Here is a 54,826-nt window from a genome sequence, read left to right as displayed (position 1 = left end):
TATTGGCTGGGGTGCAGGGATTCGAACCCCGGAATGCTGGTATCAGAAACCAGTGCCTTACCGCTTGGCGACACCCCAATTTTTTGGGTGCGACCCGTTTGCACAGGTCGTCTTTTTTATGGCTGGGGTGCAGGGATTCGAACCCCGGAATGCTGGTATCAGAAACCAGTGCCTTACCGCTTGGCGACACCCCAATAAAATTGGTGGCTACTACGGGAATCGAACCTGTGACCCCAGCATTATGAGTGCTGTGCTCTAACCAGCTGAGCTAAGTAGCCTAATTTTACTGCGTTACAACTATACTACATTCTGACTGGCTGGGATACCTGGATTCGAACCAGGGAATGCCGGTATCAAAAACCGGTGCCTTACCGCTTGGCGATATCCCAACAGGCGGTCAAGCCACAAACCATCAGAAAAACTGGCTGGGGTACCTGGATTCGAACCAGGGAATGCCGGTATCAAAAACCGGTGCCTTACCGCTTGGCGATACCCCATCCGTGCAATGCTTTCGAAATGGTGCGGGAGGCGAGACTTGAACTCGCACACCTTGCGGCGCCAGAACCTAAATCTGGTGCGTCTACCAATTTCGCCACTCCCGCAAAAAAAAGATGGTGGCTACTACGGGAATCGAACCTGTGACCCCAGCATTATGAGTGCTGTGCTCTAACCAGCTGAGCTAAGTAGCCATCTTTTTTCGCGTTACCTTCATCGGCGTTGCGGGGCGCATTATGCTAAGTTGGCCTGAAAGCGTCAACAAGTTTTTTCCCGTTTTTTTGCTGAAACGATCTGTTTGTTTGGCTTATAACCAGTATGGCGACTAATTCAGCAAAACTCGCCTTTTTTTAAACAATAACGGGCCCCGAAAGGCCCGTTTTCTCAGCAAAAGCCGCAGGTTATTTATAAGCAGACTGATGGACGCCTACTGCGCGGCCTGAAGGATCGTCCATTGTTTTGAACGCTTCATCCCATTCAATCGCTTTAGCGGACGAGCAGGCAACGGACGGGCCGCCCGGCACGCACTCGGCAGCGCTGGCAACAGGAAACAGCTCTTCAAAAATTTCCCGATACAGATAGCCTTCTTTTGACGTCGGCGTGTTATACGGGAAGCGGAAGTGCGCCGTTTGCAGCTGCTGGTCGCTGACCTGCTGCGCCGCCACCTCTTTCAGCGTATCAATCCAGCTATAACCTACGCCGTCGGAGAACTGCTCTTTCTGACGCCACGCCACGCTTTCCGGCAGGTAAGAGGCGAAACACTCACGCAGGATATGCTTCTCCATTTTGCCGTTGGCGCCACACATTTTGTCCGCCGGGTTGATGCGCATCGCCACGTCGAGGAATTTTTTATCCAGGAAAGGTACGCGGGCTTCAACGCCCCAGGCCGACATCGCTTTGTTAGCGCGGGCGCAGTCGAACATATGCAGCGCCAGCAGCTTACGCACGTTTTCTTCATGAAACTCTTTGGCGTTCGGCGCCTTATGGAAATAGAGGTAGCCACCAAACACTTCGTCGGCGCCTTCGCCGGAGAGCACCATCTTGATGCCCATCGCCTTGATTTTACGTGACATCAGGTACATCGGCGTCGAGGCGCGAATGGTGGTCACGTCATAGGTTTCGATGTGGTAGATCACATCGCGAATCGCATCCAGACCTTCCTGCACGGTGAAATGGATTTCATGGTGTACTGTACCCAGATGGTCGGCGACGGATTTCGCCGCTTTCAAATCTGGCGATCCTTCCAGACCTACCGCGAAAGAGTGCAGCTGCGGCCACCAGGCCTCGCTCTTGTCCTGATCTTCGATACGCTTGGCCGCAAACTTTTTGGTCACGGCAGAAATAATAGAAGAGTCCAGGCCGCCAGAGAGCAGAACGCCGTAAGGAACATCAGACATCAGATGGCTTTTAACGGACTCTTCCAGCGCTTCTTTCAGCAAGGTCGCATCGGTTTTGTTGTGTTCAACAGCCTCGTAGCTGAACCAGTCACGCTGCCAGTAGCGGCGAATTTCACCATCGGTGCTGGAAAGGTAGCTTCCCGGCGGAAATTCTTTAATTGATTTGCACACCGGCACCAGCGCTTTCATCTCTGAAGCGACAAAAAGGTTGCCGTGTTCATCGTTGCCCATATAAAGCGGGATGATGCCGATATGGTCGCGGCCTACCAGGTAAGTGTTTTTCTCGGTGTCATACAGGATAAAGGCGAACATGCCCTGCAGCTCGTCGAGGAAGTCGACCCCTTTTTCCTGATAAAGAGCAAGAATCACTTCACAGTCGGATTCCGTCTGAAACTCGTAGCGATCGCTCAGCTCTGCACGCAGCGCCTGATGGTTGTAGATTTCACCGTTTACCGCCAGCACGTGCGTACGGGCTGCGTTATAGAGAGGCTGCGCGCCGTTGTTAACGTCGACGATAGAAAGACGCTCATGGGCCAGAATCGCGTTATCGCCCGCATAAACGCCTGACCAGTCCGGGCCGCGATGACGCATAAGACGGGAAAGCTCCAGGGCTTTCTTACGCAGTTCAACCGGATCGCTTTTGAGATCCAACACGCCAAAAATAGAACACATAGCTAACTCCCTAACGACAAACCGCAACGGTAACAGTGATAAGAAAAAGGGTTTTAACGGCGACTTCTTCGCCCGATAGATAAGAAAATGCTCTGGTTTGGCAGAGAGTGCAAGCAATTTAGCGTTTTGCTGTTAAATAGCCTGTTGACCTGCGCTCAGTTTTGATGGTTATGCAATAAAATGGCTAAAAATTTAATGATTCAATAATAAAAGAGAGAAATTGAACAAAAAGTAATCGGCGGGTGGCGATAAAAAAGCCCGACGCGCTGGTCGGGCCGATTATTCAGAGAATGTCGATATCTGCGACGGAAGGGAACACCCAACTTGGCCGGAAAGGCATGGTATCAATATCGCTCAGTGTGGAAACGCCCGACAGCACCAGAATCGTTTCCAGACCGGCCTGAAAGCCAGCCAGGATATCGGTGCGCAGGTTATCGCCGACGATTACCGTCTCTTCCGAGTGCGCCTGCATCTTGTTCAGCGCCGCGCGCATAATCCACGGGCTGGGTTTGCCGACATAGAACGGCGTGCGGCCAGAGATCTTTTCAATGCCGGCGCACAGCGCGCCGCAGCCAGGCACAAAGCCGCGCGCATGCGTATCGGGATTGGTGGCGATAAAGCGCGCGCCGTTTGCGACGAAATAAGCGGCTTTATGCATCATATCCCAGTTAAAGGAGCGGGTTTCGCCCACGATAACGAAATCGGGATTGATATCGGTGATGGTGAAGCCTGCTTTGTACAGTTCGTGTACCAGCGCGCCTTCGCCGACAACGTAGGCTTTCTTGCCTTCCTGACGACGCAAAAAATCCGCAGTGGCCATCGCCGAGGTGTAGAACACGCTTTCCGGCAGGTCGATGCCCGCCGAGGCGAAGCGATTAGCCAAATCTAACGCCGTTTGCGAAGGGTAGTTGGTCAACACGACCAGCGGCATCTCCTTTGCCAGGATTTGTTGCAGGAACTCATTTGCGCCGGGTACGGCGGTATTGTCATGCATCAAAACGCCGTCGATGTCGCAGATGACGTTTTTAATGGTCATTTTTTCACTGTCGTTCAGAGTTAAAGCGCTCATCAACTTTCCATTAAGTGTTGTAACAGAATGCCGTTCAGCATGGCGCGTTTCGCCAGCGCAAAAGCGCCAATCGCGGAACGGTGATCGAGCTCAGAGCGCACTACCGGCAGATTTTTACGGAAATCCTTCAGCGCCTGAGTATTAATGCAGCCTTCGATAGCGGGCAGCAGAATTTTATCCGCTTCGGTGATCTCGCCAGCTATTACGACTTTCTGCGGATTAAAGAGGTTGATAGCTATCGCGATCGCCTTGCCCAGCTGGCGACCGACGGATTCTATCACTTCTGCCGCCAGCGCGTCGCCGCGATTGGCCGCCTTGCAGATTTTCGGCATGACGCACTCATCCGGCGTCAGCGTGCTGGGATAGCCCTGATTCAGCAGATGGCGCACGCGGTTTTCAATCGCGCTGTTGGCGGCAATGGTTTCCAGGCAGCCGAAGTTGCCGCAGTGGCAGCGTTCACCCAGAGGATCGACCTGAATATGGCCCAGCTCGCCGACGTTGCCGTTGCTGCCCAGGAAAATATGGCCGTTGGTGATGATACCGGCGCCGGTACCGCGATGAACGCGCACCAGAATTGAGTCTGCGCAGTCGCGGGAGGCACCAAAATAGTGCTCGGCCAACGCCAGGCTACGAATATCGTGCCCAACAAAACTGGTGACGTTGAAACGTTTCTGCAGATTGGCGACCAGCGGCCATTCATGTACGGCGAGATGCGGCATATAGCGGATAATGCCGTTGTTGGGATCGACCAGGCCTGGCAGAATAACCGCGATGGCGATTAGCTCGCGCAGCTTGCGCTGATGCTGTTCGCAGAAGCTGGCGATGGCGCTGAACAGCGCGTGCTCCAGCGCCTCCTGCGTACGTTCCGGCAGCGCGTAATCCTCCTGCGCCAGCACTTTGCCGCTGAGGTCGAAGAGCGTTAGCGTGGCGTCGTTGCGGCCCAGGCGAATACCGATAGTATTAAAGCCGCGCGTTTCGGTAACGATAGAGATAGCGCGGCGGCCGCCGGTAGACGCCTGCTGTTCCACCTCTTTGATCAGCCCGCGCTCAATCATCTGGCGGGTAATTTTTGTGACGCTGGCGGGCGCTAGCTGGCTATGTTCGGCAATCTGAATGCGCGATATCGGCCCCTGTCGATCGATAAGCCGGTAAACGGCCGCGCTGTTGAGTTGCTTGACTAAATCGACATTTCCTATTTGAGCCTGGCCGCCAGTGGTCATTCAGTTTCTACTCGCTTAAGACTTCGTCACCATTAACGAGAGTCTGGATTATTTGATAGTCGCGGGTGAACAACGTCAGGTTCGCCACTTTTCCGGCTTCGATGGAACCTAACTTGTCTGCCACCCCTATAGCTCGGGCCGGATAGAGCGTCGCCATTCTGATCGACTCATCCAGCGCGATACCGGCATATTCAACGCTGTTCGCTACAGCTTCGATCATGGTCAAAGCAGAGCCGCTAAGCGTGCCGTTTTCGTCGACGCAGAGTCCATCCCGATAGTATATTGTTTTTCCTGCAAAAATGAACCGATCAATGTTCGCGCCCGCCGGAGCGGTAGCATCGGTGACCAGCACCAGCTTGTCGCCTTTGACGCGTTTTGCATTACGAATGTTAACGTAGTTGACGTGTAAACCATCAGCAATAATGCCGCAGTAGACCTCCGGAGAATCGAACAGCGTGCCGATCAGACCCGGTTCACGGCCCGTTAGCGCAGGCATAGCATTATAAAGGTGGGTTGCGAAGCTGATGCCGGCAGAGATCCCGCGACGCGCCTCTTCGCTGGTTGCATGGGAATGCCCGGCGGAAATCACAATACCCGCCTGGCGCAGCTGGCGGATAACGGTTTCATCAACCTGTTCTGGCGCCAGCGTAATTTTAGCGATAACGTCGCTGTTGTCGCACAGATAGTCGACCATCGCCTGCTCCGGACGACGGATCAGTGCCGGATCGTGAGTTCCCTTTTTCAGCGGATTCAGCCAGGGGCCTTCCAGATGTAAACCGAGCGCCTGGTTGGCGTTTTGTGCCAGATAAGCGCGCATCACTTCTACCGCGCGTTTCATCAGCTCATCGCTGCTGGTAATCAGCGTCGGCAGAAAACTGGTGCAGCCCGATTTTTCATTGGCTTTCTGCATCACGTTCAGCGTTTCGACGCTGATAGCGGCAATATCATCGTTAAACTGCACGCCACCACAGCCGTTAAGCTGCAAATCGATAAAGCCGGGAGCGATCAGCGCGCCTTTCACGTCGCGTTGGGCGATATCCGCAGGCAGATCCTCCAGCCTGTAGACGCGGTCGATCAGGCCATCGGCGATAACAACAGCATGATTATCTAATACTTCGTAGCCGGTAAAGATACGGCCATGAGTTAAAGCATACATAAATTTCTCCCGGCCAGCGCCGATAGCCTTGTACCAATGGGTTACAGATTTTCCATGTTTTCCGCTTCCATCTCGCGGAAGTATTTAACCGTTTTCACTTTCAGTTCCATGGTGGCCGGCTCGTCACAGACCACGATGGATTTGGCATGCAGCTGCAGGCAGCTGATAGTCCACATATGGTTGACGTTGCCTTCGACCGCCGCCTGCAGCGCCTGAGCCTTAACGTGCCCCGTCACCAGAATCATCACTTCTTCCGCATCCAGCAGCGTGCCGACGCCGACGGTCAGGGCATATTTCGGCACCTGATTAACGTCGCCATCAAAGAAGCGAGAGTTCGCCACGCGCGTATCGTGCGTCAGGGTTTTGATGCGGGTACGGGAAGCCAGCGACGAGGCAGGCTCGTTGAAAGCGATATGTCCGTCGTTGCCTACGCCACCCATAAAGAGATGAATTTTGCCATAGGCGCGAATCTTCTCTTCATACTGACGGCATTCTGCGTCAATATCCGGCGCGTTTCCATTAAGAAGATTGATATTTTCACTTTGAATATCAACGTGATCGAAAAAGTTGCGGTACATGAAGCTGTGGTAGCTTTCCGGATGCTCTTTCGGCAGGCCAACATATTCGTCCATATTAAAGGTCACTACATGCTTAAAGCTGACCTGGCCTGCTTTATGCATCTCAATCAGATGGCGGTAAGCTTCAAGCGGCGTGCCGCCTGTTGGCAAGCCCAGGACAAAAGGACGTTCTGCGTCAGGCTGGAAGGCGTTGATACGGTATACAATATGACGAGCGGCCCATTTTCCGACTTGGTTTGGCGTAGCAAGGGGAATCAATCGCATTTTTTAACCTCTTTATAAGCAATATCAGGAAAGTATTTTACACCGTTTCTTCTTTTTTAAGCGTAATCCGCAAGGGAAACAACATGAAGGAAACAGGATAATAATGATTTTTTTCATCATAAAATAAGTAGGCGTGCGTAGCCAGCTGTGACGGAAATAAAATCGTCGCTTTGGTGATAAATATCACAAATTTTACGGTTTTAATTTGCGCGGCGAATTAAATTTTCTCTACACTGCATCGGATAAATATCAGTGCCATTGAGCAAGCAGTCTGCCCGATAAAAAGCTGCATAACTGGCGCCTTAACGGCTCTCATAGGGGGAATAGTGAATATTTTAGGATTTTTTCAAAGGCTGGGGCGCTCTTTACAGCTGCCGATAGCCGTACTGCCGGTGGCGGCGCTGATGCTGCGCTTCGGCCAGCCCGATCTGCTAAACACGCCGTTTATCGCTCAGGCTGGCGGCGCTATTTTCGATAACCTGGCACTGATTTTCGCCATTGGGGTCGCTTCCACCTGGTCAAAAGATAACGCGGGCGCCGCCGCGCTGGCGGGCGCCGTTGGCTATTTTATCCTTACCAAAGCAATGATCACCATTAATCCAGCGGTCAATATGGGCGTGCTGGCAGGGATTATCAGCGGCCTGGTCGCCGGTGCGACCTACAACCGCTGGGCGGATATCAAACTGCCTGACTTTCTCAGCTTCTTCGGCGGCAAGCGCTTTGTGCCTATCGCTACCGGCTTTTTCTGTCTGATTCTGGCTGCCGTGTTCGGTTACGTCTGGCCGCCGGTACAGAACGCGATTCATGCGGGCGGCGAGTGGATTGTTTCGGCCGGTGCGTTTGGCGCTGGCGTGTTCGGTTTTGTTAACCGTCTGCTGATCCCAACCGGTCTGCATCAGGTGCTGAACACCATCGCCTGGTTCCAGATTGGCGAATTTACCAACGCGGCGGGCGCGGTGTTCCACGGCGATATCAATCGTTTCTACGCCGGCGACGGCACGGCAGGCATGTTCATGTCCGGCTTCTTCCCTATTATGATGTTCGGTCTACCGGGCGCAGCGCTGGCGATGTATATGGCGGCGCCGAAAGCGCGTCGTCCGATGGTGGGCGGTATGCTGCTTTCCGTGGCGGTCACCGCTTTCCTGACCGGCGTCACGGAGCCGCTGGAATTCCTGTTTATGTTCCTGGCGCCGATGCTTTATCTGATCCACGCCGTGCTGACAGGCATCAGCCTTTACGCGGCGACGGCGCTGGATATCCATGCCGGCTTCTCATTCTCGGCGGGCGCGATTGACTACGCGCTGATGTATAACCTGCCTGCGGCGAGCAGCAATGTCTGGCTGCTGCTGATAATGGGCGCTATCGCCTTTGTGGTTTACTTCGCTCTGTTCAGCGCGGTGATCCGCATGATGAATCTGAAAACGCCGGGCCGCGAGGATGTCAGCGTGCAGGCGATGGAAGAAGCCAACAGCAATACGGAAGAGGGACTGGAGCAGCTTTCCCGGCAGTATATCGCCGCCGTTGGCGGTTCCGAAAACCTCAATGTTATCGATGCCTGCATCACCCGTCTGCGTCTTTCCGTAAAAGATTCGGCTCTGGTCAACGACGCGGCCTGCAAGCGTCTCGGCGCGTCGGGCGTGGTTAAGCTGAACAAGCAGACTATTCAGGTTATCATCGGCGCCAAAGCGGAATCCGTGGCGGAAACGATGAAAAAGATTATCGCCAAAGGCCCGGTCGCGCCGGTTGCGGTCAGCGCCGCTGCCGCGACGGTAGCGCCGACTACGCCGCCGGCGCAGGCAGTGCCTGACGCAGCGAAAAGCGTTATTGAGACGCTGCTGGCGCCGGTAAGCGGCGAAGTGGTGGCGCTGGAGCAGGTGCCTGACGAGGCTTTCGCCAGCAAAGCGGTAGGCGAAGGCGTGGCTATCAAACCCACTGGCTCTACCGTGGTTTCGCCAGCCAACGGCACTATCCTGAAAATCTTCAACACCAACCACGCTTTCTGCCTGGAGACAGAGAAAGGACTTGAGGTAGTGGTGCATATGGGCATCGATACCGTCGCGCTGGAAGGCAAAGGCTTTACACGGCTGGTGGAAGAGGGCGCGCAGGTTAAAGCCGGGCAGCCGGTACTGGAGATGGATCTGGCCTGGCTTAACAGCCATGCAAAATCGATGATTAGCCCGGTTGTGGTCAGCAATATCGAGGATTTCAGCGGCATTAAGCTGGTGGCTGGCGCCACTGTAGTCGCGGGCGAAACCCCGCTTTGCGAAATCACCAACTAACCACAGCGGTCAAAAGTTGAGGGCGGGAAGCGATTCCCGCCCTTTTTTATGCGATACGCTAACAAACGGTTGTTTCCCTTCGCGGCTTTGTGGATCATACTCCGTTATTTCACGCACTAAAGTATTCCAGAGGATATTGAGATGAGTGAGGCTGAAGCCCGCCCAACTAATTTTATTCGTCAGATCATCGACGAAGACCTGGCGAACGGTAAGCACAAGAGCGTGCATACCCGTTTTCCGCCAGAGCCGAACGGCTATCTGCATATTGGTCACGCCAAGTCTATCTGCCTGAACTTCGGCATCGCGCAGGATTACCAGGGCGAATGTAACCTGCGTTTCGACGATACCAACCCGGTCAAAGAAGATCTGGAATACGTAGAGTCAATCAAGCGTGACGTGCAGTGGCTGGGCTTTGAGTGGAGCGGCAAGGTCCGTTATTCCTCTGACTATTTTGACCAGCTGCATCACTACGCGATTGAGTTGATCAACAAAGGTCTGGCCTATGTGGATGAGCTGTCGCCGGAGCAGATCCGTGAATATCGCGGTACGCTGACCTCACCAGGCAAAGAGAGTCCTTATCGGGATCGTAGCGTAGAGGAAAACCTGGCGCTGTTCGAAAAAATGCGCAACGGCGAGTTTGCTGAAGGCAGCGCCTGCCTGCGCGCTAAAATCGATATGGCTTCCAGCTTTATCGTGCTGCGCGATCCGGTGCTCTACCGCATTAAGTTCGCCGAGCATCACCAGACCGGCAACAAGTGGTGCATCTATCCAATGTACGACTTTACCCACTGCATTTCCGATGCGCTGGAAGGGATCACGCATTCGCTCTGTACGCTGGAGTTTCAGGACAACCGCCGTCTGTATGACTGGGTACTGGATAATATCACTATCCCCACGCACCCGCGCCAGTACGAGTTTTCGCGCCTGAATCTTGAATACGCCATTATGTCCAAGCGCAAGCTGAACCTGCTGGTGACTGAAAAGGTCGTAGAAGGCTGGGACGATCCGCGTATGCTGACCGTTTCTGGCCTGCGCCGTCGCGGCTACTCCGCCGCCTCTATTCGCGAGTTCTGTCGCCGTATCGGTATCACGAAACAGGACAATATCGTGGAGATGGCGTCGCTGGAATCCTGCATTCGCGACGATCTGAACGAAAACGCGCCGCGTGCAATGGCCGTTCTCGATCCGGTCAAGCTGGTGATTGAGAACCTGCCGGCCAATCACGAAGAGATCATCACCATGCCAAACCATCCGAACAAACCGGAGATGGGGACGCGCGAGGTGCCGTTCAGCCGCGAGGTCTATATCGATCGTGCGGATTTCCGTGAGGAAGCCAACAAGCACTATAAGCGTCTGGTATTGGGTAAAGAGGTTCGCTTGCGCAACGCTTATGTCATCAAAGCCGAGCGCGTGGCGAAAGATGAACAAGGCAATATCACCTGTCTGTTCTGTACCTGCGATATCGATACCCTGAGCAAAGATCCGGCCGATGGTCGCAAGGTAAAAGGCGTTATTCACTGGGTTTCTGCCGAGCACGCGCTGCCGGCTGAATTCCGCCTTTACGATCGTCTGTTCAGCGTGCCGAATCCCGGCGCCGCCGAAGATTTCCTGGCTACCGTCAATCCAGAGTCGCTGGTTATTCGTCAGGGCTTTGTCGAACCTGGCCTGCAGACGGCGGAAGCGTCGAAACCCTTCCAGTTTGAACGTGAAGGCTATTTCTGCGCCGACAGCGTCTACTCCAGCAGCAACCACCTGGTATTTAACCGCACGGTAGGTCTGCGCGACACCTGGGCAAAAAGCGGCGAATAAGTCGATATTTAATAAAAAAGCAGCCTTCGGGCTGCTTTTTTTTTGAATAATATATGCAACCCATTAACGGTTAAATCACATAAAAAATATAACCTGTTTTATATCATATTTTAAGCTGGCAGTAATTGTTATTAATTGATAATTCGTGCTGCGAAAAATATAATTGCGCCGTACTCGGGTGGCTTGCTTTTAATACTGATATTTTTGAGATTATTTATTGTTTATTTATAGTTCGTTTATCTTCTATTAGAGAAGGATTTCTCAATGCACTCTGTCAACTTAACGCGAAAAGCGCTGGCGATAGCTGTCGCCTGCGGTTCTGCCCTCGCTGGCACTATTTATTCTCCTGTTTCTTTCGCCGCGGGTTTTATTGATGACTCGACCCTGACCGGCGGTATTTATTACTGGCAGCGGCAGCGCGACAGAAAAGAGATGGATCCGGTCCATAATAAATATGGTCAGTATACGGAAAACCTGCATCACTCCACTTTTAACGGCAGCCTGGATTTTTCCTCGGGCTACGCGGCGGATTTTATCGGCATTGAGCTTGGCGTGCATGGCGCTCTACAGCTGGCGGGTACCGGCCCGGCGGCGCCGAACGAGATTGCCTTCAGTAACGCAAAGAATCGCTGGTCGGAAAAATTTGACGGCGACGCCAACGGCGCCTCTTTTTATAAAGCCGCGATTAAACTTAAGCATGATAATTATTGGTTAAGAGCGGGTTATATTCAGCCACAGGGACAGACACTGCTTATGCCCCAATGGGGGTTCGTGCCGGGAACCTATCGCGGATTTGAAGTGGGTTCCGTTTATGATTTTGACGATGCCGGCGCGCTGTCACTCTCTTATATGTGGACGGATGAGTATAAGGCGCCCTGGTATCGCCAGATGTATAGCTTCCGTAAGCCAGACTTAACAACCGAAATAAAATATCTGCACTCTGTCGGCATCAAATATGATTTCAAAAATAAACTGGTGCTGGAAGGCGCGGTGGGCCAGGCCGAAAATTATATGGATCAATATTTCACCGAGGTGTCATGGGCGTTTCCTGTAGCGGGCAACGATCTGCATACCAGCTGGCAATTCTACGGCGCGCGTAATAAAGAGCAGGGCGGCGTTAACAACGTTAATAATGTTTATGACGGCCTGGCCTGGCTGCAGGCGGTTACGCTGGGCTATAAAACCGGGCCGTTTGATTTCCGCGTCGAAGGCACTATGGTCAAAGCTCGCGGTAACCAGGGCTTTTTCCTCGCGCGTATGACGCCGGTCGGCGCGACCTCCAATGGACGTAACGATGTCTGGTGGGATTCCCGCAGCGACTTTAACGCCAACGGACAAAAAGCGCTTTACGCGGGCGTAATGTATGACCTCAAAGGCTGGCAGATGCCCGGCTGGGAAGTCGGCACCTCCTACGCTTACGGCTGGGACGCTCGTCCTTCAACCAATCCGATCTACGATCAGAGCATGCGCCGCAGCGAGTCCGCCTGGAATATGGATTTGCGCTATACGTTCCAGCATGGTCGCGCCAAAGATACTCAGATCAACCTGCACTATACCCGTTACAAAAATCATTCCGATATTCCGAGCTTCAGCAACGGCTACGGAAATATGTTCCAGGACGAAAAAGACGTGAGGCTGACCGTTATCGCGCCTTTCACCATTTTTTGATGCAGGCAGTTTGTTGACGTCCGGGCAGGAAAGCGTACAACGCTTTCCTCGCTGGCGGCTGGCAAACTCTTTAACAGCGGACGAGGAAAGTGATGAAAATATTAAGACTAACGCTCGTGGCGGCGGCGCTGATGTCAGCGATGGCCAGCGGCGTAGCCAGGGCGGATCAAAGCGTTGTCGATCAGATTAGCCAGTTTGGCGTGAAGTACACCGTTAACGATAACCATGCCGCGCAGCACGGCGTGGATTGCGCGGCGCTGGGCGCGGACTGGGCTTCCTGCAATCGGGCGACCATTACGCTGACTAATCCGGGCAAGGCGATTACCAGCAAAGACTGGGCTATCTGGCTGCCTAATATTCGCCAGACGCTGCGGGTCGATAACGATCAGTTCCGGATGGTGCATGTTGTAGGCGATCTGACGCGACTGGAGCCAACCGAGAAGTTTAAAGGGTTTGCCGCGGGCGAATCGGTTGAAATTCCCATTATCAACGAGTACTGGCAGCTTTTTATTACCGACGTGATGCCGCGCTGGTATGTTACTGCTGAAAACGCCCAGCCTAAAATTATCGCCAGCACGGATACGGAAGACTTAACCTCGTTTGTTTCGCCGATGGCCGCGCACTGGAAACGAACGCCAGACGACCGCAACATCCTGATGACGCCTGCAAGCCGCTTTGAGAAAAACAGCGATACCGCGCCGCTGGCCGCTGAAGCGCTGCGCGGCCAGATTCTTCCTACGCCGCTGCAGGTCACGCTTCATACGGAAGATGCCGATTTGAGCCAGGGCGTGCAGTTTGAGCTGACTGGCCTGAGCGCGGAATCGGCGGAAGCGGTAAGAGAGCGTTTCGCGCTGATGGGCGTGGCGGAAAAGTCGCAGGGCTACAAAATCAAAAGTCAGCTTACGCCTGCCGCTTTTACCGGCGACAAGGCGGTTTCCGGCGCCTATAAGCTGACTATTCGCGAGCACGAAGCGCAGATAGAAGGTTTTGACGAAGCCGGCGTTTATTACGGCATGATGTCCATTCTGTCGCTGCTGCCGGCCAGCGGCGAGCAGAAGATCGCCACGCTGGACGTTACCGATGCGCCGCGCATGGCCTATCGCGGCATCTTTCTTGATATCGGCCGCAACTTCCACAGCAAAGAGGCGGTGCTGCGCCTGCTGGATCAGATGGCGGCCGTGAAGCTGAATAAATTCCACTTCCACCTCAGCGACGATGAGGGCTGGCGTATTGAGATACCAGGCCTGCCGGAGCTGACTGAAATCGGGTCGAAACGCTGTCACGATCTGACAGAGCAGCGCTGCCTGCTGCCGCAGCTGGGCTCCGGGCCTTTTGCCGATGCGTCGGGCAACGGCTATCTGACTCGTGATGACTATATTGATATTCTGCGCTATGCGAAGGCGCGCGCCATTGAGGTGATCCCGGAGATTGACATGCCTGCGCACGCTCGCGCAGCGGTGATCTCAATGGAAGCTCGCTATAACAGGTTGATGAAAGAGGGCAAAACCAGAGAGGCGAACGAATATCGCCTGGTCGATCCCACCGATACCTCGAATACCACATCCGTACAGTTCTACGATCGCACCAGCTATCTGAACCCCTGCCTGGATTCCTCGATGCGCTTTGTTGATAAAGTCATTGGCGAAATCCAGGCGATGCACCAGGCCGCGGGCGTGCCGCTAACGACCTGGCACTTCGGTGGCGACGAAGCGAAAAATATTCGCCTCGGCGCGGGCTATACGGATGCGGCGAAACCGGAAGCGGGCAAGGGTAAAATTGACCTCAGCCGGGAAGACAAGCCCTGGGCGAAATCTCAGGTTTGCCAGGCGTTGGTGAAGTCGGGCAAGGTCGCCGACATGGATCACCTGCCCAGCTATTTCGGCAAAAAAGTCAGCGAGAGCGTTAACGCGCACGGTATTGAGAAAATGCAGGCGTGGCAGGATGGCCTGAAGGACGCGAAGGGCGCCGCAGATTTCGCCACCAAACGCGTCGGCGTCAACTTCTGGGATACGCTCTTCTGGGGCGGCTTCGACAGCGTTAACGACTGGGCTAACAAAGGCTACGAGGTCACCGTTTCCAATCCGGACTATCTCTATATGGATTTCCCTTACGAGGTGAATCCGCACGAGCGAGGCTATTACTGGGGCACGCGCTTCAACGACGAGCGTAAAATGTTCAGCTTCGCGCCGGACAATATGCCGCAGAACGCGGAAACCTCGGTGGATCGCGACGGCAACTACTTCAGCGCTAAATCCGACAAACCGTGGCCGGGCGCCTATGGCATCTCAGCCCAGCTCTGGAGCGAAACCGTGCGTACCGATGAGCAGATGGAAGCGATGATTTTCCCTCGCGCTATTTCCGTGGCGGAGCGTGGCTGGCATCGTGCGGCCTGGGAAGAGACCTATCAGGCGGGACGTGAATACAAGGGCGGCGAAACGCACCATGTCGATCAGGCCGCGCTTAACCGCGACTGGCAGCGCTACGCCAATCTGCTGGGGCAGCGTGAACTGGCGAAGATGGATAAAGCCGGTATCCATTACCGTCTGCCGCAGCCGGGCGCGCGCATTGTCGAAGGCCGGCTGGAAGCCAATATCGCGCTGCCCGGTCTTGCTATCGACTACTCGCTGGACGGCGGCAAAAGCTGGCAGCGCTATCAGGATAACGCTCGTCCGAATGTTGCAGGCGAAGTCATGATTCGCGCCGTCAGCAGCGACGGCAAGCGCTTCAGCCGCGTGGAAAACCTGAAATAACCGTTTCTCAGACGAAAAAAAACCGGCGAGCGATCGCCGGTTTTCTGTTTTTAAATTAGCTTACTTGTCGTGCAGCGTATCATCTTCACGGCAGTCGCCGGTAGCACAGTGGCCGTAGAGATAAAGGCTGTGGTTGCTGAGCTTGATACCGTGTTTCGTCGCTATATCACGCTGGCGGGATTCAATCGACTCATCGCTGAACTCGATAACCTTGCCGCAGTCCAGGCAGATCAGGTGATCGTGATGATGCTGTTGGGTCAGTTCAAAAACGGACTTTCCGCCTTCAAAGTTGTGGCGGGTAACGATCCCCGCATCGTCAAACTGGTTCAGAACGCGGTAAACCGTCGCCAGGCCAATCTCTTCGCCCATATCGATCAGGCGTTTATACAAGTCTTCCGCACTGACATGATGGCACTCTGGTTCCTGAAGCACTTCCAGAATTTTCAGTCGAGGAAGCGTGACTTTCAGGCCGGCCTTCTTTAATGCGGTGTTATTGTCAGTCATGCGGATATTGTCCTGTTACTTTACTGGTCACTAAGTGGCTGAAAAGCCGTGAGCATCGGTCGACGCAAAAGCTGAGCGTCTCATTATAGAACCGATGCCTTGAAGAAACCACAGCGGAGATGCAAAACCATCAGAGGATGTAAGGATTACGAAGTCGTTACGTCCGAAAAAGCAAGCACCCATGTACGCTGGGTTATCCGTTCGATCTTCCGATGCCAAATACTGGCGAAGCGGAAACGAAGCAGGGTTATTCTACCGTTTTGAGGGTAAAAGTTACAAATATGTATCTATTACTGCTATAGGAAAAACCGCTGGCCCACTGTGGTTAACCCAGTGGGCCAGGCTGTCAGGCTTCGATGATATCCTGCAGCTGCAGTTCGTCAGAGATCTGTTTGACCCACTTCTCAACGCGTTCGTTGGTCAGCTCCGGCTGGCGATCTTCGTCGATGGCCAGGCCCAGGAAGTGATTGTCGTCCGCCAGCCCTTTAGAAGCTTCGAAGTGGTAACCTTCGGTAGGCCAGTGACCTACGATCACCGCACCGTTAGGTTCGATGATGTCGCGGATGGTGCCCATCGCGTCGCAGAAGTACTCCGAGTAGTCTTCCTGATCGCCGCAGCCGAACAGCGCCACCAGCTTGCCGTTGAAGTCGATCTCTTCCAGCGTCGGGAAGAAATCATCCCAGTCGCACTGTGCTTCGCCGTAGTACCAGGTTGGGATGCCCAGCAGCAAAATATCAAAGGCTTCAAGGTCTTCTTTGCTGCTTTTAGCGATATCATGAACTTCAGCCACCTCTTTACCGAGCTGCTTCTGGATCATTTTTGCAATGTTTTCCGTATTGCCCGTATCGCTGCCAAAGAAAATGCCTACGATTGCCATGAGTTTAATAACCTCTTGAAACTTAATGATATGCGGCGACTAGCCTGAAAATGTTAACGGCAATGATAGCAGACAGCCACAGGGGGATAAACGGCTAATCCGCCCGCATTTGTCGCTTTGTGCTCTACCGTCGCGCCCCGATCAGCGCTTTGGTCTGGCTAACTGCGCCATAACCATCTCTTCGATCAGCTCGCTGCGGCTCATGTTGCGCTGCTCGGCGAGCTGGTTCAGGGCATCGACCGCGTCGCTGTTCATTTTCAGCTCAACGCGTCTCAGCCCGCGCACTTTATCGCGTTTGAGCTGATTGCGTTTGTTGATACGCAGCTGCTCGTCACGCGTCAGCGGATTGGTTTTGGGTCGTCCCGGGCGACGCTCGTCTGCGAACAGATCGATCGTGGTGCGGTCCGTGTTTTCTTTTGCCATAGAATCGTGATACTGAAGGCTGGAGTTCTGATGGATTGAGCCGTAAGCGCCCGCGACTGCGGCCGCCGACAAATTTTAGCGCGCCATCATACCCCAGCGAAAGTCGCGACGGCAATTATTTAGCCTTTTACTGAAATATTTGTTTTCACAGGGCAAAAAAACGGCGGATAGCGCGTAAAACGGCATCGGGTTTCTCCGCATGCGCCCAGTGGCCCGCACCGGTAATCACGTGAGCGCGGGCGGCGGGAAACTGCGTCAACAGCGCCTCGCGATACGCTTCCGTGATATAGGGTGAAAGCTCACCGCGGATAAAGAGCGTCGGATGCGGCCACGCGGGCACTTTTTCCCAGCCGATAATCTTATCGTAGCTCTGCTGCAGGGCCGGAACGTTAAACCGCCATTCGCCATCCTGAAAAGACTTCAGCAAAAACTGAATCACGCCATCTTCGTCTATAGTTTTACGCATCAGCGCGGCGGCTTCGCTGCGTCGGGTGACGCCCGCTTCGCTGACGGCTTCGAGCGCGGCGAAGATATGATCGTGATGACGTTGTTGATAAGCCACCGGCGCGATATCGATAACCACCAGCTGCTTAACGCGATTTGGGGCCAGTGCGGTTAGCATCATCGCAATCTTACCGCCCATGGAGTGACCGATAACTTCAAAATGCTCAACGCCGAGATCGTCCAGCGTTTCCAGCACGTCGCGCGCCATCGCAGGATAGTTTATTTCAGTCGAGCGTGGAGAAAAACCATGATTGCGCACATCAACCTGAATGATGCGGCGCGCTGTTTTCAGGTCGCGCGCCAGCACGCCGAGGTTATCCAGGTTGCCGAAAAGGCCGTGAATAAGGACTACGGGCGCGTCAGAAACGGCGGTTTGTTCAGATTGCAGGCGGAAATTCAATTTCATGGCAAACTTCTTACAGAGGAAACGAAGGGTTAGGTTATCATAAAAGCACGATTTTCTGCCGTCGCGGCGGCCCCAGGCTTTACGGCATATTCCGACTTTTGCCCGCAAGCGGGGCTGGCGCTACAACCCGGCAGGATTTAACTTTATAATCCTCGTGTTAGGGCTGGTCTTCTGGCGTTCCGGCAACAGCAGGTCGCCAACCGGCTCTTATCAGCAATAATCGTACTGGATCAAGATGAAAACTATTGAAGTCGACGAAGAGCTCTACCGTTATATCGCCAGCCACACTCAGCATATTGGTGAAAGCGCCTCCGATATTTTACGTCGTATGCTGAAATTCTCCGCCGGTCAGACGGCAGCGAAAGCGCCTGTCGCCACGCCTGCTCCTGTCGCCAGCGTGCAGGAAACGGTGGTGAAAGAGACGTCTCGCCCGCAGGATCGCGTTCGCGCCGTGCGTGAGCTGCTGCTGTCGGACGAGTATGCGGAACAGAAAAAAGCGGTGAACCGTTTTATGCTGATCCTGTCGACTTTATACAATCTGGATCCCAAAGCATTTGCCGCCGCGACCGAGTCACTGCACGGCCGCACGCGCGTCTACTTTGCAGGCAATCAGCAGACCCTGGTACAGAACGGCACCCATACCAAGCCGCAACACATTCCCGGCACGCCGTATTGGGTGATCACCAACACCAACACAGGCCGTAAACGCAGCATGATTGAACATATCATGGCGTCCATGCAGTTCCCGACGGAGCTGGCGGACAAGGTTTGCGGCACACTCTAAAACACAGCGTCAGGGAGAAGCGCCAATGGCCAGTCATTCCCGTGCCGGGCAGCCAGCACAGCAGAGCGATTTGATTAACGTTGCACAATTGACCTCGCAGTATTATGTCCTGCAGCCGGAAGTCGGCAACGCGGAACATGCGGTAAAATTCGGCACGTCCGGCCATCGCGGCAGCGCGGGCCGACAGAGCTTCAACGAGACGCATATTCTGGCGATCGCTCAGGCGATAGCGGAAGAGCGTAAAAAGAATGGCGTTACCGGCCCTTGCTTTGTGGGCAAAGACACGCACGCGCTCTCCGAGCCGGCGATCATTTCCGTGCTGGAAGTGCTGGCCGCCAACGGCGTGGATGTGATCGTGCAGCAGGACAACGGCTATACGCCAACGCCTGCCATCTCCAACGCGATCCTTGAGCACAACAAAGCGGGCGGTGTACAGGCTGACGGTATCGTAATCACGCCTTCGCACAATCCGCCAGAAGATGGCGGTATTAAATATAATCCGCCAAACGGCGGCCCGGCCGACACCAACGTCACTAAAGTGGTGGAAGATCGCGCCAACCAGCTGATTAAAGACGGCCTGAAAGAAGTTAAGCGCGTTTCGCTGGCGGAAGCCTGGGCAAGCGGCCATCTGCAGGAAAAAGATCTGATCCAGCCTTACGTGGAAGGCCTGGCGCAGATTATCGATATTCCGGCTATCCAGAAAGCGGGTCTGAAAATCGGCGTCGATCCTTTAGGCGGCTCCGGTATCGCCTACTGGCAGCGCATCGCGGAGTTCTACAACCTGGATCTGACCATCGTTAACGATTCCGTCGATCAGACTTTCCGCTTTATGCATCTGGATAAAGACGGCGTGATCCGCATGGACTGCTCTTCCGAGAGCGCGATGGCGGGCCTGCTGGCGCTGCGTGACAAGTTCGATCTGGCGTTCGCCAACGATCCTGACTATGACCGTCACGGTATCGTCACGCCTGCGGGCCTGATGAACCCTAACCACTACCTGGCCGTTGCTATCAACTACCTGTTCCAGCATCGTCCGCAGTGGGGCAAAGAGGTCGCCGTCGGCAAAACGCTGGTTTCCAGCGCAATGATTGACCGTGTGGTTAACGACATCGGCCGTAAGCTGGTGGAAGTCCCGGTTGGCTTTAAGTGGTTCGTTGACGGCCTGTTCGACGGCAGCTTCGGCTTCGGCGGCGAGGAGAGCGCGGGCGCTTCCTTCCTGCGTTTCGACGGCACGCCATGGTCAACCGATAAAGACGGCATCATTATGTGCCTGCTGGCCGCTGAGATCACCGCCGTAACTGGTAAAAATCCGCAGCAGCACTACGATGAGCTGGCAGAGCGCTTTGGCGCGCCAAGCTACAACCGTCTGCAGGCTTCCGCTACTTCTGCGCAGAAAGCGGCGCTGTCGAAGCTTTCGCCAGAGATGGTCAGCGCCGATACGCTGGCGGGCGATCCCATCACGGCACGTCTGACGGCAGCACCGGGCAACGGCGCTTCAATCGGCGGCCTGAAAGTGATGACGGAGAACGGCTGGTTTGCCGCGCGTCCATCCGGCACGGAAGATGCCTATAAAATCTACTGCGAGAGCTTCCTGGGTGCCGAACACCGCGAGAAGATCGAGAAAGAAGCGGTAGAGATTGTTAGCGAAGTGCTGAAAAACGCGTAATCGCGAGAGCTGATAATAAAAAAGGCGCTGATTGTTCAGCGCCTTTTTTTAAAAATTTTTTTGGCCTTTTTATAACCCATATGGCTTTTTAACCAGATGTACACTGGTAAACGTTAAAGCAGCGCGCCAGGAAAAGGGTTTAGATAGCAATTTGCCACATAATCTCCTGGTTATATAGTCGAATAAATCTATTTAATCGCTGATAAATCAAAAAAACTGATATAAATAAAAACAAGCAATCCCTATAAAAAAGGACTGGCATTCAATTGTCGCGTCAAATATTAAACCTTATTGTAATGTGGTTAGATTCCACGAAAGATTTACTGATTTCATTCATTGAAATAGCATAAAGGTTAATGAAAATGTGTTTCATTTAGTAAAGCTCAGCTTTTTGGTTGATTTGCATCAATAAAATCCGCATTAAGGCTTTATCGGGAGAATTTAAAGAGGAAGATGGATGTATTTCTATCGCAACAAGGATCTGTTAAATGGCTATTCCCGTTTATTTATGGCTTGAGGATGATGGCGGAGCCCGTGTAAAGGGTGATGTAAGGGTAAAAGGTCGGGAGGAAGTATAGAGATAAGTGAGCTAATGCACTCCGTAGAGCAGCCAGGAGATCCTTCGACGGGCAAAGCTACAGCGAAGCGCTTACATAGTTCATATGCGTTTATGAAAAGTATTGATAGCGCGTCCTCTTATCTTTATAAGGCCATCTGTTCTGGTCAGACTTTCAGAAAGGCTGAATTTAAATTTTACCAAATCAACTATAATGGGCAGGAAGAAGAATACTTCAGGACTACGCTGGAAAACGTGAAGGTAACGGAAATTGAATCTTTGATTCTGGATATTAACTATCCACAATCGAAAAAGCATGACCATCTTGAGTATGTTGATTTAGCCTACGAGAAAATTACATGGCATTACCTGGATGGTAATATTATTCACTGCGATTCATAGAACGGGCGGGCCGCATAATGGCATGGGAATACGACGTAGCTTCACATACATTTACCCGAAATGGTGTAACTTATACGGCTGATTATGCGGGCGCAACAGGTTATAAGAATGACAGCGCCAAAGAGTGTGTAAAAAATAAAGGGCCGCTTCCCAGGGGGACTTATATAATCGGTGCTCCTCATAACTCATCCCATACTGGAAAATATACGCTTAACCTTACTCCCGAGCTCAGCAATGCGATGTGTGGACGTGCTGCTTTTCGTATTCATGGCGCAAGCAAAAATCACCCGCTGGATTCATCAGAAGGCTGTATTATTGTAGCGATCGGCGTAAGAAAAATTATTTGGGCTAGTGGCGACAGGGAGCTGAAAGTGAAATGAAATATCTTATTATTACCGTGACTCTTCTGTTTTCTTCTGTGGCTATAGCAACACAGATGGAAGGCTTTGGCGCTTACTATTACCAGGATGATCCTGCTATCCCAAATTTCGATACCAGGAAAGGTTTGGCACCTGATGTGATTATAGGTGATAATTTTTTTGTAATGGAATTTAGTCGCCTGACGGATATTGCAAAAACAACCGGTGTCGTTGTTAACCAGAGCGACCGGGCATCCTGGCTTTGCCTGACTTCTGAAAAGGTTAATTACTGGTTTATCTCTGATAATGAGATGGGGCATGGCGACTTAACTTCTGTTGCTATGGCCAAATCGGGAAATGAAAAAGGGTGTTCTGCCTATAACGGTAAAATAAGCGTTACGGTTAAGGGGATTCCCTTGCTGGATGCTTCACCAGAAAAGATTTCAGCATTATTTTCAAACAGGATGCAGGGGAATATAATGCAGTATTGTACTGAAACTAAAAGCTATGGTGATTTTACTCAGGTAAACTGCCTTGAATACCATTTCGAAAAAAATAATGTTAAAGGCGTTTTTATTTATCAGGTTACTGCCAACTAAAAATCATAAGCTGCGTTAAGAATCCCGCCTGATTATTCAATTTGTTTAATGCCTGGAAACCTGCTGATTCAGGCGCTTGCCCTTTGCCCGCTCTGCGGCTAGCAGACTGTAATCTTTCAGTAAGTTGTGATAGTTTTGTTATTTTCCATATTATAATTAACTATTATTTAACATTGTGATGCTAAGGGTATTTTTTAATTACCTGGTCATACCAGTGGTAAAATTATCGCCATATTGATACTATTTTAGCCAGCTTGCTTTAATTTAAAATTACTCAGGAGGGCATATGAACCTTTATCAACGCTATTCGCTGCCTCATCTTATTCTGCGCCGTAGTGCGGTAGTCGCTATCGGCGTTCTCGCGCTGCCCTTTATGCTTTTTTATCGCGACAGAAGCCGTTTTTACAGCTATCTGCATCGCTGCTGGTGTAAGACCAGCACGCAGCCGGTCTGGCTGGCACAGACGGAAGCCGCAGGTATCGATTTTTATTAAAAATATCTTTTCGCCCGCCTTATCCGATGCCCCGCTTATGGGGCATTTTTTTATGTTTCAACAATGTAGAACTCAATTTCTCCGACAACCCTTTGCCGCTACAACAGCGCCGGCAAAGGGTTGTACAAACTTGTACAACTTATTTTGTTTTGTATAGCTTTAACAGCTACACTTAAGGAAGCAAGTAGCGAAGGGGAGAAAGGTATGAGTAAAAAAATTCCGGTAGGCATCAGCGCCTGCCTGTTAGGCGACAACGTCCGCTTTGACGGCGGCCACAAGCGTTGCGCTTTTGCTGCCGAAGATTTGGCGCCTTTTATGCGTTATGAACCGGCCTGCCCGGAAATGGCGATTGGCCTGCCAACGCCGCGCCCCGCGCTACGTCTTACCGAAACGGCTGACGAGAAGGTCGAACTTTGCTTCAGCAACGGCAAAGGCGAGCCGTTGACCCAGGAGATGCAAAGCTTCTCTGAAAAGAAAATCGCCAGCCTGCATCACCTTTGCGGTTATATCGTCTGCGCTAAATCGCCCAGCTGCGGTATGGAAAGGGTTCGCGTTTATCAGCCGGAAAACAATAACAATCGCAAGGAAGGCGTGGGCATCTTTACGCGTGAGCTGATGAAGCAGATGCCGTGGCTGCCTGTGGAAGAGGACGGCAGGCTGCACGATCCCGTGCTGCGGGAAAATTTTGTCGAGCGCATCTATACGCTGCATGAATTTAACGAGCTTTGGCGCAGCGGCCTGACGCGCGGCAAGCTTATCGCTTTTCACAGCCGTTATAAGCTAACGCTGCTGGCGCATTCGCAACCTGAATACCGGGAGATAGGCCGCTTTGTCGCGGGTATTGAAAACTGGTCTTCGCTGGAAGCCTTCGCTTTTGAATACCGCCAGCGACTGATGGATCTGCTGAAGCACAAAGCGACGCGCGGCAACCATACCAACGTAATGATGCACGTTCAGGGCTATTTCCGTCCGCAGCTGAACGCCAAACAGCGCCAGGAACTGACTTCGCTGATCGATCACTATCGTCAGGGCCTGCAGCCGCTGCTGGCGCCGATGACGCTGCTTAAGCACTATATGTCGGAATATCCCGATCCCTATCTGGCGCAGCAGCGCTATTTTGAGCCCTATCCGGAAGCGCTGCGGTTGCGTTACGGCCACTGATTACCGCAGGGAAAGCCATGACCACCCATCTTGTCTGGATGCGCAACGATCTGCGCATCCACGATAACTATGCCCTTTACGCAGCCTGCCGCGATGAAAATGCTAAAGTGCTGGCGATTTATATCGCCACGCCGGAACAGTGGCGCTCGCACGATATGTCGCCAAAACAGGCCGCCTATATTTATCAGAGCCTGCAGGATGTGCAGCAGTCTCTGGCAGAAAAAGGCATCCCGCTGCACTATCTGCAGTGCAACGATTTTTCTGCGTCGGTAGAAGCGCTGAAGGATTTTTGTCAGCAGCATAAAGTCGACAGCCTGTTTTATAACTATCAGCACGAAGTTAATGAGCGTCAGCGCGATGCAAAGGCGGAACGCGAGCTGGACAAGCTGGACGTCGTTGTGCAGGGCTTTGATGATGGACTACTGCCGCCCGGCAGCGTGCTGACCGGCAGCCGCGAAATGTTCAAAGTCTTTACGCCGTTTAGCAAAGCCTTTGTTCGCCGACTGCGCGAAGGGATGCCGGAATGCGCGCCCGCGCCCACACCGCGTGCCGATGCGCCTTTAAAAAAATTACCTGCCCTTGAGCCTTTCGATTATCCGCGGGAAGCGTTTGACAGCGACTTTTTTCCGGCAGGAGAGAAGAAAGCGATACAGCGCCTGCGCGAGTTTTGTCAGCAGCCGGTTGCAGATTACGCGGCCACGCGTGATACACCGGCTATTGACGGCACCAGCCGTCTTTCCGTTTGTCTGGTGACCGGCGTGCTTTCGCTGCGTCAGTGTCTGCACCGGCTGTTGCGCGAGCATCCTGACGCGCTGGAAAACGAGAAAATATTTAGCTGGTTCAATGAGCTAATCTGGCGAGAATTTTATCGCCATCTGCTCGTCGCCTGGCCGGCGCTCTGCAAGCATCAGCCCTTTATCGGCTGGACCAACAAGGTACAGTGGCAGAGCAACGATCGGCAGCTTCAGGCCTGGCAGCAGGGCAAAACCGGCTATCCCATTGTCGACGCCGCGATGCGCCAGCTTAACTGCCTGGGCTGGATGCATAACCGGCTGCGTATGATTACGGCCAGCTTCCTGATTAAAGATCTGCTGATCGACTGGCGGATCGGCGAACGCTACTTTATGTCGCAGCTGATCGATGGCGATCTGGCGGCCAATAACGGCGGCTGGCAGTGGGCGGCCTCCAGCGGTAACGATGCCGCGCCCTATTTCCGTATTTTCAATCCTACTACTCAGGGCGAACGCTTCGACAAACAGGGCGAGTTTATTCGAAAGTGGCTGCCGGAGCTGAAGGATATTCCCGCTCAGCATATTCATCAGCCGCACGAATGGGCGAAGAAAAACGGCGTCAGGCTGGATTATCCGCAACCCATTGTCGACCATAAGGAAGCCCGCAAGCGCGCGCTGGCGGCCTATGAGGCCGCAAGAAAATAGTCTCGCTTGCTGCCGTCTGCTAAAGTTGCCGCATTCAGAACGACAAAGCTTATCAGGACGCCTTATGCACAACAGTGAATTAGAAAAAATCGTCAACCAGCAGCTCAATACCGCGGGTTTCAGCGACTATGCGCCGAACGGTCTGCAGGTGGAAGGGCGCGCGCAGATCCAAAAAGTCGTCACCGGCGTCACTGCCTGCCAGGCGCTGCTGGACGAAGCGGTACGTTTAGAGGCGGACGCGGTGCTGGTGCATCACGGCTACTTCTGGAAAAACGAAGCGCCGGCGATCAAAGGCATGAAGCGCAACCGGCTGAAAACGCTGCTGGCGAACGATATCAATCTTTACGGCTGGCATCTGCCGCTGGACGCGAATCCCGAGCTGGGCAACAACGCCCAACTGGCAAAGCTGTTTGATATCGAGGTTAAAGGCGAAGTGATGCCGCTGGTATTCTGGGGCGAGCTGAAAACGCCGCTGACGGGCGAGCAGCTCGCCGCGCGCATTGGTGAAAAGCTTCATCGCGAACCGCTGCACTGCGGCGATAACGCGCCGGCGCTGATACGCAAAGTCGCGTGGTGCTCCGGCGGCGGCCAGGGGTTTATCGATGCGGCGGCGGCTTTCGGCGTGGACGCCTACATTACCGGCGAAGTTTCTGAACAGACGATCCACAGCGCGCGTGAGCAGGGCATTCACTTCTTTGCTGCGGGTCATCACGCTACGGAGCGCGGCGGGATCAAGGCGCTCGGCGAATGGCTGGCGAACTCACACGGCCTGGACGTGACCTTTATCGATATCGATAATCCCGCCTGATAAAAAGCGGGCGGTTTCGCGTGCCGCCCGCCTGGTACTATGGATGCGGCGCGACGGAAATAATTGAAAATCCAGCTACGCCATCCACGCCCGCGCCGGGAGTATGCTGTTTTGCCGTGTCCTGCAATACGGCTTCATGCACTTCTTCCTGTGAAGGTTCGCCTTCGCTTTCCAGCAGCACCTCGTCCGAGCGAGTCTGTCCTTCAACTTCATGTTCGTAAGTGATTTTATAGGTTGTGGCCATAGCATCCTCCGTTACAGGTGAACAGTAATAGTAGCCAATATGTTATGGCTGACCGCTATTTTCGTCTTTTTCAGAAGCAGTCTGGGCATGTTGTCTGCCCAAACCACGCCAGCAGGCAGTGAAAAATAATCCATAAAGCGTTAAGCGCGGCCCTGCGCCAGTGGCGATCCTTCAGGCGAATCCATTATTGACACTGTGCGGACATTTCCGCATAACTGTTTCTTCTTTCTGGAAAATAGTGGCCTTATCAACGGGCCGGGAGATATGTTTTGCAACGAGCACGTTGTTACCTGTCAGGTGAACGCGCGGTAGTGCTTGAGCTGGAACCTCCTGTCTCTCTCAGCAGCCAGCAGCGTATCTGGGGTCTGTCAGCAAGACTGACGGGCCGACCGGAAGTGACGGAAGTGATTCCGGGCATGAACAATATTACGGTGGTTTTAAGCGATCCGCAGCAGCACGCGCTGGATGCTATTGAATGGCTGCAGGGCTGGTGGGAAACCAGCGAAGCGCTGGAACTGGAAACGCGGGATATTGCCATTCCTGTGGTTTACGGCGGCGACTCCGGGCTGGATTTGGCGGAGGTTGCGCGTCACAGCGGCCTGACGCCGCAGCAGGTAGTGGAAGCGCACGCGGCCGGTCGCTATACCGTCTACTTTATCGGCTTCCAGCCTGGCTTTCCCTATCTGGCTGGCCTGGATGAACGCCTGCATACGCCTCGCCGTGCCGAACCGCGTCTGGTGGTGCCGGCCGGCTCCGTCGGCATCGGCGGCAGCCAGACCGGCGTCTATCCGCTGGCTGCGCCTGGCGGCTGGCAGCTGATTGGCCGGACGGATATCGCGCTGTTTACGCCGCAACAGCAGCCGCCTACCTTTTTGCGTCCCGGCGATCGGGTGCGCTTTGTGCCGCAGAAGGAGGGCATATGCTGAAAATTATTCGCGCCGGAATGAGCACTACCTTACAGGACGTGGGCCGTATCGGCTGGCGACAGTATGGCGTCAGCAGCGGCGGCGTACTGGACTATCCGGCGATGGCCACGGCCAATCTGCTGGCGGGCAACGAGCAAAACAGCGCCGTGCTGGAAATTACGCTGGGCCAGTTTTGCGCCGAGTTCACCCGCGATGGCTGGCTGGCGTTGACGGGCGCGGGCTGTAGCGCCGAGCTGGACGGCAAACCGGTCTGGACAGGCTGGCGTACGGCCGTACGTAAGGGATCGCGTCTGACGCTGAAAATGCCTCAGCGCGGCATGCGTAGCTATCTGACGCTGGATGGCGGTTTCGCTGCCGAGCCGGTGATGGGCTCCTGCAGTACCGATCTGAAAACGGGATTAGGCGGCTTTGCCGGACGCCGGATTGAAGATGGCGACCTGCTGCCGCTGGGCGAACCAACCCGCGTCTTCAGCAAACCGGCAGGCGTTCGTCAGCTGCTGTTCGGCAACCGCGTTCGCGCGATGACCGGGCCGGAGTATCACGAGTTCAGCCGCGAAAGCCGGGAGCTATTCTGGCGAACGGGCTGGCAGCTCAGCCCGCAGAGCAACCGCATGGGCTATCGTCTGCAGGGCCGTGCGCTGGTGCGCGAAGCCAGCCGCGATATGCTGTCGCACGGCCTGATGCCTGGCGTGGTGCAGGTGCCGCCCAACGGCCAGCCTATTGTGCTGATGGCGGACGCGCAAACCACCGGCGGCTATCCGCGCATCGCCTGCGTGATCGAAGCCGATCTTTATCATCTGGCGCAGATCCGCCTGGGCGAGCCGATCCACTTCGTGCACTGCACGCTGGAAGAGGCGCTGCAGGCGAAGCGGGAGCGCGATCGGGTACTGGAGCAAATGGCATGGGGACTAGCGCATGAAAATTGATTTAAACGCCGATTTAGGCGAAGGCTGCGGCGACGATCGGGCGCTGCTGCAGCTGGTGACTTCGGCGAATATCGCCTGCGGCTTTCATGCGGGCGACGCGCAAACTATGCAGCAATGCGTGCGCTGGGCGCTGGAGTATGGTGTGGCCATTGGCGCGCATCCCGGCTTTCCCGACCGCGAAAATTTTGGCCGGACACGGATGCAGTTACCGGCCGATACGGTATACGCGCAGACGCTCTATCAGATTGGCGCGCTGCAGGCTATCGCCCGAAGCGAAGGCGGCAGGGTCACGCACGTGAAGCCGCACGGGATGCTTTACAACCAGGCCGCGCAGGAACCGGCGCTGGCGGCGGCTATCGCGCAGGCGGTAAAGGCCGCCGATCCCCAGCTGATGCTGGTTGGCCTGGCGGGCAGCGAGTCGATTCGTGCCGCACAGGCGCTGGGGCTGACAACCCGAGAGGAGGTTTTTGCCGATCGCGGCTATCAGGCGGACGGTTCGCTGGTGCCTCGATCTCAGCCAGGCGCGCTGATCGAAAGCGATGAGCAGGCGATCGCACAGACGCTGACGATGGTGCAAGAGGGGAAAGTGCGCGCCGTCAGCGGCGAATGGGTCAGCGTCAATGCCGATACCGTCTGTTTGCACGGCGACGGCGCTCACGCGCTGGCGTTCGCTCGTCGGCTGCGCGAGGCCTTTGCCCGACAAAATATCGCGGTCAGCAGTTAATCCGTTTGCTTTACCGGCTGCTGTGCAGCGGCGGCCGTTTTCAATCGTTCCCCTTATTGCGCGGGCAAACCGCAGGGAAATTATTATCAGGAGGATAAATGGATCATCTCGTTAATCTCTGGCCGCTGGCGGGCATCGCCGCTATCGTGGTCGGTTTTCTGTTGCGCTTCAATCCGGTGCTGGTGGTGATCATCGCCGGTTTGATTACCGGGCTGGCAGCGAAAATGCCGATCGGCGACATCCTGGAAAAGCTGGGGTCGGGCTTTCTCAACACCCGCAATCTGCCGTTGATCCTGCTGCTGCCGCTGGTGGTGATCGGCCTGCTGGAGCGTCACGGGCTAAAGGAGCGCGCTCAGGCGTGGATTGCGCAGATCAAAAGCGCCACGGCGGGAAGGCTGCTGATTGTCTATTTGCTGCTGCGTGAACTGACAGCCGCGATGGGATTGACCAGCCTGGGCGGCCATCCGCAGATGGTGCGTCCGCTGCTGGCGCCGATGGCGGAAGGCGCTACCGAGAATCGCTACGGCGAGCTGCCGCCGGAAGTCCGTCATCGCCTGCGCGCTATGTCAGCCGCGACGGATAACGTCGGCCTGTTCTTCGGCGAGGATATTTTTGTCGCCTTCGGTGCGATTATCTTTATGCATAATTTTATGCAGCAGTCGGCGGGCATCCAGACTGATCCGCTGCATATCGCTCTTTGGGGCATTCCAACCGCCGTCTGCGCTTTTTTGATCCACGCTTTCCGTCTGCGTCGGCTGGATAAAAAACTGGCCGCCGAGTTTGCCGCGCTTAATGCGCAGGCGCTAAAAGCCAAAGGAGGGCGCTGATGTTTCAGCAACAGTATCTTTACTGGCTGGCGGGTCTGATTCTGCTGGTGGTTGCCGTGATGTCGTGGCGTGATAAAGCCAATCCGCGGCGTTTGACTACCGGCTTGTTCTGGGGACTTTACGGCGCGGTTTTCCTGGTTGGCGACGGCGCGGCGGAACTGTTCGGCGCGCGTTCGCTGCATATCGCTATCGGCGTAATCGTGGTGATCATGGCGCTGATCGCTGGTCTGGGCGGCGTCAGGCTCGGCTCTTACCATCAGCGCAGCCATGCAGAGCGCGAAGCAAGCGCGCAACGGCTGCGCAACCGGCTGTTTTTGCCCGCGCTGGCTATACCGGTGGTCACCGTTGTTGGCGTGCTGCTGTTTAACAATCTGCCCGCATTGCGCGTGGCGATGTTCGGCGAAGGCAATCATTCGACGCTGATCACGCTCTTCTCAATGATGGTCGGCTGTCTGGCGGGCTGGCTGATCGCGCTGCGAATGACGCACGAAGCGCCGGCGCAGTCGCTGCAAGAGTCGCGTCGACTGCTGGACGCCATCGGCTGGGCTTTTATCCTGCCGCAGATCCTCGCCACATTGGGGCTGCTGTTCACTACCGCAGGCGTAGGCACGGCAATCACCCATCTTACCGAGACTTATCTCGCCGTGGATAACCGCTTTATCGCGGTGGCGACCTATGCCATCGGTATGGCGCTGCTGACCATGATTATGGGTAACGCCTTCGCCGCTTTTCCTATCGTCACCGCGGGTATCGGCATTCCGATCCTGGTGCTGCAGCATCATGGTAATCCGGCGGTGATGGCGGCAATCGGCATGTTCTCCGGCTACTGCGGCTCGCTGATGACGCCAATGGCCGCCAACTTCAATATTGTGCCTGCGGCACTGCTGGAGCTGCCGGATCGTAACGCGGTGATCAAGGCTCAGGTGCCGACCGGCGTGCTATTGTTAATAGCCAATATTTTTCTTCTCTGGCTTTTGATGTTTCGGTGAGGCTGAAATGAAAACAGTATTAGTAGCAGCATTTGAGCCTTTTGAAGGCGAAGTGGTCAACGCTTCGTGGGAGGCAGTCAGCCAGCTGCATGAGCGTATGATCTGCGGCGCGCGCGTAGTGGCTAAGCAGCTTCCCTGCGTATTTGGCGAGTCGCTGGCGACGCTGAACGCTGCGATGGACGAGCTGGAGCCTGAGCTGGTCATCGTGGTCGGCCAGGCGAACGGGCGGCCCGATATCACCGTGGAGCGCGTGGCGATCAATATCGACGACGCGCGCATTCCTGATAACGCGGGCAATCAGCCGATAGATGTGCGCATCGTCGAGGATGGCCCGGCCGCTTACTTCTCCACGCTGCCGATCAAGGCTATCGTCGAAGGCATTCGGGAAGCGGATATTCCGGCAGCGGTATCGCAAACGGCGGGTACTTTCGTTTGCAATCACGTGCTCTACGGCCTGCTGCACCGGCAGGCGAAGCAGGGCGGACGCGGCGGATTTATTCACGTGCCCTATTTGCCTCAGCAGGCGGTTAAGCATCCGGGCGCGGCCAGCATGCCGCTACCAACGGTAGTACTGGCGCTGGAAATGGCGCTGAGTATCGCGCTGACGGTAGAGGAAGATAAAAAACTGGAAGGCGGCGCCACGCAATAAGGAGAGAAAATGCCGGAAGGCCCTGAGATCCGCCGCGCGGCGGACAAGCTGGAAAAAGCCATTAAGGGGAAAACGCTGACCGAGGTCTGGTTCGCTTTTCCCCAGCTAAAGACCTATGAGGCTTCGCTGGTGGGCGAGCGCGTGGAAGCGATCGAAACGCGCGGCAAAGCGATTCTGACGCATTTCTCCAACGGCCTGATCCTTTACAGCCACAACCAGCTCTACGGCGTCTGGCGCGTGGTGAAAACCGGCAGCGAGACGCAGAGCAACCGCGTGCTGCGCGTTAAGCTGGCGGCGGAAGATAAAACGCTGCTGCTTTACAGCGCCTCGGATATCGAGCTGCTGACGCAGGACACGCTGGCGGCGCATCCTTTTCTGCTGCGCGTCGGCCCGGACGTGCTGGATATGACGCTGACGGTGGCAGAGGTGAAAGAGCGGCTGCTCTCTACGCGCTTCCGCCGTCGGCAGTTCAGCGGCCTGCTGCTGGATCAGGCATTTCTGGCCGGGCTGGGCAACTATCTGCGGGTGGAAATCCTCTGGCACGCCGGGCTGGCGCCGCAGCATAAGGCGCAGGATTTAAGCGAAGAGCAGCTGGATAAGCTGGCGGAAGCGCTGCTGGCTATTCCACGCCTCTCTTACCAGACGCGCGGCGTGGCGAAAGAGAACAAGCATCACGGCGCGCTGTTCAGTTTTAAAGTTTTTCATCGTGCGGGAAAGAAGTGCGAGCGCTGCGGCGGCATCATTGAGAAAACGTCACTGTCGTCCCGACCTTTTTACTGGTGTCCGGGCTGTCAGAAGTAAGCAGGTACTGATGCGTGCTGCGCCGGATGTAGAAGCGTAGCGACTAAGGCATTTCGGGCATGTTTTTGCCCGAAACATGTCCGCTTTGTACCAGATACGACATAGAGAATGTGCAATTCCGCTCGACAAGTCACATCCTGTCTTACACAAAAAAATTCGAGATGAGTAATACAGAGGATTTCGACATGACCACTTTTCATCAACTAGCTGCCACCAGTTTGAGTGGTCAGCTCATCCCTATGGCTAACTACGCGGGCAGGCTGGTTCTCGTGGTTAATACCGCCAGCCATTGTGGATTTACGCCACAATATGCAGGCCTTGAAGCGCTCTACAAAAAGTACGCCGCCCAGGGGTTGATGGTGCTTGGTTTTCCCTGCAACCAGTTTGGTAAACAGGAACCCGGCAGTGCTGATGACATCGCGCAGACCTGCCATATTAACTACGGAGTAACCTTTCCAATGTTCGAGAAAGTGGCGGTTAATGGCGCGTCAACACATCCGGTGTTTCGTTACCTGAAAGCGGAATTGCCCGGCGTGCTGGGCGGGCGGATCAAATGGAACTTTACCAAGTTCCTGATCGGTCGCGATGGCAAACCACTGCAACGTTTTGCACCGATCTCTACCCCAGAGAAAATAGAAGCCACAATTCTTGCTGCACTTGAAAACCCGGCGCTTTTGTAACTTCAATTATTTATCTTCAGAGCATGCTTATATCCATGCGAAATTGACCTCTTTTTCTCGCGCATAACGGATACTTTTGCAGTTCTTAAATAAACGGCCAGTTTCGCGGTTAGATAGCGGCAACACGCTAACGCTGGCTCCGCAGATAATAAATTACGCGGCTCGCCCAGTCTCCGGCAGCCATAAAAAAAGCGCCGCAGTGCGGCGCTTCTGGCAGACTTTCTGAATATTACTTAGTAGCAGACTTAAAGTCGCGCTGGTCGTAGCCGGTATAAAGCTGACGCGGACGAGCGATTTTGATGCCGTCATCGTGCATCTCTTTCCAGTGCGCAATCCAGCCAACGGTACGCGCCATCGCGAAGATCACGGTAAACATTGAGGAAGGAATGCCCATCGCCTTCAGGATCAGGCCGGAATAGAAGTCGACGTTTGGATAGAGCTTACGCTCGATAAAGTACGGGTCGTTCAGCGCGATATGCTCCAGCTCCATCGCCACTTCCAGCAGGTCGTCCTTCATGCCCAGCTCTTTCAGCACTTCGTGACAGGTTTCACGCATCACGGTAGCGCGCGGGTCATAGTTCTTATAAACACGATGACCAAAGCCCATCAGGCGGAAAGAGTCGTTTTTGTCCTTGGCGCGACGCAGGAACTCCGGAATATGTTCAACCGTTTTGATCTCTTCCAGCATACGCAGGCAGGCTTCGTTGGCGCCGCCGTGCGCTGGCCCCCACAGAGAAGCGATGCCCGCAGCGATACAGGCGAACGGGTTGGCGCCGGAAGAACCGGCGGTACGCACGGTAGAAGTTGAAGCATTCTGCTCGTGATCGGCGTGCAGGATCAAAATACGATCCATTGCGCGTTCCAGAACCGGGTTCACCACATAATCTTCACAAGGCGTGGAGAACATCATGTTCAGGAAGTTGCCGGCATAGGAGAGATCGTTGCGCGGATAGACAAAAGGCTGGCCGATTGAATATTTGTAACACATCGCGGCTACAGTCGGCATTTTCGACAGCAGGCGGAAAGCGGCGATTTCGCGGTGACGTTCAATATTCACGTCCATCGCATCATGATAGAAAGCCGCCAGTGCGCCGGTAACGCCGCACATAACCGCCATCGGATGCGAGTCACGGCGGAAGCCGCGGAACAGATGGTGGATCTGCTCATGGATCATGGTATGGCGGGTAACGATAGTGCGGAACTCTTCAAACTGCTCTTTGGTCGGCGCTTCGCCATTCAGTAGGATATAGCACACTTCCAGATAGTTAGAGTGCAGCGCCAGCTGGTCGATAGGGTAGCCGCGATGCAGAAGAATGCCTTCGTCGCCGTCGATATAGGTGATTTTGGATTCGCAAGAGGCAGTAGAAGTAAAACCCGGGTCAAAGGTAAAATATCCTTTAGAGCCGAGGCTACGGACATCGATCTCTTCCTGGCCTAAAGTGCCGCTCAGCACGTCAAGTTCGATAGCGTCTTCGCCGGGCAGGTTTAGCGTTGCTTTTTTATCAGCCATTTTAGTCTCCTTAGCGCCTTGTCGATGAATCTATGACATCTGAAACGCCGTTATGTCCACCGCTGCGGGTACAAAGCAGTCTCAACTCTGCGGCATCTTATTACGTGCAGGGTACAGAGCGACGGCGCGCGTAGGCCGGAAGGGCACAACCAGGCTTTGTTTAGCAGTTGTTAAAGATTCGGTATGGTCGAAACTCGTCAACCTGATGCTTAATCAGTTTAGCTCACCAATGTTACATAACTTGTGCTTAGGTGAAAGTGTATCCCCATAACTTTTGTGCATCATAGATCTTTTCGCGCTGAGTTTGTAACAAAAATGTTGAAGTTTTGTCAAATCAGATAATTAAATTTGTACAAATTGTGAAAAACGTGAGTGAGATCACTGTTCCGCCTATTTTTCCCCAAGATGTTTGTAGGGGAATTGTAATGAGAATGTGATCGACCTATACTGCGGCCAGGTCTCCGGAATACCCTGACACCAGGAGCCACCCAGCGTTTTAGCGCCACAAATAACACTGGATGTTGCTGTTTTGGTGCCGGTTCACAGTTCGAATGCTTATGTATTCGGCTGTCACCTTCAGGACCGGAGGAAGCAAAATAAGAAAGGCTCTGTGGGCAAAACCGTGAAAAAACAAAGACCTGTCAACCTGGATCTCTCAACGATCCGGTTTCCCGTTACCGCAATCGCGTCCATTCTCCACCGCGTGTCCGGCGTTATTACGTTTGTTGCCGTCGGCATACTGCTCTGGTTGCTGGGCCTGTCGCTCTCGTCGCCGGAAGGCTTTCTGCAGGCATCCGCCGTTATGCAGAGCTTTTTTGTTAAATTCATCATGTGGGGCATTCTCACCGCGCTGGCGTATCACACCGTCGGCGGTGTTCGTCACATGCTGATGGATTTCGGCTATCTGGCGGAGACGCAGGTAGTGGGAACGCGTTCGGCGCAAATCTGTTTTGGTATCACCGTCGTGCTTTCAATTCTGGCTGGAGTCCTCGTATGTTAAGCAACGCTTCCGCATTAGGACGCAACGGCGTTCATGACTGGCTGCTGGTGCGCGCTACCTCTATCGTAATGACGCTCTATATCCTTTACATCCTCGGCTTTATCGTGATGACGGATACGCTGACCTACGACAACTGGCACGCTTTTTTTGCCTCCTCCGTCACTAAAGTGTTCACGCTGCTGACGCTGTTCTCCATTCTGATGCATGGCTGGATAGGGATGTGGCAGGTATTGACAGATTACGTCAAACATCTGGCGACTCGTCTGCTGCTGCAGATGGCGATCGTCGTGGCGCTGTTTGTCTATGCGATTTATGGAACCGTCGTTGTGTGGGGTGTGTAAAAATGAAGTTGCCAGTCAGAGAATTTGATGCCGTTGTTGTGGGCGCTGGTGGCGCGGGTATGCGTGCCGCGCTGCAGATTTCCCAGTCGGGCCAGAGCTGCGCCCTGTTATCCAAAGTTTTCCCAACCCGTTCCCACACTGTCTCCGCGCAGGGCGGTATTACCGTCGCGCTGGGTAACAGCCATGAAGACAACTGGGAATGGCATATGTACGACACGGTGAAGGGTTCCGACTATATCGGCGACCAGGACGCCATCGAATATATGTGTAAAACCGGCCCGGAAGCGATTCTGGAGCTGGAACATATGGGCCTGCCGTTCTCCCGTCTGGACGACGGCCGCATCTATCAGCGTCCGTTCGGCGGCCAGTCGAAAAACTTCGGCGGCGAGCAGGCGGCACGTACCGCAGCGGCGGCTGACCGTACCGGCCATGCGCTGCTGCACACGCTTTATCAGCAGAACCTGAAAAACAAAACCACCATCTTTTCCGAATGGTACGCGCTGGATCTGGTGAAAAACGCCGATGGCGCTATCGTCGGCTGTACCGCGCTGAATATTGAAGATGGCGAAGTCGTCTATTTCAAAGCGAAAGCGACAGTGCTGGCGACCGGCGGCGCTGGCCGTATCTATCAGTCCACCACTAACGCACATATTAATACCGGCGACGGCGTCGGCATGGCGCTGCGCGCTGGCGTGCCGGTGCAGGATATGGAAATGTGGCAGTTCCACCCGACCGGCATTGCCGGCGCAGGCGTGCTGGTAACGGAAGGGTGTCGCGGCGAAGGCGGCTACCTGCTGAACAAGCATGGCGAACGCTTTATGGAACGCTACGCGCCTAACGCGAAAGATCTGGCTGGCCGCGACGTGGTCGCGCGCTCCATGATGATCGAAATCCGCGAAGGCCGCGGCTGCGAAGGCCCGTGGGGCCCGCATATCAAGCTGAAGCTCGACCACCTGGGCAAGGATGTGCTCGAAGCGCGTCTGCCGGGCATTCTGGAGCTGTCCCGCACTTTCGCCCATGTCGATCCGGTCAAAGAGCCGATTCCGGTTATCCCGACCTGCCATTACATGATGGGCGGCATTCCCACCAGAGTAACCGGTCAGGCGCTGACGCTGAACGAGCAGGGCGAAGACGTGGTGGTACCTGGACTCTTCGCGGTAGGCGAAATCGCCTGTGTATCCGTTCACGGCTCCAACCGTCTCGGCGGCAACTCGCTGCTGGATCTGGTGGTCTTTGGTCGCGCGGCTGGCCTGCATCTGCAGCAGTCGGTGCAGGAGCAGGGCGAGCTGCTGGAAGCCACCGATGAAGAGATCGAAGCTTCGCTGGCTCGTCTTAACCGCTGGAACAGCACCGAAACCGGCGAAGACCCGGCCGAGCTGCGCAAAGCGCTGCAAACCTGTATGCAGAACAACTTCTCGGTGTTCCGCGAAGGCGACGCGATGGCTAAAGGTCTGGAAGAGTTGAAAGTGCTGCGTGAGCGTCTGAAAAACGCCCGTCTGGATGACCGTTCACCTGATTTCAACACCCAGCGCATTGAGTGCCTGGAGCTGGATAACCTGATGGAAACGGCTTACGCCACGGCGGTAGCGGCCAACTTCCGTACGGAAAGCCGTGGGGCGCATAGCCGCTTCGATTACCCGGAACGTGACGATGCAAACTGGCTGTGCCACAGCGTTTATCTGCCGCAGAGCGAGAGCATGACTCGCCGCGAGGTAAACATGGAGCCAAAACTGCGCGCGGCTTTCCCGCCGAAAGCTCGCACCTACTAGTTTGCGGAGTAAGAGATGAAAATCGAATTTTCAGTTTATCGTTACAACCCCGATGTGGATGACGCGCCGCGCATGCAGGACTACAGCCTGGAGTCGGAAGAAGGGCGCGACATGATGCTGCTGGATGCCTTAATCCGCCTGAAAGAAAAAGATCCGACACTGGCGTTTCGTCGCTCCTGTCGCGAGGGCGTTTGCGGCTCTGACGGCATCAACATGAACGGCAAAAACGGCCTGGCCTGCATCACGCCGGTTTCCGCGCTCGGCGCGGGAAAACGTAAGATTGTTATCCGTCCGCTGCCCGGATTGCCGGTTATCCGCGATTTGGTAGTAGACATGGGACAGTTCTACACTCAATATGAGAAAATTAAGCCTTACCTGTTGAATAATGGGCAAAATCCACCGGCGCGCGAGCATCTGCAGCAGCCGGAGCAGCGCGAGAAGCTGGACGGCCTGTACGAGTGTATTCTGTGCGCCTGCTGCTCCACTTCCTGCCCGTCGTTCTGGTGGAATCCGGACAAATTTATCGGGCCGGCTGGGCTGTTGGCCGCCTATCGTTTCCTGATCGACAGTCGCGACACCGAAACCGGCGCGCGCCTGGATGACCTTAACGATGCGTTCAGCGTGTTCCGCTGCCACAGCATCATGAACTGCGTCAGCGTTTGTCCGAAAGGGCTGAACCCGACGCGCGCCATTGGCCATATCAAGTCGATGCTGCTGGCGCGAAGCGCGTAAGCGCTAACCTGTCGGGAGCAAGCCTCCCGACTGTTTTATCAGGCCGTGCCTGCAGGCGCGACCGAGGGCAAGCCGCTGACGCGGCGCGGGGCTTAGCTGTTCCGTTACATAAATCACGGCAACAAAAAAGCGTAATGCTTTAAGGGATCACAATGCAGAACAGCGCGATGAAACCCTGGCTGGACTCCTCCTGGCTGGCCGGCGCGAATCAGACCTATATAGAGCAGCTCTATGAGGATTATCTGACCGATCCTGACTCTGTCGATGAGGCCTGGAAAACGCTGTTTCAACAGCTTCCGGGTCATGGAGTCAGGCCGGAGCAGTTCCACTCCACCACTCGCGAATATTTCAAACGTCTGGCGAAAGATGCTTCTCGCTACACCTCCTCCGTCAGCGATCCCGACACCAATGCCAAACAGGTTAAGGTGCTTCAGCTGATCAACGCCTTCCGCTTCCGTGGTCACCAGCAGGCCAATCTCGATCCGCTGGGCCTGTGGAAGCAGGAGCCGGTGCCGGATCTGGACCCCGCGTTCCACGATTTAACCGAAGCGGACTTCCAGGAAACCTTCAACGTCGGCTCTTTCGCCTTTGGCAAAGAGACCATGAAGCTGGGCGATCTGTTCAGCCTGCTGAAGCAGACCTACTGCGGCTCGATTGGCGCGGAATATATGCACATCACCAATACCGAAGAGAAGCGCTGGATCCAGCAGCGAATCGAATCGGTAGCGGGCCAGGCCTCTTTCTCTGGCGAAGAGAAAAAAGGTTTTCTGAAGCAGCTGACCGCGGCGGAAGGGCTGGAGCGTTATCTTGGCGCTAAATTCCCCGGTGCGAAACGCTTCTCGCTGGAAGGCGGCGATGCGCTGGTGCCGATGCTGAACGAAATGATTCGTCATGCCGGGAAAAGCGGCACGCGCGAAGTCGTACTGGGCATGGCGCACCGTGGCCGTCTGAACGTGCTGATCAACGTGCTGGGTAAAAAGCCGCAGGATCTGTTCGACGAGTTCGCCGGCAAGCATAAAGAGCATCTCGGTACCGGTGACGTGAAATACCATATGGGCTTCTCGTCCGACGTGGAAACCGAAGGCGGCATGGTACACCTGGCGCTGGCGTTTAACCCGTCGCATCTGGAAATCGTCAGCCCGGTCGTTATGGGTTCCGTTCGCGCACGTCTGGATCGCCTGGACGAGCCGCGCAGCAGTAAAGTGCTGCCGATCACCATTCACGGCGACGCGGCGGTGACCGGTCAGGGCGTGGTGCAGGAAACACTGAACATGTCCCAGGCGCGCGGCTACGAAGTCGGCGGCACCGTGCGTATCGTGATCAACAACCAGATTGGTTTCACGACCTCCAATCCACAGGACGCGCGTTCTACGCAGTACTGTACCGATATCGGCAAAATGGTGCTGGCGCCGATTTTCCACGTCAACGCTGACGATCCGGAAGCGGTCGCCTTTGTCACCCGCCTGGCGCTGGACTTCCGCAATACCTTTAAGCGTGATGTCTTTATTGACCTGGTTTGCTATCGCCGTCACGGCCACAACGAAGCCGATGAGCCAAGCGCGACGCAGCCGGTGATGTACCAGAAGATCAAAAAGCATCCAACGCCGCGTAAACTCTACGCCGACCGTCTGGAAGCGGAGAAAATCGCTACGCTGGAAGACGCCACCGAGATGGTCAATCTCTATCGCGACGCGCTGGACGCAGGCGAATGCGTGGTGCCGGAATGGCGTCCGATGAGCCTGCACTCCTTTACCTGGTCGCCATACCTCAACCACGAATGGGATGAGAGCTATCCTTCCACGCTGGATCTCAAGCGTCTGCAGGAGCTGGCGAAGCGCATCAGCACGGTGCCGGAAGCGATCGAGATGCAGTCGCGCGTCGCTAAAATCTATACCGACCGCGCCGCGATGGCTGCGGGCGAAAAGCTTTTCGACTGGGGCGCGGCGGAAAACCTGGCCTACGCAACCTTGCTGGATGAGGGCATTCCCTGCCGTCTTTCCGGCGAAGATATGGGCCGCGGCACCTTCTTCCATCGCCACGCGGTGATTCACAACCAGGCGAACGGCTCGACCTATACGCCGCTGCAGCATATCCACAACGGTCAGGGCACGTTCCGCGTCTGGGATTCCGTGCTTTCCGAGGAAGCGGTGCTGGCGTTTGAATATGGTTATGCCACCGCAGAACCGCGCACGCTGACCATCTGGGAAGCGCAGTTCGGTGACTTCGCCAACGGCGCGCAGGTGGTTATCGACCAGTTCATCAGCTCCGGCGAGCAGAAATGGGGCCGGATGTGTGGCCTGGTGATGCTGCTGCCGCACGGTTATGAAGGACAAGGCCCGGAGCACTCCTCCGCGCGCCTGGAACGTTATCTGCAGCTCTGCGCCGAGCAGAATATGCAGGTTTGCGTGCCTTCTACGCCAGCCCAGGTCTACCACATGCTGCGTCGCCAGGCGCTGCGCGGTATGCGCCGTCCGCTGGTGGTGATGTCGCCTAAATCGCTGCTGCGTCATCCGCTGGCGGTTTCTTCGCTTGAAGAGCTGGCCAACGGCGGCTTCCAGCCAGCAATCGGCGAAATCGACGATCTCGATCCGAAAGGCGTCAAGCGCGTGGTGCTCTGCTCCGGCAAAGTTTATTACGACCTGCTGGAAAAACGCCGCAAAAACGAGCAGACCGACGTCGCTATCGTCCGTATCGAACAGCTTTATCCTTTCCCGCACAAAGCGGTGCAGGAAAAACTCCAGCAGTACGCGCACGTGCACGATTTTGTCTGGTGTCAGGAAGAGCCGCTGAATCAGGGCGCCTGGTACTGTAGCCAGCATCACTTCCGTGAAGTCGTGCCTTTCGGCGCTTCATTACGTTACGCCGGTCGTCCCGCTTCGGCCTCGCCGGCAGTGGGCTATATGTCCGTTCACCAGCAGCAGCAGCAAGATCTGGTTAATGACGCGCTGAACGTTAATTAATTAAAGGAAAAATAATGAGTAGCGTAGATATTCTCGTCCCCGACCTGCCTGAATCCGTCGCCGATGCCACCGTCGCGACCTGGCACAAGAAACCAGGCGATGCGGTGACCCGCGACGAAGTGCTGGTTGAAATCGAAACCGACAAAGTGGTGCTGGAAGTGCCTGCCTCTGCTGACGGCGTACTGGAAGCGATTCTGGAAGATGAAGGCGCCACCGTCACGTCCCGTCAGCCTTTGGGTCGCCTGAAAGAGGGCAACAGCGGCGGCAAAGAGAGCTCCGCTAAATCGGAAGAGAAAGAGTCTACTCCGGCGCAGCGCCAGAGCGCTTCGCTGGAAGAAGAAAGCAACGACGCGCTCAGCCCGGCCATCCGCCGCCTGATCGCCGAGCACGGTCTGGAGCCTTCAGATATTAAAGGCACCGGCGTAGGCGGTCGGTTGACTCGCGAAGATGTCGAGAAGCATCTGGCGAAAGCGCCAGCCGCGAAAGCCGCCGCGCCAAAAGCGCCGGAAGCCGCCGCTGCCGCACCGTCGCTGGCTGGCCGTAGCGAAAAACGCGTGCCGATGACCCGTCTGCGTAAGCGTATCGCCGAGCGTCTGCTGGAAGCGAAAAACAGCACCGCGATGCTGACCACGTTCAACGAAGTCAACATGCAGCCGATCATGAACCTGCGCAAGCAGTACGGCGAGGCCTTTGAAAAGCGTCACGGTATCCGTCTGGGCTTTATGTCCTTCTACCTGAAAGCGGTCGTTGAAGCGCTGAAGCGTTTCCCGGAAGTGAACGCCTCTATCGATGGCGAAGATGTGGTTTACCACAACTACTTTGACGTCAGCATCGCCGTTTCCACGCCGCGTGGCCTGGTGACGCCGGTACTGAAAGATATCGACGCGCTGGGCATGGCGGATATCGAGAAGAAAATCAAAGAGCTGGCAATCAAAGGCCGCGACGGCAAGCTGACCGTAGACGAACTGACCGGCGGTAACTTCACCATCACCAACGGCGGCGTCTTCGGCTCGCTGATGTCCACGCCGATCATCAACCCGCCGCAGAGCGCTATCCTGGGTATGCATGCCATTAAAGATCGTCCGATGGCGGTCAATGGTCAGGTGGTGATCCTGCCGATGATGTATCTGGCGCTCTCTTACGATCACCGTCTGATCGACGGCAAAGAGTCCGTGAGCTTCCTGGTAGCGATTAAAGAGCTGCTGGAAGATCCGTCTCGACTGCTGCTGGACGTTTAATTCCTGTCGGGCGCGGGGAAAGCCGCGCCCAACCCTATGTGTGGCCGACATACCAGCATGATGCCGGATGCGGCCGAGTCTTTTCCGAACTGGATGGATTAACAACATGAACTTACATGAATATCAGGCAAAACAGCTGTTCGCCCGGTATGGTTTACCGGCTCCCGTCGGCTATGCCTGCACCACTCCACGCGAAGCAGAAGAAGCCGCTTCTAAAATTGGCGCTGGCCCGTGGGTCGTGAAATGTCAGGTTCATGCCGGAGGCCGTGGTAAAGCGGGCGGCGTGAAGGTAGTAAAAAGCAAAGAAGAGATCCGCGCCTTTGCCGAACACTGGCTGGGCAAACGCCTGACCACTTATCAAACCGACGCTAACGGTCAGCCGGTCAACCAGATCCTGGTGGAAGCGGCAACCGATATCGACCAGGAGCTCTACCTGGGCGCAGTAGTGGATCGCGGCACCCGTCGCGTTGTGTTTATGGCTTCCACCGAAGGCGGCGTGGAAATCGAAAAAGTGGCGGAAGAGACGCCGCACCTGATCCACAAAATGGCGCTGGACCCGTTAACGGGCCCGCAGCCTTACCAGGGCCGCGAGCTGGCGTTTAAGCTGGGTCTGAGCGGCAAGCAGGTTGGTCAGTTCACCAAAATCTTTATGGGTCTGGCGACCATGTTCCTGGAGCGCGATCTGGCGCTGGTAGAGATTAACCCGCTGGTCATCACCAAACAGGGCGATCTGATCTGCCTGGACGGCAAGCTGGGCGCGGACGGCAATGCGCTGTTCCGTCAGCCGGAGCTGCGTGAAATGCGCGATCCAAGCCAGGAAGATTCCCGTGAAGCGCACGCGGCGCAGTGGGAACTGAACTACGTGGCGCTGGAAGGCAACATCGGCTGTATGGTTAACGGCGCAGGTCTGGCGATGGGCACCATGGACATCGTTAAGCTGAGCGGCGGCCAGCCAGCCAACTTCCTGGACGTTGGCGGCGGCGCAACCAAAGAGCGCGTGACCGAAGCCTTTAAAATCATTCTCTCCGACGACGCGGTTAAAGCCGTATTCGTTAACATCTTCGGCGGTATCGTGCGCTGCGACCTGATTGCCGACGGCATCATCGGCGCAGTAGCCGAAGTGGGCGTAAACGTGCCTGTCGTGGTGCGTCTGGAAGGAAACAACGCCGAGCTGGGCGCGCAGAAACTGGCGGACAGCGGCCTGAATATTATTGCAGCAACCAGCCTGAGCGACGCGGCGCAGCGCGTTGTGGCCGCAGCGGAGGGTAAATAATGTCCATTCTGATCGATAAAAACACCAAAGTAATCTGCCAGGGCTTCACCGGCGGCCAGGGGACTTTCCACTCCGAGCAGGCGCTGGCTTACGGTACGCAGCTGGTTGGCGGCGTAACGCCAGGCAAGGGCGGCACCGAGCACCTGGGCCTGCCGGTATTCAATACCGTGCGTGAAGCGGTAGAAGCGACCGGCGCGACCGCCTCCGTGATCTACGTTCCGGCGCCGTTCTGCAAAGACGGCATCCTGGAAGCGATTGAAGCGGGCATCAAGCTGATTATCACCATCACCGAAGGCATCCCGACGCTGGATATGCTGACCGTGAAAGTGAAGCTGGATGAAGCTGGCGTGCGTATGATCGGCCCGAACTGTCCGGGCGTGATTACCCCAGGCGAATGCAAAATCGGCATCATGCCTGGCCATATCCACAAGCCAGGCCGTATCGGCATCGTTTCCCGTTCCGGTACGCTGACCTATGAAGCCGTTAAGCAGACCACCGACATCGGCTACGGCCAGTCTACCTGCGTGGGTATCGGCGGCGACCCGATTCCGGGCTCCAACTTCATCGATATCCTGAAGCTGTTCCAGGACGATCCGCAAACTGAAGCGATCGTGATGATCGGCGAGATCGGCGGCAGCGCGGAAGAAGAAGCGGCAGCCTTTATCAAAGAGCACGTCACCAAGCCGGTAGTTGGCTATATCGCCGGCGTGACCGCGCCGAAAGGCAAGCGTATGGGCCATGCTGGCGCCATCATCGCGGGCGGCAAGGGCACGGCGGACGAGAAGTTTGCCGCGCTGGAAGCTGCAGGCGTGAAAACCGTGCGTAGCCTGGCCGATATCGGCGACGCGGTGAAAAGCGTACTGCCACAGTAAGTCAGAATGATGACTGCATCAGGCCGCCTCCGGGCGGCCTTTTTTATTGGTAAAAAAAGAGATAAATCACGCAATAATAACTATATTAATTAAGTCTGGCTTATTATATAAGCTCCCTTAAATAATCCTTTCGCTATTTTTTAATTGCATGCAAATTTAAAATAATTGTTTTAATAATATTTATTTTATTAATCTAAATGGATTATTTTGTTAAGGTTATATTTTTCATCGCTTATTTTGCCGGTTCGATTAATGTAGATCAAAGAAACCACTTTTATTTCCCCGCTTATTGCTGGCTAAAAGGGGGCTTTGGGATTAAATTGCTCTGCGTCAAAAAATCAGTTTTACGCTATCAATAATAAACGGGCGAATTCTGCGTCGATCGCAAATTATGTCGAACGCCGCTTACCCGAAACCCTATGGCGTAATGCTCTCTGGTTTCACTAAATTCAATTAGTTATCAACAGGGCGCCTGCGCCCGCTGGTTAGCGATCCTGTTCTGCCACCGCATCGGCGCGGGGATAACACTGAGCAAGGAGCAAGGAGTCAACATGTTAGATATAGTCGAACTGTCGCGTTTACAGTTTGCGCTAACGGCTATGTACCACTTTCTGTTTGTGCCTTTAACGCTGGGAATGGCGTTTTTACTGGCAATTATGGAAACGGTCTATGTGCTGTCAGGCAAACAAATTTATAAAGACATGACCAAATTCTGGGGCAAGTTATTTGGTATTAACTTTGCGCTGGGCGTGGCTACCGGACTGACGATGGAATTCCAGTTCGGCACCAACTGGTCCTATTACTCTCATTACGTCGGCGATATCTTTGGCGCGCCGCTGGCGATTGAAGGCCTGATGGCCTTTTTCCTTGAATCCACCTTTGTCGGCATGTTCTTTTTTGGCTGGGATCGCCTGAGCAAGGTGCAGCATCTGACGGTCACCTGGCTGCTGGCGCTGGGCTCTAACCTGTCAGCGCTGTGGATCCTGGTGGCCAATGGCTGGATGCAGAATCCGGTGGGATCGGAATTCAACTTTGAAACCATGCGCATGGAGATGGTCAGCTTTTCCGAGCTGGTGCTTAACCCGGTCGCGCAGGTGAAATTCGTGCATACCGTCGCGGCAGGTTACACCTGCGGCGCCATGTTTATCATGGGCATCAGCGCTTACTATTTACTGCGCGGTCGCGATATCGCCTTTGCTAAACGCTCTTTCGCCATCGCGGCCAGCTTCGGTATGGCGGCCGTGCTGGCGGTCATCCTGCTGGGCGACGAATCCGGCTATGTGGTCGGCGACGTGCAAAAAACCAAGCTGGCCGCCATTGAGGCGGAATGGGAAACGCAGCCTGCACCGGCGGCTTTCACGCTGTTTGGTTTGCCGGATCAACAGGCGGAGCAGAACCGTTACGCGGTTCAAATCCCCTGGGCGCTGGGGCTGATCGCCACCCGTTCAGTAGATCAACAGGTCACCGGTATTAAAGACCTGATGAAGCAGCATGAAATTCGTATCCGTAACGGCATGCACGCCTATCAGCTGCTGGAACAGCTGAGGGAAGGAAACAGCGATCCGGCGGTACGTGCGGCCTTTAACGAGGCGAAGCAGGATTTAGGCTATGGGCTGCTGCTGAAGCGCTATACGCCAAACGTGGCTGACGCCAGCGAAGCGCAGATCCGTCAGGCGACGCAGGATTCTATCCCGCGTGTAGCGCCGCTCTATTTTTCTTTCCGTATCATGGTCGCCTGCGGCGTACTGATGCTGCTGATTACCACCTGCTGCTTCTGGAGCGTAATCCGCAACCGCATCGGCAAGAGCCGCTTCCTGCTGAAGTGCGCGCTGTACGGCATTCCGCTGCCGTGGATCGCGGCGGAAGCGGGCTGGTTTGTGGCGGAATATGGCCGTCAGCCCTGGGCGATCGGCGAGGTGCTGCCAACGGCGGTGGCGAGTTCGTCTCTGACCGTGGGGCAGATCCTCTTTTCTCTGCTGCTGATCTGCGGTCTTTATACGCTGTTCCTGATCGCCGAAATGTACCTGATGTTCAAATTCGCCCGACGCGGGCCGAGCAGCCTGAAAACGGGGCGTTATCACTTTGAACAGTCCGTTCGTACCGAAGCAGGAGCCTGAAGATGATTACCTATGAACTGCTGCGTTTTGTCTGGTGGGTGCTGGTTGGCGTACTGCTGATCGGCTTCGCCGTCACCGATGGTTTTGATATGGGCGTTGGCATGTTGGGCCGGATAATCGGTCGCAATGACGTCGAGCGCCGCATTATGATCAACACTATCGCGCCGCATTGGGACGGCAACCAGGTGTGGCTGATCACCGCTGGCGGCGCGCTATTCGCCGCCTGGCCGATGGTTTACGCCGCCGCCTTTTCCGGTTTCTACGTGGCGATGATTCTGGTGCTGGCTTCGCTGTTTTTCCATCCGGTGGGATTTGATTATCGTTCCAAAATCGAAAATCCACGCTGGCGCGGCACGTGGGACTGGGGCATTTTTATCGGCAGCTTCGTGCCGCCGCTGGTGATTGGCGTGGCTTTCGGCAACCTGCTGCAGGGCGTACCTTTCTATATTGATGAATATATGCGCCTGTTTTATACCGGTAGCTTCTTCCAGCTGCTTAATCCTTTTGCGCTGCTGGCTGGCGTGGTCAGCGTCACTATGATCCTGACGCAGGGCGCGACTTATCTGCAGATGCGCACCACGGGCGAGCTGCGGTTAAGATCGAAAACGATCGCGCAGATCGCCACGCTGGTGATGATGGTCTGTTTTGCCCTGGCGGGTATCTGGGTGAAATATGGCATTGAGGGCTATCAGCTGGTTTCCACGCTGGATCACAATGCCGCCTCCAACCCGCTGGCGAAAGAAGTCGCGCGTGAAACCGGCGCCTGGCTGACGAACTTCAATCAGATGCCGCTGCTGTGGGCGATACCTTTGCTGGGCGTGGTGCTGCCACTATTGACCGCGCTCTTCTCGCGTACCGACAAAGGCGGCTGGGCGTTTTTCTTCTCTTCGCTGACGGTAGCCTGCGTGATCCTGACGGCGGGCGTGGCGATGTTCCCCTTTGTGATGCCGTCCGCCACCGTGATGAACCACAGTCTGACCATGTGGGACGCCACATCCAGCCTGCTGACACTGAAGATTATGACCGTCACGGCGATGATCTTCGTGCCGATCATTTTGATCTACAGCAGCTGGTGCTACTACAAAATGTTTGGCCGCGTGACCCGCGAACAGATTGAGGCCAACACGCATTCCCTTTACTGATTAAGGAGCTGAACTATGTGGTATTTCGCCTGGATCCTCGGCACGCTGCTGGCCTGCGCCTTTGGCGTGATCACCGCGCTGGCTATTGAGCATCTCGACAGCGCCTCATAAAGGCGCCCTGGCTGCTTTAGCCGCTGCTTTTACCCTGACGGGCCGGTTCGCTGGCCCGTTTCCTTATCCCCCTCTTTACGCCGTCGCCGACAGGCTTTTTTCGCCTCGCTTTATGTCAGTAAACGTTTAAGATTTCTCCTTAAAACCACATAATTGTTTCCGGAAGATAATTATTTTGTTTAGCCTCTGGCAATCCATTCCAAAGGCGTATGCTCTTGCGTATAGTAGCAACGTTTAAAAAGTCATACCGGGATGTAGAGTGAGTACAACGCTGTTTCGATGGCCGGTGCGGGTCTACTATGAAGATACCGACGCCGGTGGTGTGGTTTACCACGCCAGCTATGTCGCTTTTTATGAACGGGCACGTACCGAGATGCTGCGCCAGCACCATTTCAGCCAACAGACGCTGCTGGAACAGCAGGTCGGGTTTGTCGTGCGTCGCCTCACGGTCGATTACCTGGCTGCCGCGCGTCTCGATGACCTGCTCGAGGTGCAGAGCGAAGTGGTTAAAATGACCAGAGCGACCATGACGTTCGCACAACGCATTGTTAATGCAGAAGGCCAGACGCTGAACGAAGCGGAAGTGCTGATCGCCTGTATCAATCCACATCTGATGAAGCCTATTGCGCTTCCCAAGTCTATTGTCGCGGAGTTCAAGCAGTGACTGACATGAACGTTCTTGATTTGTTCCTGAAGGCGAGCCTTCTGGTCAAACTTATCATGGTGATTTTGATTGGCTTTTCTATTGCCTCCTGGGCAATCATTATCCAGCGAACCCGCATCCTGAATGCGGCGAGCCGCGAGGCGGACGCTTTCGAAGACAAGTTCTGGTCGGGTATCGAGCTGTCGCGTCTCTATCAGGAAAGCCAGGCCCGGCGGGACGAGCTTGCCGGTTCCGAACAGATTTTCTATTCGGGCTTTAAAGAGTTCGCCCGTCTGCACCGCGCTAACAACCATGCGCCGGAAGCGGTCGTGGAAGGCGCGACGCGCGCTATGCGTATCTCGCTGAATCGTGAACTGGAAACGCTGGAAAACCACATTCCTTTCCTCGGCACCGTAGGATCGATCAGTCCTTATATCGGCCTGTTTGGTACGGTTTGGGGGATTATGCACGCCTTTATCGCGCTGGGCGCGGTGAAACAGGCCACGCTGCAGATGGTGGCGCCAGGGATTGCAGAAGCGCTGATCGCTACGGCTATCGGTCTGTTTGCGGCTATTCCGGCGGTCATGGCCTATAACCGCCTGAACCAGCGCGTGAATAAGCTGGAGCAGAATTACGATAACTTTATGGAAGAGTTCACCGCTATTCTGCACCGTCAGGCGTTCTCTAGCGAGTCAAGGTAGGAGCGCCCCATGGCCAGAACGCGTGGTCGCGGCAAACGCGACCTGAAGTCTGAAATCAATATTGTTCCGCTGCTCGACGTTCTGCTGGTACTGCTGCTGATCTTTATGGCGACGGCGCCGATTATCACCCAGAGCGTAGAGGTGGATCTGCCGGACGCCACGGATTCCAAAACGGTTGCCAGCGATGATAATCCGCCGGTAATTGTTGAAGTGGCGGGCGTTGGGCAATACAGCCTGGTGGTCGATCACGATCGCATGGAACAGCTACCGCCAGAGCAGGTCGTCGCCGAAGCGCAGCGTCGCATTGAAGCTAATCCGAAGACGGTGTTCCTGATCGGCGGCGCGAAGGATGTGCCTTACGATGAGATCATCAAGGCGTTGAACCTGCTGCATCAGGCGGGCGTGAAGTCGGTCGGATTAATGACGCAGCCGATTTAATTGCGGGCCGTTTTTGGGAATCGAAAGTGTCGAAGGTAACCGAACAGAACGATAAGTTAAAACGTGCCGTCATCATCTCAGCGGTTCTGCATATCATTGTGATTGCGCTGCTGATCCTGAGTTCGTTTGACGAACATATCGACGCCAGCAGCAGCGGCGGCGGCGGTAGCGATATCGATGCCGTGATGGTCGATCCCGGCGCGATAGTGGAGCAGTATAATCGCCAGCAGAATCAGCAGAGCGACAGCCAGCGCGCCGAGCAGCAGCGGCAGAAGCAGGCCGCTCAGCAGGCGGAAGAGCTGCAGCAGAAGCAGGCGGCGGAACAGCAGCGCCTGAAAGCGCTGGAAAAAGAGCGGCTGCAGGCCCAGCAGGAAGCGAAGAAGCAGGCGGCGGAACAGGCGGCCGAGCAGAAAAAAGCCGAGGAAGCGGCGAAACAGGCGGCCGAGCAGCAGAAAGCTGAAGAAGCGGCGAAGCAGGCGGCTGAACAGCAAAAACAGGCGGCGGCACAGGCGAAAGCGGAAGCCAAAGCTCAGGCTGATGCCAAAGCGGCTGCGGCGGCCGAGGCGAAAGCCAAAGCGCAGGCCGATGCCAAAGCGCAGGCCGATGCGCAGGCGAAAGCGGCGGCGGACGCGCAGAAGAAAGCGGAAGCCGAGGCGAAAAAAGCCGCTGCCGATGCGAAAAAGCAGGCCGAAGAGAAAGCGGCGGCAGCCGCAGAAGCGGCTAAAGTGAAGGCGGCGCAGGAGGCGAAAGCCAAAGCGCAGGCGGATGCTAAGGCGCAGGCTGCTGCCGAAGCGAAGGCGGCGAAAGAGAAAGCCGCCGAGGAAGCGAAAGGAAAAGCAGAAGCGGCGAAGGAAAAAGCGGCCGCGGAAGCGAAAGCGAAAGCGGAAGCGGCGGCGAAGGCCAAAGCGGAGGCGGCCGAAAAAGCGAAAGCCGAGGCGGCGGCGAAAGCCAAAGCGGATGCGGCGGCCAAAGCGAAAGCGGCAGCGGATGCGAAGAAAAAAGCGGCGGCGGAAGCGGCAAAAGAGAGCAGCGACGTCGACGATCTGCTGGGCGGCCTGACCTCCGGCAAAAACGCGCCTAAAGCGGGTAAATCCGGCAGCGCGGGTGCGGCAGGGCAGGGCAACGCGAAAAAAGCGGGCGCCTCGCAGGCGGCGATTGACAGCTATCTGGGTCAGGTAAAAAGCGCGATAGAAGGGAAATTTTACGACGCGGATACATTTAAAGGCCGGACTTGCGATGTACGTATTAAGCTTGCTCCAGATGGGTTGCTGATTTCCGCAACTTCAGCCGGCGGGGATGAAGCGCTGTGTCAGGCCGCGATCAACGCCGCCCGCATGGCAAGAATTCCTAAACCATCAGCCGATGTTTATCAGGAAGTCAAAAGCGCAGTATTAGAGTTTAAGCCTTAGAGAATTCCGGTATTACCCGGCAGGTTGAACTATGGTCAACTTGCCGTACTCTATAAATGCACCATTGGTTCGTTGAAACACTGCTAATTATCGTGGACGTAGCGTTCAGGTAAGGGAGAAAAGATGAAGCAGGCATTACGTGTAGCACTAAGTTTCCTGATGCTGTTTGTCGCCGTGGCGCATGCAGAAGTTCGAATTGAGATTACTCAGGGCGTTAACACCGCACGTCCTATCGGCGTAGTGCCGTTTAAATGGGCTGGCCCGGGCGCGGCGCCGGAAGATATCGGCGGCATCGTAGCGGCGGATCTGCGTAACAGCGGCAAATTTAACCCGCTGGATCGCGCTCGTCTGCCGCAGCAGCCTGGCTCCGCGGCGGAAGTTCAGCCTGCGGCCTGGACCGCGCTGGGCATTGACGCGGTGGTTGTTGGTCAGATCCAGCCTGGCGCCGACGGCAGCTATACCGTCTCTTACCAGCTGGTGGATACCTCAGGAAATCCGGGTGCCGTGCTGGCGCAAAATCAATATAAAGTCACTAAGCAGTGGCTGCGCTATGCAGCGCATACCGCCAGTGATGAAACTTTTGAAAAGCTGACCGGCATCAAGGGCGCGTTCCGCACCCGCATCGCTTACGTGGTGCAGACTAACGGCGGCCAGTTCCCGTATGAGCTGCGCGTTTCCGATTACGACGGTTACAACCAGTTTGTGGTGCACCGTTCGCCGCAGCCGCTGATGTCGCCAGCCTGGTCGAAAGATGGCAGCAAGCTGGCCTACGTGACCTTTGAAAGCGGCAAATCGGCGCTGGTGATCCAGACGCTGGCCAACGGCGCTATCCGCCAGGTTGCCTCTTTCCCTCGTCATAACGGCGCGCCTTCTTTCTCGCCTGACGGCAGTAAACTGGCGTTCACGCTGTCGAAATCCGGCAGTATGAACCTGTACGTAATGGATTTAGGTTCAGGTCAGATCCGTCAGGTGACCGATGGCCGCTATAACAGCACCGAACCGACCTGGTTCCCGGACAGCCAGACGCTGGCCTACACCTCCGATCAGGCCGGTCGTCCGCAAATCTATAAAATCAGTGTGAACGGCGGCGCGCCGCAGCGCCTGACCTGGGAAGGCGCTCAGAATCAGAACGCCGATGTCAGCACTGATGGTAAATCTTTGGTGATGGTTAGCACCAACGGCGGTGCGCAGCATATCGCCAGACAGGATCTGGAAACGGGAGCCGTTCAACAATTAACGGACACGTTCCTGGACGAAACGCCTAGCCTCGCGCCGAACGGTACTATGGTGATCTACAGTGCTACTCAGGGCATGGGATCCGTACTGCAACTGGTGTCGACCGACGGTCGTTTCAAAGCGCGTCTTCCGGCTACCGATGGACAGGTAAAATCGCCTGCCTGGTCGCCGTATCTGTGATGCATATAAATATGTATGGCAAACAATAATAGGATTGTAGAAATGCAACTGAATAAAGTGCTGAAAGGCTTAATGCTGGCACTGCCAGTTATCGCAGTGGCTGCATGTAGCTCACACAAAAACAACAACAACGACCAGACCAACGGTATGGGCGATGATGCAAACGGCGGCATGAACAGCGGCATGAACGGCGGCGGCAATATGTCCTCCGACGAGCAGGCTCGTCTGCAGATGCAGCAGCTGCAGCGTAACAACATCGTTTACTTCGGCCTGGACAAGTATGACATCCAGTCCGAGTTCGCTCAGATGCTGGACGCGCACGCGACCTTCCTGCGTAACAACCCATCCTACAAAGTGACCGTAGAAGGTCACGCGGATGAGCGCGGTACGCCAGAGTACAACATCGCCCTGGGCGAACGTCGTGCTACCGCCGTGAAAATGTACCTGCAGGGTAAAGGCGTTTCCGCTGACCAGATCTCTATCGTTTCTTACGGTAAAGAGAAGCCAGCTGTACTGGGCCACGACGAATCGGCTTACGCCAAAAACCGTCGTGCCGTACTGGTATACTAAGAGAGTCACATGATTAGTAACTTCAGACTTCACTTGCTGGGTCTGTCGTTACTGGTTGGCGTAGCGGCCCCCTGGGCCGCTAATGCCCAGGCGTCAATCAGTAACGTAGGTTCAGGCTCGGTCGAAGACCGCGTCACCTCGCTTGAGCGTATCTCTAATGCTCAGGCACAGCTTCTCCAGCAGTTTCAACAGCAGCTTTCCGATAATCAGCGCGATATCGATTCGCTTCGCGGTCAGATTCAGGAAAACCAGTATCAGCTCAATCAAATCACTGAACGTCAAAAAGGTATTTACGAGCAGATTGATAAACTGAGCAGCGGCGGCGCTTCAGCTTCGGCCGACGCAGCGCCGGCGGCAGCCGCAGACGGCGCTGCAGCCAGCGACAGCGCTTCCGCTGCGCCGGTACAGGGCGGCGATGCCAACAGCGATTACAATGCGGCTGTGGCGCTGGTATTAGAGAAAAAGCAGAACGAGCAGGCTATTGCTGCTTTTCAGGCTTTTATCAAAAAATATCCCGATTCAACTTACCAGCCTAATGCCAACTACTGGCTGGGACAGCTGAATTACAACAAGGGTAAAAAAGACGACGCGGCCTACTATTTTGCCACCGTGGTGAAAAATTACCCTAAGTCGCCGAAAAGCGCCGACGCGCTGTATAAAGTGGGTGTGATCATGCAGGAGAAGGGCGACAGCGCGAAAGCGAAAGCCGTTTACCAGCAGGTGATCAAACAGTACCCAAATAGCGATGCGGCGAAACAAGCCCAAAAACGCGCGGCTGCGCTGTAATTAACCGCCTGAGGCCCGGTTTCGGCTATTTTCTGGCCCGGTCGGGTGAAACGCAGGCAGTTGAACGGCTTATCTGAAAATAGTGGTTGCGCTGAAACGGTAAATCAGTAATATATGCCGCCGTTGCCGGGACATATGTTAAAACGTTCTGACAGCGCAAAAGTGGGTCGTTAGCTCAGTTGGTAGAGCAGTTGACTTTTAATCAATTGGTCGCAGGTTCGAATCCTGCACGACCCACCACTAATTAAAGTAGTACCAGGTGTTAAGCGTGAAGGAGAGATATCCTGCACGACCCGACACTCATTAAGGCAGTACCGCATGATGCGGGTCGTTAGCTCAGTTGGTAGAGCAGTTGACTTTTAATCAATTGGTCGCAGGTTCGAATCCTGCACGACCCACCACTAATTAAAGTAGTATCAGGTGTTAAGCGTGAAGGATTTGAACCTGCAGCAGGTTCGGGTTGAACGAAGTGAAACAACGTTGCAAGGCAACGGGCCGTCAGGCCGAGGGACACCGAGTTATCCTGCACGACCCACCACTAATTAAAGTGGTATCAGATGTTAAGCGTGAAGGATTTGAACCTTTAGCTATCAGATATCAAGCGGCAGGCAGTACCAGAGCGGGTCGTTAGCTCAGTTGGTAGAGCAGTTGACTTTTAATCAATTGGTCGCAGGTTCGAATCCTGCACGACCCACCA

The 54,826-nt window shown here is 55.1% G+C and carries 49 protein-coding genes, 10 tRNA genes, 1 other RNA gene and 1 pseudogene; 43 read left to right on the top strand and 18 right to left on the bottom strand.

Annotated features, from left to right (window positions below):
- Positions 1-3: 3 nt before the first annotated feature.
- The 12 genes from MKZ79_RS17105 to nagB form a co-directional block, all read right to left on the bottom strand.
- A tRNA-Gln gene (locus tag MKZ79_RS17105) sits at positions 4-78 on the bottom strand.
- A 41-nt stretch (positions 79-119) separates the two neighbouring features.
- Positions 120-194 (bottom strand) — tRNA-Gln (locus MKZ79_RS17100).
- 7 nt (positions 195-201) lie between these two features.
- Positions 202-278 (bottom strand) — tRNA-Met (locus MKZ79_RS17095).
- A 36-nt stretch (positions 279-314) separates the two neighbouring features.
- Positions 315-389, bottom strand: a tRNA-Gln gene (locus MKZ79_RS17090).
- Between the two features lie 33 nt (positions 390-422).
- Positions 423-497: transfer RNA gene (locus tag MKZ79_RS17085), tRNA-Gln, on the bottom strand.
- 20 nt (positions 498-517) lie between these two features.
- Positions 518-602, bottom strand: a tRNA-Leu gene (locus tag MKZ79_RS17080).
- Between the two features lie 10 nt (positions 603-612).
- A tRNA-Met gene (locus MKZ79_RS17075) sits at positions 613-689 on the bottom strand.
- 207 nt (positions 690-896) lie between these two features.
- Complete coding sequence (asnB, locus tag MKZ79_RS17070) at positions 897-2,564, bottom strand: asparagine synthase B (protein ID WP_336143791.1); 1,668 nt, start codon at positions 2,562-2,564, stop codon at positions 897-899.
- A gap of 283 nt (positions 2,565-2,847) precedes the next feature.
- Positions 2,848-3,600, bottom strand: coding sequence for an HAD-IIA family hydrolase (locus MKZ79_RS17065; protein ID WP_336144003.1), 753 nt, complete (start codon positions 3,598-3,600; stop codon positions 2,848-2,850).
- 32 nt (positions 3,601-3,632) lie between these two features.
- Positions 3,633-4,853 (bottom strand): DNA-binding transcriptional regulator NagC, encoded by a 1,221-nt coding sequence (gene nagC, locus MKZ79_RS17060; RefSeq protein ID WP_336143789.1) that lies wholly within the window; start codon positions 4,851-4,853, stop codon positions 3,633-3,635.
- Between the two features lie 7 nt (positions 4,854-4,860).
- On the bottom strand, positions 4,861-6,009 hold the full coding sequence (gene nagA, locus MKZ79_RS17055) for an N-acetylglucosamine-6-phosphate deacetylase (protein ID WP_336143788.1): 1,149 nt from the start codon (positions 6,007-6,009) through the stop codon (positions 4,861-4,863).
- Positions 6,010-6,050: 41 nt separating this feature from the next.
- On the bottom strand, positions 6,051-6,851 hold the full coding sequence (gene nagB / locus MKZ79_RS17050; RefSeq protein ID WP_336143787.1) for a glucosamine-6-phosphate deaminase: 801 nt from the start codon (positions 6,849-6,851) through the stop codon (positions 6,051-6,053).
- Between the two features lie 326 nt (positions 6,852-7,177).
- Here nagB and nagE point away from each other — a divergent pair, with 326 nt between their 5' ends.
- The 4 genes from nagE (at position 7,178) to MKZ79_RS17030 (ending at position 15,357) form a co-directional block, all read left to right on the top strand.
- Positions 7,178-9,130, top strand: coding sequence for a PTS N-acetyl glucosamine transporter subunit IIABC (gene nagE / locus MKZ79_RS17045; RefSeq protein WP_336143785.1), 1,953 nt, complete (start codon positions 7,178-7,180; stop codon positions 9,128-9,130).
- 141 nt (positions 9,131-9,271) lie between these two features.
- Entirely contained in the window at positions 9,272-10,939 is a 1,668-nt protein-coding gene (gene glnS, locus MKZ79_RS17040; protein ID WP_336143784.1) for a glutamine--tRNA ligase, read from the top strand.
- Positions 10,940-11,203: 264 nt separating this feature from the next.
- Entirely contained in the window at positions 11,204-12,607 is a 1,404-nt protein-coding gene (chiP, locus tag MKZ79_RS17035) for a chitoporin ChiP (RefSeq protein ID WP_336143783.1), read from the top strand.
- Positions 12,608-12,699: 92 nt separating this feature from the next.
- Positions 12,700-15,357 carry a beta-N-acetylhexosaminidase gene (locus MKZ79_RS17030; protein WP_336143782.1) on the top strand — a complete coding sequence of 886 codons (2,658 nt, stop codon included), beginning with the start codon at positions 12,700-12,702 and terminating at the stop codon, positions 15,355-15,357.
- 60 nt (positions 15,358-15,417) lie between these two features.
- Here the strand turns inward: MKZ79_RS17030 and fur are convergent, their stop codons facing one another.
- The 4 genes from fur to ybfF form a co-directional block, all read right to left on the bottom strand.
- The gene (gene fur, locus MKZ79_RS17025; protein ID WP_336143781.1) at positions 15,418-15,861 is read right to left on the bottom strand and encodes a ferric iron uptake transcriptional regulator; all 444 of its coding nucleotides are present in this window, start codon (positions 15,859-15,861) and stop codon (positions 15,418-15,420) included.
- A 346-nt stretch (positions 15,862-16,207) separates the two neighbouring features.
- A complete protein-coding gene (gene fldA, locus MKZ79_RS17020) occupies positions 16,208-16,738 on the bottom strand; it encodes a flavodoxin FldA (RefSeq protein WP_336143779.1) in 531 nt (176 codons plus the stop codon).
- Between the two features lie 141 nt (positions 16,739-16,879).
- On the bottom strand, positions 16,880-17,161 hold the full coding sequence (gene ybfE / locus MKZ79_RS17015; protein ID WP_336143778.1) for a LexA regulated protein: 282 nt from the start codon (positions 17,159-17,161) through the stop codon (positions 16,880-16,882).
- A 145-nt stretch (positions 17,162-17,306) separates the two neighbouring features.
- Positions 17,307-18,071 (bottom strand): esterase, encoded by a 765-nt coding sequence (gene ybfF / locus MKZ79_RS17010; protein WP_336143777.1) that lies wholly within the window; start codon positions 18,069-18,071, stop codon positions 17,307-17,309.
- Between the two features lie 235 nt (positions 18,072-18,306).
- On the opposite strand from ybfF, the gene seqA reads away from it, so the two are divergent.
- From seqA to MKZ79_RS16965, 9 genes and pseudogenes are all read left to right on the top strand, one after another.
- Positions 18,307-18,855, top strand: a complete 549-nt coding sequence (gene seqA / locus MKZ79_RS17005) for a replication initiation negative regulator SeqA (protein ID WP_336143775.1) — start codon at positions 18,307-18,309, stop codon at positions 18,853-18,855.
- A 25-nt stretch (positions 18,856-18,880) separates the two neighbouring features.
- Entirely contained in the window at positions 18,881-20,521 is a 1,641-nt protein-coding gene (gene pgm, locus MKZ79_RS17000) for a phosphoglucomutase (alpha-D-glucose-1,6-bisphosphate-dependent) (protein ID WP_336143774.1), read from the top strand.
- A 488-nt stretch (positions 20,522-21,009) separates the two neighbouring features.
- A pseudogene (locus tag MKZ79_RS16995) lies at positions 21,010-21,479 on the top strand (Hcp family type VI secretion system effector).
- Positions 21,480-21,496: 17 nt separating this feature from the next.
- The gene (locus MKZ79_RS16990) at positions 21,497-21,859 is read left to right on the top strand and encodes a tlde1 domain-containing protein (protein WP_336143773.1); all 363 of its coding nucleotides are present in this window, start codon (positions 21,497-21,499) and stop codon (positions 21,857-21,859) included.
- Positions 21,856-22,437: a hypothetical protein gene (locus MKZ79_RS16985; protein ID WP_336143772.1), complete on the top strand. Its 582-nt coding sequence runs from the start codon at positions 21,856-21,858 to the stop codon at positions 22,435-22,437. Before MKZ79_RS16990 ends, MKZ79_RS16985 begins: the two co-directional genes overlap by 4 nt.
- Positions 22,438-22,723: 286 nt before the next feature.
- Complete coding sequence (locus MKZ79_RS16980; RefSeq protein WP_336143771.1) at positions 22,724-22,930, top strand: YbfA family protein; 207 nt, start codon at positions 22,724-22,726, stop codon at positions 22,928-22,930.
- 204 nt (positions 22,931-23,134) lie between these two features.
- Positions 23,135-24,091 carry a YbgA family protein gene (locus MKZ79_RS16975; protein ID WP_336143769.1) on the top strand — a complete coding sequence of 319 codons (957 nt, stop codon included), beginning with the start codon at positions 23,135-23,137 and terminating at the stop codon, positions 24,089-24,091.
- Positions 24,092-24,108: 17 nt separating this feature from the next.
- Positions 24,109-25,527 carry a deoxyribodipyrimidine photo-lyase gene (gene phrB, locus MKZ79_RS16970; RefSeq protein WP_336143768.1) on the top strand — a complete coding sequence of 473 codons (1,419 nt, stop codon included), beginning with the start codon at positions 24,109-24,111 and terminating at the stop codon, positions 25,525-25,527.
- A gap of 64 nt (positions 25,528-25,591) precedes the next feature.
- The gene (locus MKZ79_RS16965; protein ID WP_336143767.1) at positions 25,592-26,335 is read left to right on the top strand and encodes a type 2 GTP cyclohydrolase I; all 744 of its coding nucleotides are present in this window, start codon (positions 25,592-25,594) and stop codon (positions 26,333-26,335) included.
- A gap of 37 nt (positions 26,336-26,372) precedes the next feature.
- On the opposite strand, the gene MKZ79_RS16960 is transcribed toward MKZ79_RS16965, so the two are convergent.
- Entirely contained in the window at positions 26,373-26,579 is a 207-nt protein-coding gene (locus tag MKZ79_RS16960) for a hypothetical protein (RefSeq protein WP_336143766.1), read from the bottom strand.
- Between the two features lie 269 nt (positions 26,580-26,848).
- Here MKZ79_RS16960 and pxpB point away from each other — a divergent pair, with 269 nt between their 5' ends.
- The 8 genes from pxpB to MKZ79_RS16920 all read left to right on the top strand — a co-directional run bounded on the left by pxpB (position 26,849) and on the right by MKZ79_RS16920 (position 33,101).
- Positions 26,849-27,505 (top strand): 5-oxoprolinase subunit PxpB, encoded by a 657-nt coding sequence (pxpB, locus tag MKZ79_RS16955; RefSeq protein ID WP_336143765.1) that lies wholly within the window; start codon positions 26,849-26,851, stop codon positions 27,503-27,505.
- Positions 27,499-28,431: a 5-oxoprolinase subunit PxpC gene (pxpC, locus tag MKZ79_RS16950; RefSeq protein ID WP_336143764.1), complete on the top strand. Its 933-nt coding sequence runs from the start codon at positions 27,499-27,501 to the stop codon at positions 28,429-28,431. Before pxpB ends, pxpC begins: the two co-directional genes overlap by 7 nt.
- Positions 28,421-29,155, top strand: a complete 735-nt coding sequence (pxpA, locus tag MKZ79_RS16945; protein WP_336143763.1) for a 5-oxoprolinase subunit PxpA — start codon at positions 28,421-28,423, stop codon at positions 29,153-29,155. Before pxpC ends, pxpA begins: the two co-directional genes overlap by 11 nt.
- A 98-nt stretch (positions 29,156-29,253) precedes the next feature.
- Positions 29,254-29,982, top strand: a complete 729-nt coding sequence (locus tag MKZ79_RS16940; protein ID WP_336143762.1) for a DUF969 domain-containing protein — start codon at positions 29,254-29,256, stop codon at positions 29,980-29,982.
- Positions 29,982-30,971 (top strand): DUF979 domain-containing protein, encoded by a 990-nt coding sequence (locus MKZ79_RS16935; protein ID WP_336143761.1) that lies wholly within the window; start codon positions 29,982-29,984, stop codon positions 30,969-30,971. The genes MKZ79_RS16940 and MKZ79_RS16935 overlap by 1 nt, the downstream gene beginning before the upstream one ends.
- Before the next feature lie 7 nt (positions 30,972-30,978).
- Positions 30,979-31,620, top strand: a complete 642-nt coding sequence (pcp, locus tag MKZ79_RS16930; RefSeq protein ID WP_336143760.1) for a pyroglutamyl-peptidase I — start codon at positions 30,979-30,981, stop codon at positions 31,618-31,620.
- 9 nt (positions 31,621-31,629) lie between these two features.
- A complete protein-coding gene (gene nei, locus MKZ79_RS16925; RefSeq protein WP_336143759.1) occupies positions 31,630-32,421 on the top strand; it encodes an endonuclease VIII in 792 nt (263 codons plus the stop codon).
- Between the two features lie 185 nt (positions 32,422-32,606).
- Positions 32,607-33,101, top strand: coding sequence for a glutathione peroxidase (locus MKZ79_RS16920; RefSeq protein ID WP_336143757.1), 495 nt, complete (start codon positions 32,607-32,609; stop codon positions 33,099-33,101).
- A gap of 229 nt (positions 33,102-33,330) precedes the next feature.
- Here the strand turns inward: MKZ79_RS16920 and MKZ79_RS16915 are convergent, their stop codons facing one another.
- Entirely contained in the window at positions 33,331-34,611 is a 1,281-nt protein-coding gene (locus tag MKZ79_RS16915; RefSeq protein ID WP_336143756.1) for a citrate synthase, read from the bottom strand.
- 610 nt (positions 34,612-35,221) lie between these two features.
- On the opposite strand from MKZ79_RS16915, the gene sdhC reads away from it, so the two are divergent.
- The 22 genes from sdhC (at position 35,222) to MKZ79_RS16805 (ending at position 54,826) form a co-directional block, all read left to right on the top strand.
- Positions 35,222-35,611, top strand: a complete 390-nt coding sequence (sdhC, locus tag MKZ79_RS16910) for a succinate dehydrogenase cytochrome b556 subunit (RefSeq protein WP_336143755.1) — start codon at positions 35,222-35,224, stop codon at positions 35,609-35,611.
- The gene (gene sdhD, locus MKZ79_RS16905) at positions 35,605-35,952 is read left to right on the top strand and encodes a succinate dehydrogenase membrane anchor subunit (RefSeq protein WP_336143754.1); all 348 of its coding nucleotides are present in this window, start codon (positions 35,605-35,607) and stop codon (positions 35,950-35,952) included. Before sdhC ends, sdhD begins: the two co-directional genes overlap by 7 nt.
- A 2-nt stretch (positions 35,953-35,954) precedes the next feature.
- Positions 35,955-37,721: a succinate dehydrogenase flavoprotein subunit gene (gene sdhA, locus MKZ79_RS16900; RefSeq protein ID WP_336143753.1), complete on the top strand. Its 1,767-nt coding sequence runs from the start codon at positions 35,955-35,957 to the stop codon at positions 37,719-37,721.
- Positions 37,722-37,736: 15 nt separating this feature from the next.
- A complete protein-coding gene (locus tag MKZ79_RS16895) occupies positions 37,737-38,453 on the top strand; it encodes a succinate dehydrogenase iron-sulfur subunit (RefSeq protein ID WP_125288638.1) in 717 nt (238 codons plus the stop codon).
- Positions 38,454-38,605: 152 nt separating this feature from the next.
- Positions 38,606-41,413, top strand: coding sequence for a 2-oxoglutarate dehydrogenase E1 component (sucA, locus tag MKZ79_RS16890; protein WP_336143752.1), 2,808 nt, complete (start codon positions 38,606-38,608; stop codon positions 41,411-41,413).
- Between the two features lie 14 nt (positions 41,414-41,427).
- Positions 41,428-42,651, top strand: coding sequence for a 2-oxoglutarate dehydrogenase complex dihydrolipoyllysine-residue succinyltransferase (gene odhB, locus MKZ79_RS16885; protein WP_336143750.1), 1,224 nt, complete (start codon positions 41,428-41,430; stop codon positions 42,649-42,651).
- Between the two features lie 106 nt (positions 42,652-42,757).
- Positions 42,758-43,924 (top strand): ADP-forming succinate--CoA ligase subunit beta, encoded by a 1,167-nt coding sequence (gene sucC, locus MKZ79_RS16880; protein ID WP_336143749.1) that lies wholly within the window; start codon positions 42,758-42,760, stop codon positions 43,922-43,924.
- Complete coding sequence (gene sucD / locus MKZ79_RS16875; protein WP_336143748.1) at positions 43,924-44,796, top strand: succinate--CoA ligase subunit alpha; 873 nt, start codon at positions 43,924-43,926, stop codon at positions 44,794-44,796. The genes sucC and sucD overlap by 1 nt, the downstream gene beginning before the upstream one ends.
- 551 nt (positions 44,797-45,347) lie before the next feature.
- The gene (gene cydA / locus MKZ79_RS16870) at positions 45,348-46,913 is read left to right on the top strand and encodes a cytochrome ubiquinol oxidase subunit I (protein ID WP_336143747.1); all 1,566 of its coding nucleotides are present in this window, start codon (positions 45,348-45,350) and stop codon (positions 46,911-46,913) included.
- Positions 46,914-46,915: 2 nt separating this feature from the next.
- Entirely contained in the window at positions 46,916-48,055 is a 1,140-nt protein-coding gene (gene cydB, locus MKZ79_RS16865) for a cytochrome d ubiquinol oxidase subunit II (protein WP_336143745.1), read from the top strand.
- 15 nt (positions 48,056-48,070) lie between these two features.
- Positions 48,071-48,166: a cytochrome bd-I oxidase subunit CydX gene (gene cydX, locus MKZ79_RS16860; protein WP_336143744.1), complete on the top strand. Its 96-nt coding sequence runs from the start codon at positions 48,071-48,073 to the stop codon at positions 48,164-48,166.
- Positions 48,167-48,425: 259 nt separating this feature from the next.
- Positions 48,426-48,830 (top strand): tol-pal system-associated acyl-CoA thioesterase, encoded by a 405-nt coding sequence (gene ybgC / locus MKZ79_RS16855; protein ID WP_336143742.1) that lies wholly within the window; start codon positions 48,426-48,428, stop codon positions 48,828-48,830.
- Positions 48,827-49,510 (top strand): Tol-Pal system protein TolQ, encoded by a 684-nt coding sequence (gene tolQ, locus MKZ79_RS16850; protein ID WP_336143741.1) that lies wholly within the window; start codon positions 48,827-48,829, stop codon positions 49,508-49,510. Before ybgC ends, tolQ begins: the two co-directional genes overlap by 4 nt.
- Positions 49,511-49,519: 9 nt before the next feature.
- On the top strand, positions 49,520-49,948 hold the full coding sequence (gene tolR / locus MKZ79_RS16845) for a colicin uptake protein TolR (RefSeq protein ID WP_336143740.1): 429 nt from the start codon (positions 49,520-49,522) through the stop codon (positions 49,946-49,948).
- 26 nt (positions 49,949-49,974) lie between these two features.
- Positions 49,975-51,357 carry a cell envelope integrity protein TolA gene (tolA, locus tag MKZ79_RS16840; protein ID WP_336143739.1) on the top strand — a complete coding sequence of 461 codons (1,383 nt, stop codon included), beginning with the start codon at positions 49,975-49,977 and terminating at the stop codon, positions 51,355-51,357.
- A gap of 123 nt (positions 51,358-51,480) precedes the next feature.
- Positions 51,481-52,773: a Tol-Pal system beta propeller repeat protein TolB gene (tolB, locus tag MKZ79_RS16835; RefSeq protein WP_336143738.1), complete on the top strand. Its 1,293-nt coding sequence runs from the start codon at positions 51,481-51,483 to the stop codon at positions 52,771-52,773.
- 42 nt (positions 52,774-52,815) lie between these two features.
- On the top strand, positions 52,816-53,343 hold the full coding sequence (gene pal, locus MKZ79_RS16830) for a peptidoglycan-associated lipoprotein Pal (protein WP_336143737.1): 528 nt from the start codon (positions 52,816-52,818) through the stop codon (positions 53,341-53,343).
- Between the two features lie 9 nt (positions 53,344-53,352).
- Positions 53,353-54,129 (top strand): cell division protein CpoB, encoded by a 777-nt coding sequence (gene cpoB / locus MKZ79_RS16825; RefSeq protein ID WP_336143736.1) that lies wholly within the window; start codon positions 53,353-53,355, stop codon positions 54,127-54,129.
- 164 nt (positions 54,130-54,293) lie between these two features.
- Positions 54,294-54,369 (top strand) — tRNA-Lys (locus MKZ79_RS16820).
- Between the two features lie 85 nt (positions 54,370-54,454).
- Positions 54,455-54,530 (top strand) — tRNA-Lys (locus MKZ79_RS16815).
- A gap of 14 nt (positions 54,531-54,544) precedes the next feature.
- A non-coding RNA gene (locus MKZ79_RS16810) (RtT sRNA) lies at positions 54,545-54,667 on the top strand.
- An 83-nt stretch (positions 54,668-54,750) separates the two neighbouring features.
- Positions 54,751-54,826: transfer RNA gene (locus tag MKZ79_RS16805), tRNA-Lys, on the top strand.

Origin of the sequence: Erwinia sp. CGal63, assembly GCF_037026505.1 — a bacterium.
GTDB lineage: Bacteria > Pseudomonadota > Gammaproteobacteria > Enterobacterales > Enterobacteriaceae > Erwinia.
The sequence above is the reverse complement of the archived record's forward strand: the minus strand, read 5'-3'. Positions and strand labels throughout refer to the sequence as shown.

Bases quoted from the DNA above. Each gene is read 5' to 3' on its own strand.
- sdhD (WP_336143754.1), top strand. From the start codon at position 35,605: ATGTTAAGCAACGCTTCCGCATTAGGACGCAACGGCGTTCATGACTGG.
- asnB (WP_336143791.1), bottom strand. From the start codon at position 2,564: ATGTGTTCTATTTTTGGCGTGTTGGATCTCAAAAGCGATCCGGTTGAA.
- MKZ79_RS17030 (WP_336143782.1), top strand. From the start codon at position 12,700: ATGAAAATATTAAGACTAACGCTCGTGGCGGCGGCGCTGATGTCAGCG.
- pgm (WP_336143774.1), top strand. From the start codon at position 18,881: ATGGCCAGTCATTCCCGTGCCGGGCAGCCAGCACAGCAGAGCGATTTG.
- fldA (WP_336143779.1), bottom strand. From the start codon at position 16,738: ATGGCAATCGTAGGCATTTTCTTTGGCAGCGATACGGGCAATACGGAA.
- MKZ79_RS16895 (WP_125288638.1), top strand. From the start codon at position 37,737: ATGAAAATCGAATTTTCAGTTTATCGTTACAACCCCGATGTGGATGAC.
- MKZ79_RS16935 (WP_336143761.1), top strand. From the start codon at position 29,982: ATGTTTCAGCAACAGTATCTTTACTGGCTGGCGGGTCTGATTCTGCTG.
- seqA (WP_336143775.1), top strand. From the start codon at position 18,307: ATGAAAACTATTGAAGTCGACGAAGAGCTCTACCGTTATATCGCCAGC.
- MKZ79_RS16960 (WP_336143766.1), bottom strand. From the start codon at position 26,579: ATGGCCACAACCTATAAAATCACTTACGAACATGAAGTTGAAGGACAG.
- sucC (WP_336143749.1), top strand. From the start codon at position 42,758: ATGAACTTACATGAATATCAGGCAAAACAGCTGTTCGCCCGGTATGGT.
- ybfF (WP_336143777.1), bottom strand. From the start codon at position 18,071: ATGAAATTGAATTTCCGCCTGCAATCTGAACAAACCGCCGTTTCTGAC.
- tolB (WP_336143738.1), top strand. From the start codon at position 51,481: ATGAAGCAGGCATTACGTGTAGCACTAAGTTTCCTGATGCTGTTTGTC.
- cydX (WP_336143744.1), top strand. From the start codon at position 48,071: ATGTGGTATTTCGCCTGGATCCTCGGCACGCTGCTGGCCTGCGCCTTT.
- MKZ79_RS17065 (WP_336144003.1), bottom strand. From the start codon at position 3,600: ATGACCATTAAAAACGTCATCTGCGACATCGACGGCGTTTTGATGCAT.
- MKZ79_RS16920 (WP_336143757.1), top strand. From the start codon at position 32,607: ATGACCACTTTTCATCAACTAGCTGCCACCAGTTTGAGTGGTCAGCTC.
- MKZ79_RS16940 (WP_336143762.1), top strand. From the start codon at position 29,254: ATGGATCATCTCGTTAATCTCTGGCCGCTGGCGGGCATCGCCGCTATC.
- MKZ79_RS16915 (WP_336143756.1), bottom strand. From the start codon at position 34,611: ATGGCTGATAAAAAAGCAACGCTAAACCTGCCCGGCGAAGACGCTATC.
- nei (WP_336143759.1), top strand. From the start codon at position 31,630: ATGCCGGAAGGCCCTGAGATCCGCCGCGCGGCGGACAAGCTGGAAAAA.
- pal (WP_336143737.1), top strand. From the start codon at position 52,816: ATGCAACTGAATAAAGTGCTGAAAGGCTTAATGCTGGCACTGCCAGTT.
- odhB (WP_336143750.1), top strand. From the start codon at position 41,428: ATGAGTAGCGTAGATATTCTCGTCCCCGACCTGCCTGAATCCGTCGCC.
- sucD (WP_336143748.1), top strand. From the start codon at position 43,924: ATGTCCATTCTGATCGATAAAAACACCAAAGTAATCTGCCAGGGCTTC.
- tolR (WP_336143740.1), top strand. From the start codon at position 49,520: ATGGCCAGAACGCGTGGTCGCGGCAAACGCGACCTGAAGTCTGAAATC.
- pxpC (WP_336143764.1), top strand. From the start codon at position 27,499: ATGCTGAAAATTATTCGCGCCGGAATGAGCACTACCTTACAGGACGTG.
- cydA (WP_336143747.1), top strand. From the start codon at position 45,348: ATGTTAGATATAGTCGAACTGTCGCGTTTACAGTTTGCGCTAACGGCT.
- ybfE (WP_336143778.1), bottom strand. From the start codon at position 17,161: ATGGCAAAAGAAAACACGGACCGCACCACGATCGATCTGTTCGCAGAC.
- sdhA (WP_336143753.1), top strand. From the start codon at position 35,955: ATGAAGTTGCCAGTCAGAGAATTTGATGCCGTTGTTGTGGGCGCTGGT.
- glnS (WP_336143784.1), top strand. From the start codon at position 9,272: ATGAGTGAGGCTGAAGCCCGCCCAACTAATTTTATTCGTCAGATCATC.
- pxpA (WP_336143763.1), top strand. From the start codon at position 28,421: ATGAAAATTGATTTAAACGCCGATTTAGGCGAAGGCTGCGGCGACGAT.
- MKZ79_RS16990 (WP_336143773.1), top strand. From the start codon at position 21,497: ATGGCATGGGAATACGACGTAGCTTCACATACATTTACCCGAAATGGT.
- MKZ79_RS16980 (WP_336143771.1), top strand. From the start codon at position 22,724: ATGAACCTTTATCAACGCTATTCGCTGCCTCATCTTATTCTGCGCCGT.
- MKZ79_RS16965 (WP_336143767.1), top strand. From the start codon at position 25,592: ATGCACAACAGTGAATTAGAAAAAATCGTCAACCAGCAGCTCAATACC.
- cpoB (WP_336143736.1), top strand. From the start codon at position 53,353: ATGATTAGTAACTTCAGACTTCACTTGCTGGGTCTGTCGTTACTGGTT.
- fur (WP_336143781.1), bottom strand. From the start codon at position 15,861: ATGACTGACAATAACACCGCATTAAAGAAGGCCGGCCTGAAAGTCACG.
- nagC (WP_336143789.1), bottom strand. From the start codon at position 4,853: ATGACCACTGGCGGCCAGGCTCAAATAGGAAATGTCGATTTAGTCAAG.
- chiP (WP_336143783.1), top strand. From the start codon at position 11,204: ATGCACTCTGTCAACTTAACGCGAAAAGCGCTGGCGATAGCTGTCGCC.
- cydB (WP_336143745.1), top strand. From the start codon at position 46,916: ATGATTACCTATGAACTGCTGCGTTTTGTCTGGTGGGTGCTGGTTGGC.
- pcp (WP_336143760.1), top strand. From the start codon at position 30,979: ATGAAAACAGTATTAGTAGCAGCATTTGAGCCTTTTGAAGGCGAAGTG.
- nagB (WP_336143787.1), bottom strand. From the start codon at position 6,851: ATGCGATTGATTCCCCTTGCTACGCCAAACCAAGTCGGAAAATGGGCC.
- sucA (WP_336143752.1), top strand. From the start codon at position 38,606: ATGCAGAACAGCGCGATGAAACCCTGGCTGGACTCCTCCTGGCTGGCC.
- MKZ79_RS16985 (WP_336143772.1), top strand. From the start codon at position 21,856: ATGAAATATCTTATTATTACCGTGACTCTTCTGTTTTCTTCTGTGGCT.
- nagA (WP_336143788.1), bottom strand. From the start codon at position 6,009: ATGTATGCTTTAACTCATGGCCGTATCTTTACCGGCTACGAAGTATTA.
- MKZ79_RS16975 (WP_336143769.1), top strand. From the start codon at position 23,135: ATGAGTAAAAAAATTCCGGTAGGCATCAGCGCCTGCCTGTTAGGCGAC.
- phrB (WP_336143768.1), top strand. From the start codon at position 24,109: ATGACCACCCATCTTGTCTGGATGCGCAACGATCTGCGCATCCACGAT.